Annotated in this window: 36 protein-coding genes and 1 tRNA gene (1 of these 37 running past the window's edge); 21 read left to right on the plus strand and 16 right to left on the minus strand. The window is 45.0% G+C overall.

The features are described 5' to 3' along the window. On the minus strand, positions 1 to 156 hold the start of the coding sequence (locus tag SFV55_RS27980) for an NAD-dependent deacylase (RefSeq protein WP_320032896.1). 534 nt of this gene lie to the left of the window's left edge; 156 of the gene's 690 nt are visible here — the first part of the coding sequence; its start codon is at positions 154 to 156; the stop codon falls past the left edge of the window. 79 nt (positions 157 to 235) lie between these two features. Here SFV55_RS27980 and SFV55_RS27985 point away from each other — a divergent pair, with 79 nt between their 5' ends. Beyond that, positions 236 to 1,018: a patatin-like phospholipase family protein gene (locus SFV55_RS27985; protein WP_320032897.1), complete on the plus strand. Its 783-nt coding sequence runs from the start codon at positions 236 to 238 to the stop codon at positions 1,016 to 1,018. On the opposite strand, the gene SFV55_RS27990 is transcribed toward SFV55_RS27985, so the two are convergent. Next, positions 1,015 to 2,427, minus strand: a complete 1,413-nt coding sequence (locus tag SFV55_RS27990; protein WP_320032898.1) for an APC family permease — start codon at positions 2,425 to 2,427, stop codon at positions 1,015 to 1,017. The genes SFV55_RS27985 and SFV55_RS27990 overlap by 4 nt on opposite strands. A 136-nt stretch (positions 2,428 to 2,563) precedes the next feature. On the opposite strand from SFV55_RS27990, the gene SFV55_RS27995 reads away from it, so the two are divergent. From SFV55_RS27995 to SFV55_RS28005, 3 genes are all read left to right on the plus strand, one after another. Then, positions 2,564 to 3,199 (plus strand): hypothetical protein, encoded by a 636-nt coding sequence (locus tag SFV55_RS27995; RefSeq protein WP_320032899.1) that lies wholly within the window; start codon positions 2,564 to 2,566, stop codon positions 3,197 to 3,199. 162 nt (positions 3,200 to 3,361) lie between these two features. Beyond that, positions 3,362 to 6,400 (plus strand): ATP-binding protein, encoded by a 3,039-nt coding sequence (locus SFV55_RS28000; protein ID WP_320032900.1) that lies wholly within the window; start codon positions 3,362 to 3,364, stop codon positions 6,398 to 6,400. Positions 6,401 to 6,427: 27 nt separating this feature from the next. Further along, positions 6,428 to 7,114 carry a response regulator gene (locus SFV55_RS28005; RefSeq protein WP_320032901.1) on the plus strand — a complete coding sequence of 229 codons (687 nt, stop codon included), beginning with the start codon at positions 6,428 to 6,430 and terminating at the stop codon, positions 7,112 to 7,114. Here SFV55_RS28005 and SFV55_RS28010 read toward each other — a convergent pair. Together SFV55_RS28010 and SFV55_RS28015 are read right to left on the minus strand one after the other, a co-directional pair. Beyond that, complete coding sequence (locus tag SFV55_RS28010; protein WP_320032902.1) at positions 7,107 to 7,703, minus strand: hypothetical protein; 597 nt, start codon at positions 7,701 to 7,703, stop codon at positions 7,107 to 7,109. The genes SFV55_RS28005 and SFV55_RS28010 overlap by 8 nt on opposite strands. A gap of 933 nt (positions 7,704 to 8,636) precedes the next feature. Beyond that, on the minus strand, positions 8,637 to 8,852 hold the full coding sequence (locus SFV55_RS28015) for a hypothetical protein (protein ID WP_320032903.1): 216 nt from the start codon (positions 8,850 to 8,852) through the stop codon (positions 8,637 to 8,639). A gap of 143 nt (positions 8,853 to 8,995) precedes the next feature. Between SFV55_RS28015 and SFV55_RS28020 the strand changes: the two genes are divergently transcribed. From SFV55_RS28020 to ilvN, 10 genes are all read left to right on the plus strand, one after another. Continuing rightward, on the plus strand, positions 8,996 to 9,868 hold the full coding sequence (locus tag SFV55_RS28020) for a hydroxymethylglutaryl-CoA lyase (RefSeq protein WP_320032904.1): 873 nt from the start codon (positions 8,996 to 8,998) through the stop codon (positions 9,866 to 9,868). 83 nt (positions 9,869 to 9,951) lie between these two features. Further along, a complete protein-coding gene (locus SFV55_RS28025) occupies positions 9,952 to 13,536 on the plus strand; it encodes an OmpA family protein (protein WP_320032905.1) in 3,585 nt (1,194 codons plus the stop codon). 387 nt (positions 13,537 to 13,923) lie between these two features. Next, positions 13,924 to 15,564 (plus strand): sodium/sugar symporter, encoded by a 1,641-nt coding sequence (locus SFV55_RS28030; RefSeq protein WP_320032906.1) that lies wholly within the window; start codon positions 13,924 to 13,926, stop codon positions 15,562 to 15,564. A 239-nt stretch (positions 15,565 to 15,803) separates the two neighbouring features. Then, complete coding sequence (locus SFV55_RS28035; protein WP_320032907.1) at positions 15,804 to 21,278, plus strand: proprotein convertase P-domain-containing protein; 5,475 nt, start codon at positions 15,804 to 15,806, stop codon at positions 21,276 to 21,278. A 2-nt stretch (positions 21,279 to 21,280) separates the two neighbouring features. Next, positions 21,281 to 21,940 carry a WbqC family protein gene (locus SFV55_RS28040; protein WP_320032908.1) on the plus strand — a complete coding sequence of 220 codons (660 nt, stop codon included), beginning with the start codon at positions 21,281 to 21,283 and terminating at the stop codon, positions 21,938 to 21,940. Between the two features lie 586 nt (positions 21,941 to 22,526). After that, on the plus strand, positions 22,527 to 22,802 hold the full coding sequence (locus SFV55_RS28045) for a hypothetical protein (protein ID WP_320032909.1): 276 nt from the start codon (positions 22,527 to 22,529) through the stop codon (positions 22,800 to 22,802). A 271-nt stretch (positions 22,803 to 23,073) separates the two neighbouring features. Next, positions 23,074 to 24,894: a translational GTPase TypA gene (gene typA, locus SFV55_RS28050; protein WP_320032910.1), complete on the plus strand. Its 1,821-nt coding sequence runs from the start codon at positions 23,074 to 23,076 to the stop codon at positions 24,892 to 24,894. A gap of 406 nt (positions 24,895 to 25,300) precedes the next feature. Continuing rightward, complete coding sequence (gene ilvD / locus SFV55_RS28055; protein WP_320032911.1) at positions 25,301 to 26,977, plus strand: dihydroxy-acid dehydratase; 1,677 nt, start codon at positions 25,301 to 25,303, stop codon at positions 26,975 to 26,977. A gap of 137 nt (positions 26,978 to 27,114) precedes the next feature. Next, on the plus strand, positions 27,115 to 28,857 hold the full coding sequence (ilvB, locus tag SFV55_RS28060) for a biosynthetic-type acetolactate synthase large subunit (protein ID WP_320032912.1): 1,743 nt from the start codon (positions 27,115 to 27,117) through the stop codon (positions 28,855 to 28,857). A 102-nt stretch (positions 28,858 to 28,959) separates the two neighbouring features. Continuing rightward, positions 28,960 to 29,499 (plus strand): acetolactate synthase small subunit, encoded by a 540-nt coding sequence (ilvN, locus tag SFV55_RS28065; protein ID WP_320032913.1) that lies wholly within the window; start codon positions 28,960 to 28,962, stop codon positions 29,497 to 29,499. A 90-nt stretch (positions 29,500 to 29,589) separates the two neighbouring features. Here the strand turns inward: ilvN and SFV55_RS28070 are convergent, their stop codons facing one another. Continuing rightward, on the minus strand, positions 29,590 to 30,672 hold the full coding sequence (locus tag SFV55_RS28070; protein ID WP_320032914.1) for a branched-chain amino acid aminotransferase: 1,083 nt from the start codon (positions 30,670 to 30,672) through the stop codon (positions 29,590 to 29,592). Between the two features lie 120 nt (positions 30,673 to 30,792). On the opposite strand from SFV55_RS28070, the gene SFV55_RS28075 reads away from it, so the two are divergent. After that, on the plus strand, positions 30,793 to 31,245 hold the full coding sequence (locus SFV55_RS28075; RefSeq protein WP_320032915.1) for a hypothetical protein: 453 nt from the start codon (positions 30,793 to 30,795) through the stop codon (positions 31,243 to 31,245). Positions 31,246 to 31,251: 6 nt separating this feature from the next. Continuing rightward, positions 31,252 to 32,949 carry a GMC family oxidoreductase gene (locus tag SFV55_RS28080; RefSeq protein WP_320032916.1) on the plus strand — a complete coding sequence of 566 codons (1,698 nt, stop codon included), beginning with the start codon at positions 31,252 to 31,254 and terminating at the stop codon, positions 32,947 to 32,949. A 76-nt stretch (positions 32,950 to 33,025) separates the two neighbouring features. Here SFV55_RS28080 and SFV55_RS28085 read toward each other — a convergent pair whose 3' ends face one another. Both SFV55_RS28085 and sucC read right to left on the minus strand, forming a co-directional pair. Further along, positions 33,026 to 33,574: a gluconate 2-dehydrogenase subunit 3 family protein gene (locus tag SFV55_RS28085; RefSeq protein WP_320032917.1), complete on the minus strand. Its 549-nt coding sequence runs from the start codon at positions 33,572 to 33,574 to the stop codon at positions 33,026 to 33,028. Between the two features lie 94 nt (positions 33,575 to 33,668). Next, entirely contained in the window at positions 33,669 to 34,862 is a 1,194-nt protein-coding gene (gene sucC, locus SFV55_RS28090; protein ID WP_320032918.1) for an ADP-forming succinate--CoA ligase subunit beta, read from the minus strand. Between the two features lie 216 nt (positions 34,863 to 35,078). Between sucC and SFV55_RS28095 the strand changes: the two genes are divergently transcribed. The 3 genes from SFV55_RS28095 to SFV55_RS28105 all read left to right on the plus strand — a co-directional run bounded on the left by SFV55_RS28095 (position 35,079) and on the right by SFV55_RS28105 (position 38,258). Then, positions 35,079 to 36,227, plus strand: a complete 1,149-nt coding sequence (locus tag SFV55_RS28095) for a Gfo/Idh/MocA family oxidoreductase (protein ID WP_320032919.1) — start codon at positions 35,079 to 35,081, stop codon at positions 36,225 to 36,227. 97 nt (positions 36,228 to 36,324) lie between these two features. Next, complete coding sequence (locus tag SFV55_RS28100) at positions 36,325 to 37,245, plus strand: sugar phosphate isomerase/epimerase (protein ID WP_320032920.1); 921 nt, start codon at positions 36,325 to 36,327, stop codon at positions 37,243 to 37,245. Positions 37,246 to 37,325: 80 nt separating this feature from the next. Beyond that, positions 37,326 to 38,258 (plus strand): hypothetical protein, encoded by a 933-nt coding sequence (locus SFV55_RS28105; RefSeq protein WP_320032921.1) that lies wholly within the window; start codon positions 37,326 to 37,328, stop codon positions 38,256 to 38,258. A 52-nt stretch (positions 38,259 to 38,310) separates the two neighbouring features. On the opposite strand, the gene SFV55_RS28110 is transcribed toward SFV55_RS28105, so the two are convergent. From SFV55_RS28110 to SFV55_RS28140, 7 genes are all read right to left on the minus strand, one after another. Further along, a tRNA-Ser gene (locus SFV55_RS28110) sits at positions 38,311 to 38,395 on the minus strand. Between the two features lie 111 nt (positions 38,396 to 38,506). After that, complete coding sequence (locus SFV55_RS28115) at positions 38,507 to 39,313, minus strand: TraB/GumN family protein (RefSeq protein ID WP_320032922.1); 807 nt, start codon at positions 39,311 to 39,313, stop codon at positions 38,507 to 38,509. A 120-nt stretch (positions 39,314 to 39,433) separates the two neighbouring features. Then, positions 39,434 to 39,907: an Lrp/AsnC family transcriptional regulator gene (locus SFV55_RS28120; RefSeq protein WP_148270552.1), complete on the minus strand. Its 474-nt coding sequence runs from the start codon at positions 39,905 to 39,907 to the stop codon at positions 39,434 to 39,436. A 352-nt stretch (positions 39,908 to 40,259) separates the two neighbouring features. After that, entirely contained in the window at positions 40,260 to 41,681 is a 1,422-nt protein-coding gene (locus tag SFV55_RS28125; RefSeq protein ID WP_320032923.1) for a Glu/Leu/Phe/Val dehydrogenase, read from the minus strand. Continuing rightward, the gene (locus tag SFV55_RS28130; protein ID WP_320032924.1) at positions 41,674 to 41,892 is read right to left on the minus strand and encodes a CcmD family protein; all 219 of its coding nucleotides are present in this window, start codon (positions 41,890 to 41,892) and stop codon (positions 41,674 to 41,676) included. Before SFV55_RS28130 ends, SFV55_RS28125 begins: the two co-directional genes overlap by 8 nt. A 53-nt stretch (positions 41,893 to 41,945) precedes the next feature. Beyond that, a complete protein-coding gene (locus SFV55_RS28135) occupies positions 41,946 to 43,001 on the minus strand; it encodes a cytochrome c biogenesis protein (protein WP_320032925.1) in 1,056 nt (351 codons plus the stop codon). A 10-nt stretch (positions 43,002 to 43,011) separates the two neighbouring features. After that, on the minus strand, positions 43,012 to 43,677 hold the full coding sequence (locus tag SFV55_RS28140) for a heme exporter protein CcmB (RefSeq protein ID WP_320032926.1): 666 nt from the start codon (positions 43,675 to 43,677) through the stop codon (positions 43,012 to 43,014). Positions 43,678 to 43,752: 75 nt separating this feature from the next. Here SFV55_RS28140 and SFV55_RS28145 point away from each other — a divergent pair, with 75 nt between their 5' ends. Beyond that, positions 43,753 to 44,991, plus strand: a complete 1,239-nt coding sequence (locus tag SFV55_RS28145) for an N-acetylmuramoyl-L-alanine amidase (RefSeq protein WP_320032927.1) — start codon at positions 43,753 to 43,755, stop codon at positions 44,989 to 44,991. Positions 44,992 to 45,038: 47 nt separating this feature from the next. Here the strand turns inward: SFV55_RS28145 and SFV55_RS28150 are convergent, their stop codons facing one another. Beyond that, positions 45,039 to 47,300 (minus strand): hypothetical protein, encoded by a 2,262-nt coding sequence (locus SFV55_RS28150; RefSeq protein ID WP_320032928.1) that lies wholly within the window; start codon positions 47,298 to 47,300, stop codon positions 45,039 to 45,041. Positions 47,301 to 47,383: 83 nt separating this feature from the next. Here SFV55_RS28150 and SFV55_RS28155 point away from each other — a divergent pair, with 83 nt between their 5' ends. Further along, positions 47,384 to 48,121 (plus strand): helix-turn-helix domain-containing protein, encoded by a 738-nt coding sequence (locus SFV55_RS28155; protein ID WP_320032929.1) that lies wholly within the window; start codon positions 47,384 to 47,386, stop codon positions 48,119 to 48,121. Positions 48,122 to 48,149: 28 nt separating this feature from the next. On the opposite strand, the gene SFV55_RS28160 is transcribed toward SFV55_RS28155, so the two are convergent. Further along, positions 48,150 to 48,761, minus strand: a complete 612-nt coding sequence (locus tag SFV55_RS28160; RefSeq protein WP_320032930.1) for a hypothetical protein — start codon at positions 48,759 to 48,761, stop codon at positions 48,150 to 48,152. Positions 48,762 to 49,314: the final 553 nt, after the last annotated feature.

Genomic DNA, 49,314 nt, shown 5'->3' on the forward strand with positions numbered 1-49,314 from the left:
AAGCACCAGGCTGGGATTTTTCCGCCAACCTTCAATGGAAGCCACTTCCATGATGTCGTGCTGCTCCCAAAGTCCGTTGGCGTCGCGAAAAGTACTGATGCCACTTTCGGCACTCATTCCTGCGCCAGAGAGTACCACAATTTTTTCCTTTCTCATGGATAGTTCAGTGAAATTTATGCCAAAATAAGAAAACATTTTCATCTCTTCCTTCCTTATAGTGGTAAATGAAACGCCCATGAAGACCAATTTAAACCTAGCCCTTTCCCTATCTGGCGGTGCGGCAAGAGGTGCTTATCAAATCGGAGTTTGGCAAGCCTTGTACGAAAATGGTTTTCAAAACAATATTAAGGTGGCTACTGGTTCCTCGGTAGGTGCCATCAACGCTGCACTGATCGCTCAGGGCGATTTAACAAAAGCCCTGGATCTTTGGACCAATAGCCAGCCAGAAGAGGCCTTTGATCAATTGCGCGAAAAACCAGAAGAAGGCTACTTTGGTTTGCTTAAAGATGGCTTCCTCAATCGGGGGATTCGCATCAATGGCCTTAAAAAAATACTTCGGGAATCACTCAATGAACAGGCGATCCGGAACTCCAACATTGATTTTGGTTTGGTGGTGTACAACCTGACCCAACGCAGAGGTGAATCCTTTTTCCAGGAAGATATTCCCAAAGAATTGCTGGTAGAATACATCATCGGCAGTGCCAGTTTCCCGGCTTTTCAATCCCATCAAATAGGTAAAAACAAGTACATCGACGGTGGGCTTTACAAAATCATGCCGGTAGACCTGACTTTTCAGAAGCCCAATATTGACCTCTTAATTGGCATTGATGTGGCAGAAGCTTCCAAGTTTTTGCCTTTGCTGTGGGGAATGAAACGCAAATACGGGGAGAGACTCCTGTATTTGCGTCCATCCCAAACCTTGCCCAATCCGGTCAATTTTTCCGCAAAGGCGAGGTCAGTGCAATTGGAAATTGGGTATCAGGACGGGCTAAATTTACTAAAAAAGTTACCTGTTTAAGCCTGGAGTTTTTTATTCCAAAAATAATAAAATGGCAAACCGGTGGCAATCAAAGCCAATCCCAATAATGCTTCACGAGGCTGGTTGATCAAGGTGTTGCCAATTAAAACCACACAGAAAAAGATGAAGATTATCGGAACAAATGGATATCCCCATACCCGATAAGGCCGATGAGCATCAGGCATTTTACGGCGCAAAATAAATACACCCATTGTCGTTGCCCCATAAAATAGGAAGGAAGCAAAAATGAGCATGTCTGTCAACTGATCAAAACTACCGGAAAACACCAACCCACAAGTCCAGATACACTGATAAACCAGGGCTTTGCTGGGCGTTTGATACGTTGGATGGATTTCATCGGCACCTTTAAAAAAGACACCCTCTCCGGCCATGGCAAAATAAGTGCGGGCGGCCAATAAAATAGTGGTATGTGTAGAGGCCAGAGTGGTCACCAAAATCAAAATTGAAATAAAGTACCCTCCACCTGCGCCCCAAAAGATTTTGATGGCCTCAACTGCTGCTATGCTATTGGTTGATTTTTTTATTTCAATGAGTTGGTCAACGGGAAGCAATACCAAATAGGTAATATTGGCCAATAAATACACCGAAATTACCGTCATAACCCCCCAAAACAAAATAATGGGTAAATTGCGGTTGGGGTTTTGAATTTCTCCACCAATGTACCCAATCGTATTCCAGCCTTCGTAGGCCCAAAATGCAGCCAGCATAGCCGTAAACATGGCTGAAACCAAGCCTCCCCAACCGGGGCTAACATACCCTGTCGCATTTTGCCCCAAACGGCTCCAGTCTGCCTGACCACTGCTCAAACCAAATACAACAATGGTCATGATGCCTAATAGCACCAATATTATCAACCATTTGCTAATTTGCCCGCCAAGTTTTACGCCTCTAATGTTAACGAATGTAAGCAGAACGATTACAACAACCGTGAAGAGTTTTACACTTAGATTGTCAAAAGGATAAAACCAACCTCCGATATTGATGTCCGCCCATTGTGGCAATAACTCAGGAATGGGAAAAAGTGAATTGAAGGATTGGGTGAAAACATAAGCAATCGAAGCAATGGCGGCAGTTTTAATTACAGCAAAATTCGCCCAACCGAATAAAAATGCAAAAAACTTGCCGTATATTGTGCGATAATAGCGGTATTCGCCGCCTGTTCCAGCCAACAGACTTGCTACTTCTGCGTTGCTAATCGCTCCAGCAAGACTGATCAAACCACCAAGCAACCAACAAATCATAACCAACCAAGGCGACTGAAGCGTTTCGGACATTGGGGCTACTTTTTTGTACACCCCCGAGCCGATCATCGAACTTATGATCAAGGCTATTGCTGTTGGCAAGGTAATGGCTGCGGCCAGTTGTTTGTTGTTCTTAGTGTTTGACATACTCGTTACTTGTGAAATATCCTTTACAATTTGTACCAAAAATACTATCCCCAGGCAAAGACGCAAGTTTTATTTTTCCCCGTATCTTAAAACAATAGACATGTTAAAAAATGTGAACCAAATCAAAAGGAGTGCAATGTTCCTCCTGAGTTTCTGTACCTGCATAGTCTTTAGCCATGCAAGTCCTGTGAATTTCACAAATACTGTACTTTCGAGAACCACAACTACCGATCCTGCACACTACGATTTCACGTATGACGATGTTGATTTTATGTTACAACTGATTGAAAAACACCGCAATCTTAAAGTTTCCAATGCTTCTTTGGACTATGGTGTGATGTTTTTTCCCGAAACCGATCCAAACACCAAGCAATTGCGTTTGGTGGCCAAAGCCTGTGTGATTTTCCCATATGAGGCTGTGCCGCTGAATATGCCAGGAAATTATTTTCCGGGAAAGTTAGGTGGCGAGACATTCTTCGATGATGATTTTTTAAAAACATTCAAAAAAGACCCTGCATTGGCAAATGGGACCCCTCAGGCTTATACATTTACCGTTTTGTATGAAAACCAGGTACAAGTATTACTTTCAAAAAGTGGGACTATCGGCATTAAAGCTTACCAAGTGAAAGTGGATTATGGCGTTCAAGTGGCCAAGTCTACTACTTCAGTTTTCTACAACCTAAATATCATTAACGATGTTCCTGGAATAGGTTTTGGAATAGGAGCAACCTTTATGCTCTCGTTGCCCTGCCCACCATTTTGGCGCATCTAAACAGGCATTTCATCGAAAACATCCTTTAGATAGGCGAAAATCAAGGCATTTTTTGCCTGGTTTTCGCCTTCTTTGTTACCTTGCCCTTAGATTAGAAATACCTATAGGATACTCGTGATTAAGACGCCAATTTTTTCTTCCTTTTATTGGTTGTGCTCAATTTTGTTACTGGGCATCAGCAGCTCTGTATTTTCTCAAAATGATCTCATTTTTAATGAATTAAACTCAAAAAACGGGCTTGAGGATGCTAAAATAGCTTTCGTTTATAAAGACTCCAGAGGGTTTAGCTGGATTGGAGCACTAGGCAGTCTATACCGTTTTGATGGATCAGAAGTGTTGCCATATGGCCAGGCCAAAGGAGTCGACGAACCCTATCTCCAAAGTTCAATGTTTGAGGATAAACGTGGAAACCTTTGGTTTTGTGCATACAACAAACTTTTCTGTTACGAGCGATTGCGGGATACTTGCCTATCTTTTGGAGGTTTTTTCGAAAAAAATGGTGTCGAAACTTTAGTTGACTATGGATTAATCCACCTAGATCAACGTGATCAACTTTGGGTAACTGCAGGTGGCGGTATTTTCTGTCTAAAAATTGGCCAAACTTTAGCCCAACAAAGACTCTCATTCCAATCCTATTCCATTGGCAAAGAAAAAATTCAAGGCAAAAGCTTTTATCCACTGCTTGACCAAAACGGGGAATTAATTGGCTTCTTTGAATATCTTTTCTTTGGCCCAGGGATGAAAGTATGGACAAAGCAGGCAAAGCATAGTTTTTCAAGCAAGGCTTTTTTCTCCAATGAAGAGGCCTATTCACCTCCACTTGAAATCAACGAAATATTGCCTGTATTTGAAAAAAAAGGTCAATACATTCTAACTTCGGAAAAAGTTATCGGCGTTTTTAATAGCTCAAACGGGGAATTCACCCCCCTCCTTACACCTCCCATGGGGCTTAGTTTTTTCTTTACAGTTTACACACAGCCACATATTTTGTTACTGAGTACCAACGAAGGGTTACATTATTTTAACATCCAAACGAAACACTTGTCGAAAGTCAAAGATTGGCCTACCAACCAGATTACAAATGACATTTCCAGAAATAATTTCAAGAGGATTTATCTGGACCGGGATAATATCCTTTGGGCTAGTGCCTTTGACGAACGATTGTGCTTTACCGACCCCAATTTATTTAAAACTAGCTTTACTAAATTTGATTTTAATGCTGATTGTTGGTTGGAGGTAGCTCCGGATGTATGGTTATTTGGTACTTCCAAGGGTCTTCAATTGGTAAAAAAAGGTAAAGCGATAAAGTCTTTTTTAAATCTTCAAATCACTAGATTGTATAAAGATTTGGAAAAAAGAATCTGGGTTCTAACCGAAAAAGGGTTTTATATTTTTGATCCGAAAAATGAAACAATAAGCCGATTTGGAAATGATCAAGGTTATGTGTTTAGTTTTTTCCAAAGCACAGATAGCACCTTTTGGGTTGGAAACAATACAGCTACAAAAAAAATGGATTATGCAAATAAAAAAATAATTGATGTTAATGTTTATACGGGTCAACTTTTAGGAAGCACCAGTATTTGGGAAGACACTCAGTATCGTCGAATTTATCTTCATGAAAATGTCAACAATCTCCACATTTTGCAATACCGGGAGGGAGATTGGAAAAAAGATACGGTTTTTGTCATTAAAGGTTATTTAGGGGGGCATCTAATTCCAAAAGGTACTGACAAAATTTGGGTTGCCACGATGAATGGAATAAAATTGATTCATCGCACAAAAGCAACCATCGAAGACCTGCCTCTTCCGTCGACATGGCCCAATACCAATTTTAAGGGTATGGTTCAAGACCAACAGGGCACGATATGGGTAAGCACAAATACCCATATCTTGTGTTTTGACGCTGATGGCCGTCCTGTAAGGATATATACACCAAAGGAAGGTTTCCTGGCCGGTCCATTTTCAAATGAAGGCATCCAGATTTTGGCGGATCAAAGCATTGGCATTATTGGCCAAAATGGACTCAACCGCTTCTTCCCAACTAAGAGGAAAACAAAAAAACAACTCCCCAAAATCCAGTTAACCAAATTAACAATTCAAGGTACCCTTTACCAAAAATTATTTCCTCATGACACTAGTATTTCTGAGAAAAGGCAAATCCGGTTGAAATACCGGCAAAACTCTATAACATTGCGCTTAGTAGGCATTGAATTGGGACAACCGGATCAGGTTAAGCTTCAATATTATTTAAAGGGCTGGGAGAAAAAAACGGAGGCCAGCAACCGCAATCAGTTTGCAGAGCCTCGTTACAACAAGCTTGCCCCTGGCACCTACACACTGATGGTTCGTGCAGCCAATGCCAATGGCGAATGGACCTCCTGGAAGCAGAAATTGCGCATTGAGATTGTGCCACCGATTAGGATGCGTTGGTGGTTTATTTTACTTGAAATTATTGCCGGAATCGCACTAGTTGCTGGAATTGCCCAGTTATACTACCGCGCCCAACTCCGTGAGGCCCGCATTCGCAATGAAGAACAAGAACGAATCCTTCGCGATATCCACGACCTTACCAGTGGAAAAGTTGTATTCTTCCAGGATTTTCAATCTTTTGCCGAGCAGGAAATCCAAGGGACCGAAGCCAAAGCCAAAGCCCTGGGCATAGCCCAACAGGCCCTTCAATTGTTCAAACGAATTTCGGCAGCGGTTCGCAACAATACCGAATCGGATAGTACCCTGCTGGAATTTTTGCAGCAACTCATTGCTGAAAGCAAAAAGAATGCTGGAGAGGCACTCCATTTTTCCGCCAAAATCGATACCAGTATACCTTACGCGTGGGTGGCCGGTGAGTACAAAAAACAATTGCGCCTGGTCGTTCAGGAAGCGATTGGGAATACGCTGAAACACGCGCAAGCAACTAGTCTGTTATTGAACATAAAAGTAAAAGAAGGAAAATTAAAAATAGTCTTGCAGGATAACGGTATAGGTATCCCTGAGCCCTTGATTGCTCAGATAAAACCTACGGAAAAAGTTCAGGATTCCGGCAATGGGTTAGGAAATATGCTGGCCAGAGTACAGCAGATTGGAGGTGAAATAAAATGGATCAATCATCAAGGCACGATGGTTTTGATTTCAATTTTCCTAAATAAAATTCGTCCAAGGCGTAAAATATTTCTCAACTTTATGCGATTTTTGCTATTTTAAAGTTTGGGAACTCGGAAAGTTGAATTCATGGAAAAAATACACGTTGCCATCGTCGAAGATCTTGATGATTTTCGAGTGAGATACAGTCGTTTGATCAATACTACCCAATCTTTTGTTTGTTTGCCTGAACATCAATTCTCCAATTGTGAAGATTCCACCTTCACGCTGTTAAATGACCAAAGCATTAAAGTGGTCATTCAGGACATCGGTATGCCGAAAGGCCACATCAATGGCATTGCCAGCATGCAGCAAATCAAACACAAACGGCCAGAACTGCTTTTTATGATTGCAACTGTTTATATCGATGACCTCTATTTGTTTGAAGCATTGTGCGCTGGTGCAGATAGTTACCTGCTGAAAACGGATCCTGATGCTGTCTTTATGCAACATTTAAACAATTTAGCCCTGGAAAATGGGAGACCTTTTAGTGGTGCACTGATGCGGCGCATACTAGACGTTTTTCGCAGCCAGGAGTCCGATTCTGGTAAAGTCAAACTAAGTCCATTCCAATCCAAAATCCTGGAAACCATGCTGGAAGGAGAAGTTAACGACACTCCTTATTCTTACGATGAACTTGCAGAAATCATGAGGCGGGATGTCAAAGACATCACCCGGGAAATCCGGACAATTTACAAAACCTTACATGTCAACAACCGAAAAGAAATGATCCGGAAATATCAAACCTTGAAAGTTCGTTTTTTTGGTTTCAATTAATTTGGATTTTCAGGCGCTGAATCGGGTTTTCTTGATTAAAGGGGTAAGCATCAAAATAAATTCTGGATTCTGGACTTCCTCCATGATTGTATTGAGCGATCAACTGTTGCAAATCCTGGTTCAACATTTCTAAATCAATATAATCGGCTTTTTTTCTTTTTAGTGCTGGAATAATAAATTCTTTCAGGTACTGATGCCATTTTTGGCTAAAACCATTGGTTTTTACTCCTCCCACCGTGGTACGCTGATAAACAACTCCATTAAGGTTGCGCAGAAATGAACTAAAAGGGTGAACTCCAAAGCTAAAAAACTCGGGATCATCACTTGTTTCTACTTGTCTGATGCTGATTCCCCCTTGTTCATAAAAGGGGAAAATATCTTTCTTCAAAAACTCGGCGCAAAGGTATTTATCTGGTGAGTAAGCCACCATAGCCTGAATGTACCCCGAAAATGCATCAAGTCCAAAATATAGATAAACCTTACCTAACCAGGGTAGTTGGCCTAAAAAACAAGAGAATATTGTAATTAAATCACCGGGTGCCTGGATTTTTCTATGCATTTCCAGCAAGACGGGATTGTATTTCTCCAAAAATTCATTTTGCTCTGCATTGAGGATGTATTTTTTGTTTTGGAGGATTATTTTCTCCAAAGCCTTATAACGCTCAGAGGCAGATCCCAAGTTATGGGCATTCAGAATTTTTTGGACGCTTACTGATGATACCCGGATTCCTTCCTCCAACAGTTTAAAGCTGACTCCACGGCAACCAAATGGAAAAACCAATGCCAGTTCTAATATTCGCTCAACTGCTTTCTCGCCCATTTTTAAGGGCTTATATGGTTTGGGTTTGGCTGGTTCAGGGTCTTTGAGTAGTTTGTAGTATTGACTCCTGCTTATGCCCAAGGCCTTACATGCTTCTCGTACATTTTCGCTCGCTTGGATGAGGTCCAGAAATTCCCTGCCTTTCTTAAACTTGGTCATAAAAAATTAGTGTCTACAAATTTAGTTAATTCTATTTACAATTTCAAAAAGCGCCAATTAAAAAAAAGCCTTCATATTTGCATCATGGATTCGTGACGGGCATATTTTCCTTTAGCTTTCCTACAAACGCCTATTCCCAAAACCAACGCTTATCTACATGAATCACTATCACGGAAAAGCAATTGAACACTGTAGTGCTACTCGCACTTTTTTTCGTGAAGTTCCCTCTTTTTTTTTTTAAACTCCTCCTCCCTCATCTTTTAGCACGCTAATTATAAGTTTTGAGGGAGGGGTTTTTTTATTATTTGTTTATTTTATTACAAAAATCCATATAATCCCTTGGAATTCAATTTATAGAACACTGAAATACTTGAGGCCCTGAGTGAACTATTCTTTTTTCCAGATTAACTTTTTACACTAAGCACTTTTTCCTAAACCACTCAGGAAATGTTGAAAGTCCCCCTCAAATTGGGTATAATTGGCGTCAGATCTGCATCGTTTTGATCTGACGCCTAAATGCTCTCTCTTGGTGAAGTCCAATTTTTATTCTCCTCTAAAATCACTCTTGGCGATATAAACCAGCAAAAAGCCAATCACCACCATTGACAAGCGCGCAATAAAACCAAAAAAGTGCCCTGGTGCGTCTAACCAGGTCAAAAAGGAAAAACGTAGGCCAACAAAACTAAGCGCCAGGGCGCCTATGCCTAAAGTTACGAGTATAAAGCCAACCAAGCTGAGCCATTCGGCGTTCTTTTTCATAATGCAAAGTATTTTCTTCCGTTATACCACCCTAACACTTCTGTTGGATTGTGGTTGCGCAAAATTAAGGGCTTTGCTGGTATTTCACAGAAATCACTACTTTTACACAATACAGGTGGTGAATTTAGGTCTAACATTGTTCCATGAGTCATTCAAACCAGTCTATAAAAATTATTGAATGCCCCCGCGATGCGATGCAGGGTTTAAAAGATTTTATCCCAACAGAGCAGAAGGTTAATTACATCAATCTCCTGCTAAAAGCTGGGTTTGACACCCTGGATTTTGGAAGTTTTGTCTCACCAAAGGCAATTCCCCAAATGCGGGACACTGCCGAAGTACTCAGCAAATTGGAGCTAAGTGGCAACCCAACCAAACTGCTTGCCATTGTTGCCAATAGCCGGGGAGCAGAAGACGCGGCCGCCTTTGAAGAAATTGATTATTTAGGTTACCCCTTCTCCATTTCTGAGACCTTTCAGTTGCGCAATACCAACGCCACCATCCAAGAATCGCTGGAGCGGGTAAAACAAATTCAGGAAATTTGTACCAGTACGGGTAAAGAATTGGTGCTCTATGTCTCAATGGGCTTTGGGAATCCGTATGGAGATCCCTGGAATGCGGAAATTGTCAAAACATGGGTGGATCAGTTACAAACGCTTGACATCAGAATCTTCCAACTTTCTGATACCATTGGGGTAGCTACACCACAAAGTATTCATTACATTTTTTCAGCCCTGATTTCATCTTACCCGAATCTGGAGTTTGGTGCTCATTTTCATACGGTTCCACAACTTTGGCACGAAAAAATTGAAGCAGCTTATCAAAGTGGTTGCCGCCGCTTTGACGGAGCCATCAAAGGTTACGGGGGGTGCCCTATGGCCAAAGACGATCTCACTGGAAACATGCCAACTGAAAACATGATCGCCTATTTTCACGAAGTGAATGAACCTACTGGCATCAATTTGGAAATTTTGTTGCGTGCACTGGCCAAGGCCCAGGAAGTTTTTCCAGCGCATTAGTACCCGTTTATAAACACTTTTTTATGCGTTTTTTACGTTATTGCCGCAAATTTTTTCTTCAACCAGTTCCACGAAGCATGCTGATGAGACCTACTTTAGTCCGTTTATCCTTTTTGTTGTTTGGTTTTTCCGGCCTTTTTGCCCAAAACGAACCCATGCAAGTAATCCGTTGCCTGGCTATAGAACCCGATCAAAGTATTCGAAACATCTACGTTGATGAATCCAACCAAAAATGGGTCGGCAACGGAAGTGAGGTTTACCAGGTAAAAGCCCTTGATTTGGCTGATAAATTAAATATAAAACCCGGAGAGCAATCTCTGCTCGCCGTAGCTGGCGGAAATGCTGATGTTCGGTGGAATATTGATCAATTGCAAAGTTTACTCAAAATCAAACTTAACTCTGACAATTATATTAGTACTGGCTTCTACGATGCTCAAAAAGACTTACTGCTTTTGGGAACAAGTGGAAGTGGTTTTTTTGAGCTTAAAACCAAGCCTGGCCTGCAACTGGTCAATTCCTTCACTACCGCCAATTCAAAATTGCGTTCCAATCGCATCAACATTATTTATGCAGATAGTTACAACAAAATCTGGATTGGAACGGATCAAGGTCTGCTCCAGGGTAGCCCCGGAAAATGGGAAATGGTAAATAAATATTTTAATGTCAGCGGCCTCCAAACTTATCTACCTTTCACCTATGTACTTTCTGATGGCCAACTTTGGCGCTGGGATGGCAAAGGAGAATGGGAAGATTATGGATTTGACGAACGGATGATTGAAGGCAACATTGAAGCTTTTGCGCTAGATGTACAAGGTCGTTTTTGGGTCGCCTCCGAAATCCTGGCCCGTTACGACCCCGAAAGTGATAAATTCCAAACTTATGGTCCGGCTGATTATTATACCAGTCAGTTTCCTTCGGTCATTACCCTCGATAAAGAAGGTGCCATCTGGGTAGGTACCGATGACAAAGGTGTTTATTTGGTGGAAAAAGCCAGTGCCATGACCCTGAACCTGATTACTGGCATCGTTGCAGGATGTGACCCAAAAGGCATGACTATCAAAGCCAAAATTACTGGCGGTAAGGCACCCTTTACCTACCAATGGAGCAATGGCCAAAATGCTGAAACAGCCAAAGATCTGGGTCCTGGAGAATATGCCGTGACCGTTACTGACGCAACTGGTATTCGTAAAAATAGCCGGGCAGTATTGCCTGATCCACGAATTACCTTGAAAGTGAGTCAACAAAGTGAAGAATCCGGCGCCAATGCCAAGGATGGAGTGGCCGCGGCTATTGCTACAGGGGGAAGCCCTTCATACACCTACTTATGGGACAATGGTGAAACCAGTAATATTGCTAAAAAACTGACCGAAGGTGAACACACTGTGATCGTTAAGGATAAATTAGGCTGCTCCGCGGAAGGAAAGATAAATATTACTCAAAAAACGGCCGCTTTAAGGATAACAATGGCCGAAAAGCAAAAACTCAATTGCAATGGGGATAAAAACTCGGCCATTGGGCTCACTGTTTCGGGAGGCAAAGCCCCATTTCAATACATCTGGAACAACCCAGCCATAAATGGCGAGGCACCTGTCGGACTTGGGGCAGGAGAATACCAGGTAACTGTAACGGACGCAAGCGGGCAAAAGGCCAGCAGTACCCTTAAAATAGATCAGCCCGCTGCTTTGAGCCTCAATTTACGTGTCCAAACTCCGGTTAGCACCAACAATGCTGATGGCAAGGCGCAAGCTCTAGTAAGTGGTGGTACTGCGCCCTATTCTTACTCCTGGGACAATGGTGAAAATACCACCCTGGCCAGCAAATTAGCACCTGGCTTACACAACGTGACCATCACCGATAGCAAAGGTTGCCGCACTCAGGGCAGTATTGAAGTTTCTGAAAACGTGTTAGCGCTCAATGCGAATTTGCGGGAAACCAAAAAACTGGATTGTGCCGGTGCCAAAGACGCAGCTTTACAGGTAGAGGTGAATGGTGGTAAAGCACCTTACACCTACGCCTGGAGCATTGCAGGTAATAGCGGCACTCAAGTCAGTGGCCTGGCTGCCGGCGATTACAGCGTGACCATTAGTGATGCCAGCGGAAAAAATGTGACCGCCACTGCAAAGGTTGAACAACCCGCCCCTTTACAGGTTCAAGTCAACGTAAGTGCCCCAGCCAGCACGAACAATGCGGATGGTAAAGCTACCGCACAGGTTAGTGGCGGCACCTCCAGTTACAGTTACCTTTGGGACAATGGCGAAACCCTGCCTAGTGCCACCAGATTGGCTCCAGGTAAACATTCCGTGACCATCACGGACGCCAAAGGTTGTAAAGCTGAAGGCAGTACCGAAATTGCTGAAAACATCCTTGCCCTGGAAGTAAAGCTGGTTGTACAAACCGCCATCAATTGTAATGGGGCCAAAGAGGGTGCGCTCCAGGCGAATGTCAACGGAGGAAAAGGCCCTTATACCTACACCTGGAATAGCAAAGGTTTGATTGGTAACCAGGTCAAAGGATTGGTTGCTGGTGATTATTCCGTAAGCGTGAGCGATGCCAGTGGCAAAACAGCCAATGCTTCTTTCAAATTAGAACAACCCAATCCGATTCAGGTAAAAATAAATGTGCTATCTCCTGCCAGTACCAACAATGCTGACGGCAAAGCTACAGCACAAGCCAGTGGTGGTTCGGGAACATTTAGCTTTCAATGGGACAATGGTGAAACCTTACCCAGTGCCACTAAATTATCTCCCGGTGCCCATACCCTTAGTGTTACTGATGCCAAAGGTTGCACCTCAACTGCAATTGTTGACATAACGGAAAACATTTTGCCCCTGGTCATCGAACTTGAAGAGAAGTCCTCTATTTCTTGTTTTGGTGCCAAATCAGGTGCAATTCTCGCGAAGGTCCAAGGGGGTAAAGCACCTTATCGTTTTCAGTGGAGTGACCCCAAAACCAAGGATGAAGCAGCAATTGGTCTGCCTGCTGGAAATTACAGCCTAACCGTAACCGATGCCACTGGCGCTCAAAAAACAGCCCAGTTGAGCCTCAACCAGCCCGAAGCCATGAGCCTTACCTTGAGTAAAAAATATGGTGTCACCGCTGAAACCGCTAAAGATGGTTTGGCAACTGTGCAGGTAAAAGGTGGTACCGGCCCACTCAAATATGCCTGGAGCACAGGAGAAACCTTGCCTACCGCCCAGCAGCTTGGTTTGGGAAAAAATACGGTTACTGTAACCGACGCCAAAGGTTGTATTGCTACACTTGGGGTAGACATCAATAAAAAGAACATTCCAGAACTGACCGCTGGCCGTATCCGCAATGGCCAGGCCATTCGGGTTGAACAACTCCAGTTTGACATTGACAGCATCAACATCAAAGCATCCTTTATTCCAATCTTGGATGAAGTGTTTGAGTTCTTAACAGACAACCCAGGTATTACCGTGGAGGTTGGTGGCCATACCAATGGTTTGTGCCAGGATGAGTTCTGTGTCCGTTTGTCAACTGCTCGTGCCAAATCGGTTGCCGAATACTTAATCAACAAAGGCATAGAGGCCAAACGTGTCCTTTTTAAAGGTTATGGCCGTACCATGCCCATTGCCACCAACTCAACTCCCGAAGGCCGACAAAAAAACCAGCGGGTTGAAATCAAAATTGTCCGCATGAATGGATAAAATAGGGTGTGGGTGTGAAAGTGTGGGTGTGAAAGTGTGGGTGTGGGTGTGTTGGGGTAGTCCTGGGTGGTTGGGTCGAGCTGCTACCCAATATCTAAAAAAATCGGCGGCCCCATATCAAAAAAATCGATAGCACCAAAGTTACCCAGCCAACCCACGGATTCATCCGTGGGAGGCCACCTCACCACCCCAACCCACGAATTTATTCCTGGGAAAAAGGCTGGTGGGAGACCCCCCTGGACTGAACCTCCTTCCCTTCTCACCCAACTTTTTCCCTACATCCTTTGTCCGTGTGAAATTTTTCCCTATGTTCAGCCCGAGAAACCAAATAATAATTTAGAGGTGCGGCTTTGGCACTTTTAATAAACCTTCAACTCAAGCTGGCTTATGAGCGGACAATTGGACACCAAAGACATCATCGTCTTTCTCATTTATTTTGTCGTGGTAGCAGGTTATGGCTATTGGATTTACCAACGTAAAAAAAGTGCCACTGCCGATACCAAAGACTTTTTCCTTGCCGAAGGCACCCTCACCTGGTGGGCGATTGGAGCTTCCCTGATTGCTTCCAATATCTCTGCTGAGCAATTCATCGGGATGTCGGGCTCAGGTTTTGCCATGGGTTTGGCGATTGCTTCCTATGAATGGATGGCTGCAGCGACCTTGATCGTCGTGGCTGTATTTTTATTGCCCATTTACCTGCGCAATAAAATTTACACCATGCCTCAATTTTTGGCCCAGCGTTACAGCCCTTTGGTGGCTACTGTGATGGCCGTGTTTTGGCTGGTGGTGTATGTTTTTGTCAACCTTACATCCATATTGCACTTGGGTGCTTTGGCTGTGAGCACCATTTCGGGGATTAGTTATGAGGCCTGTATCTTTGGACTGACGATTTTTGCAGTATTCATCACCCTGGGAGGAATGAAAGTCATTGGGTACACCGATGTGATCCAGGTGTTGGTTTTGATTTTAGGCGGTTTGGCTACCACTTACCTAGCTCTCGATTTGGTAGCTCAACATTATGGTTCGAGTGGCGCCTTGAAAGGCTTGGGCTTGTTGGGGGAAAATGCCAGCAGTCATTTCCATATGATTTTGAACCCTGGCCAAATGATGATGCCTGATGGTGAAGGGGGGCAAAAAGATGCATACCAGGATTTGCCTGGCGTCGCAGTCTTGTTTGGTGCGATGTGGATCGCAAACCTGAGCTATTGGGGTATGAACCAATACATTACCCAACGCGCACTGGGTGCTGATTTAAAAACTGCCCGGGCAGGGCTCTTGTTTGCTGCTTTTCTCAAATTACTCATGCCAATTATTGTCGTACTGCCGGGGATTGCTGCTTTTCTGTTGTTTCAACAAGGAGAATTCCAAACCGAAATCACTGAAAATGGGTTTGTCAAACCGGATAAAGCTTATCCTGTTTTGATCAACTTATTGCCAACTGGTCTGAAAGGGCTTTCCTTTGCTGCGCTTACGGCTGCAATTGTTGCTTCTTTAGCTGGAAAAGCCAATAGTATTTCGACCATTTTCACCCTGGATTTGTACAAAAAGTATTTCAACCGCGACGCCAGCGAAGCCAACCAGGTCCGCGTAGGACGCATTGCCATCGTGGTTGCCTTAATTATTGGGGCCTTTGTAGCACCTGTATTGCGCAACTTTGGGCAGGCTTTCCAGTTCATCCAAAACTTCACTGGTTTGATTTCCCCAGGGATTACCGCAATCTTCCTATTGGGCTTTTTCTGGAAAAAAACCACCGCCAATGCTGCACTTTTGGGTGCCGTAGTGACCATACCTGCAGGTATCGCCCTGGAGCAATTGATGTCCAATCTGCCATTCATGCACCGCATGGGCTGGGTATTTTTGATCGTGGCAGGTTTGATGGTTTTGACCAGTTTGCTGGACAAAAAAGGTCGCGACAACGTTCGGGCAATTGAAGTAAATCCATCCGATTTTAAAACCGCACCAGGTTTTACCATCGGTATGGTTGTGGTCATGATTATCCTTGCGGTATTGTACTCCGTATTCTGGTAAAAAGTTGAAAAGGTTGAGGCTACCTTCACACCCACACATCACACTCACACCCATTCTTGCGTTAACCTCAACCTTTTCAATTTTCCTCAACTTCTCAACTTAGCCAATAAACTTTTTCCTCATTTCATCCTTTTATTTACATTTGTGCACCCGGTATTTGCGTTATCATGATTTAGGTTTTTGCTTCAACGCTATTATGGGGCAAAAAAACTCAAGTAATTCCGAAAACCAATACACCCATGGTGAGAACGATACGCATCCTGGTGTTTGTGCCGATGTTGTGCTTTTCAACAACTATTTTTGCCCAATTCATCCCTTTGGCCGATACCACCATCCGCGCTTGTGGCGGCTTTCTGACCGATTCTGGTGAGCGCAATTTCAATTACCACGCCAATGAGAATTTGGTAATGACCATTTACCCCGACCCAACTCAAGGTGCACGGGTACGTCTCAATTTTCCAGCCATCAATTTAGGTAGAGGAGATCGCCTTTGTTTTTATGATGGCAAGGACACCTTGGCCCCTTTGTTGCAGTGCATGGACTTTTCAAGAGGGAATCTGCCTTTTTTCGTCCAATCCTCTGCAGCGAATCTCGATTCCTGTATTACCATTGCTTTCCGTTCGGATGCCCAACTCGAAGCAGCTGGTTGGGTTGCTTCCATTGAGTGTATTAAGGTTTGTCAAAATTTTGAAGGCGCGGTATTGTTCTCAGACCCTGCCCCAATCCCCCAGGACACCAATAGCATCAACCTTTGTCCTGGTGACGACTTGTTTTTACGGGGTCGTGGATTTTACCCCCAAAACAATACCCTTTATGAGCAAAATGACAGTAGTTCGGTTTTCACCTGGGATTTTGGCAATGGAGATGTTAGGATTGGCAAAAACGTTGATTATACCTATCAGGAACCAGGTGGCTATAGCGTTCGTTTAAGGGTGACCGACATACGCGGCTGCCTAAGCACCAATTTGGTGGAGAAAAAAATTCGGGTAGCAGCCCGGCCACATTTTAGTGCCGATACCAGTTTACTACCGGAAATTTGCGCAGGTGACACCTTGCGGATACTGGCCGCAGGGTCGAACACCCCAGGGGCAGCAGTTAAAGTGACCTCACAAACTACCAGTTTTCAAACTAAACTGGTTAAAGGAGACAACCAGTTTATCCCGGATAATGATGGCCGAAAACTGGTGTCAACCTTGGTGGTTGATGGCTTTTTTGTAGGTCAAAACATCACTGAAGTGGACAATCTGGAGGGCATCTGTATCAATATTGAACACTCCCAACTGCGAGACTTGAATATCGTATTACGTTGCCCCAATGGCCAAGCTGTAACCTTGCAAAATTTCAATGGCCCGGGAGGTAAAGCAGTTGAACTGGGGCAGTCCAATCCCAATGATGATGCATCACCCCGCCAAGGGCGAGGTTATGAATATTGCTGGAAGACCCCGGTGTCCAACAACAATTGGAGCGACTTTGCCGATTCCTTTAACCTGGACACATTACCTATTGGCGATTACCGTCCGTTCCAATCTTTGAACCAATTGTTGGGTTGTCCGCTCAATGGGGATTGGACCCTCGAAATAGAAGACCTCAACACAGGTGAAAATGGTTACATATTTGCCTGGAGTCTGGATTTTCAACCCTCAATTTTCCCCAAAATTGAAACATTCAGGCCGGGCATTGCCGATTTAACCTGGCGTTTTCACCCCACAATTTTGTTCCAGGATGACAACAGCGCTTCGGTTTCGCCCTCTGACGGTGGCCTTGCCTCTTATCGTTTGATCGCCCAGGATTCATTTCTTTGTACTTTTGATACAACGATCACCTTGAAGGTAAAACCCAAAAATGATCCTTCCTGCGGAACTTGCTTATTAAGCTTCCCTGCCCTTTCGGATACAACAATTTGTCAAGGGGATAGCCTGGCAATGTCTTTTGTGCCTCAGGAGCGTTTAAATCAAGTACTGGTGTACACATCCTTTCCACAATACAGTTTTAATTTTGTGCAACATCCTCCTGGTTCGCCCTATGAATCCATCATTCCTGTGAGCAGGGTTGCGCAAAGTACCCTGACTGACCCCCGCAATCAAATCGAGTCCGTTTGTATTGACCTGAATTCCGACTGGGATTCTGACCTCAACATTTTTTTACGCGCTCCCAGTGGCGAATTGTTGGAATTGAGTACAGGCAATGGTGGTTCGGACGACAATTACGTGTCCACCTGCTTTACACCCCGAGCCAGCGACCCCATCAATTCGGGTTCTGCTCCTTTTACGGGAGACTGGCTGCCTGAAGGAAGTTGGAACGACCTACGTGGTGCCCGGATTGAAGGAGATTGGACTTTGTTGATTACAGATGCATTTGGAACCCAGCCACAAGAAATCAATGAACTCCTAAGTTGGTCGATTCGATTTCGTTCTGTGGATTCTTTAACCTATTTATGGTCTCCGGCAAATGTCCTGTCATGTAGCAATTGTGCCACCCCAAAGGCATTGATTCCCAACAATACACGCATTCGGGTTCAGGCCCAAAGCCGCTATGGTTGTACTTTTGAAGATGAATTTTCAGTCATTGTCCGCGATACTTTCCCAGCACCACAAGTTAGTTGTACTCAGGTAGGACCACGCAGCATCCGCTTTTCCTGGCTGCCAACTCCTGCTGCTCAGTACAACATCCGCTTTTCGATCAATGGTAGAGATTCTATTGTGCCAATTGCCATTAGCGATACTTTTTTCAGGGTTAGGAATCTGATGCCCAATGACGAAGTGCGAATTGCCGTACAGGGTTTCAGTGCTGATTCCAGCAATGTCTGTAGATCCGGAATTGGTGTTGCTGTATGCAGCATTCAACCTTGCGCTATCAGCGGGACGATAACCAGTATCAAAAATATTTCCTGTGTAACGGCAAGTGACGGTGCTTTTCAACTTCAACTGAATGGTGCAGTTGGAACCGTGCAAAGCGACTTGAGCGGGCCTAATGGTTTGATCCAACCCTATCGCAGTGATCGGCTTGATTTTGGTGATTATCAGCTCATCTTGGTTGACGAAGCCCTTTGTAGTGATACGCTGGATTTTAGGATTGGTCAAAACGATTCTCTCAACCTTATCCTTACTCCTGATCGCAGCATCAGTTGTGCCAAAGATCAGAATGTCACCATTACCTCTAGCATTACGGGAGGTACTGCTCCTTTTCGATATACCTGGAACAATGGTAGCCTCAGTTCTATTTTGAGTAATGTTGGAACAGGCCGTTATTCCCTCAGCGTTTCCGATGCCAACGGCTGTAGAGGAACCCGTGTAATCGTAATCGATGAGCCTCCAGCACTAATGCTTGCGATGATTCCTGAAAATGTATCCTGCTTTGGTGCAAATGATGGAAGCATCATCGCAACAGGGATGGGTGGCACCGGAACTTTGAGTTATCTGTGGAGTGACGGCAACCTTCAGAATAACCGCAATAATCTCCGTGCGGGCAACTATTGTGTCACCGTTACGGATGCAAATGGTTGTCGAATGAGTGATTGCCGCAACATCATTGCCCCAAGCGAGCTCAAAATCGATTCCATCCGTTTGCGCCAACCCACTTGTTCCGATCGCAGGGATGGACAAGCTACTGTTTTGGCCTCTGGTGGTACCGGAGCTTTGGATTATCAATGGAATGATCCACAAGGTCAAATCAATCAGACCGCTAATTCTTTGGCTCCCGGCCAATATCAAGTAGTGGTCTCCGATTCCAACAATTGTATGGTGAACCAAACCATAAACATTGTTGCCCCCACGGCACTCGCCCTTCAAATTAATGCACAATCAGTAAAATGCAAAGGTGGCAACGATGGTCAGGCCAGCATCCGGGTCAATGGTGGCATAAAACCCTATCGTTACACCTGGGAAACGGCCAATCAAAACGATACAACAGCCAGCATGCTGAGTGCAGGTTCTTACGGCATCACCATCACTGATGCGAACAATTGTACTACCGAAGGCCGGGCAATCATCAACGAACCTGCCAATGGTCTTTCCTTGAGTTTGGAACAAGTTCAACAAGGATGTTTCGGAGCCAAACAAAACAGCGCCCGTGCCTTACCGACAGGTGGATCGGGAGCTCCCTATACTTTTTTATGGAGCAACGGCAGTACCGCTCAAAACCCAATTGCGCTGGATTCGATTTCCTATACCTTGACCGTAACTGATGCTACGGGTTGTACTCAAAGCAGTTCTATCAAAATTAAGGATCTTCCCGCCATGGAGCCCAATACCATTATCTCCCAGCCCTCTTGCTTTGGGGGATCAAATGGCGCTATTGGTATCAATTTAATCATTGGTCGCCCCAACGCCGACCTCAATCAGTACCGTTTCCGTTGGAGCAATGGTGAAACGACTACCATCATCCGGGGCTTAAGGGGTGATGAAACCTATTCTGTCACCATCACCGACCCACAAGGTTGTACGGCTTCTACAACCCGCACTGTTCGGCAGCCCAAAGCCATCACTTTTGAGGTTGCTTCAGATACATTGGCTTGTAATGGGGCTGCTACGGCTACTGCTACCATCCGGAATATCGTAGCCGATACCCGCAACTTCACCTTTAAATGGGATACAAAAGCAGGTAATCAAACGACCCAACAAGCTAGTAACCTGCGCGCTGGTATTTATTCTGTCACCGTTACCGATGAATTTGGTTGTTTTGGCATCGGTACTGTGCAGATCCAGGAACCTACCTCGGTGCAAGTTTTGGTGCAGGCATCCGGACCTCTGTGTAATGGCGATAGTACGGGGCGGGCAGCAATCAGTGCTTCGGGTGGAAACCCAGGGTATACTTATCGCTGGAGCAATGGAGCCAACACCGCCTTCATCAGCAATGTAGCGAGTGGTTTATATCGGATCACCGTAACCGACCGCAAGGGCTGCACCAGCATCAACAATGTGAATATCCCCAGCCCCAATCCGATCAATCTCAACCTCAAGACCCAGAATCCAACCTGTAACGGTGACCTGGATGGTTCCATCGTCACCAATCCAAGTGGAGGAAAAGCCCCTTATTTGTTGAGCATCAACCAGGGGCCTTACCGCCCAACCTTAAGCGCAATTGGGTTGAAGGCTGGAAATTACGATGTCTTCATTAAGGACGCCAATGGTTGTATCACAGTGGAATCAGCAAAAATTGTAGATCGCCCAGCTTTTGCTCTTGATTTGGCTCAAACCAGTTTCACTATTCAACTTGGTGACACCTTAAAGCTGAAGGGAGAAGCGATCAACAACCAGGGGAATGTTTCCTACACCTGGATTGAACCCTACTCGGGTACACTCAGTTGTACAAACTGCGCCTCTCCTACCGTTCGGACCCAAAATGGCATTGAGTACAAATTGACCGCCAAGGACGAAAAGGGTTGCACTGATGATGTCATTGTCAAAATTTTTGTCCGCAAACAGCGGATTGTTCTTGTCCCTACCGGTTTTACTCCCAATGGAGACAACAATAATGATCTTTTGTTGGTGCATGGCCAAAATGGCGTCAAAATCAAAACTTTCCAAGTTTACGATCGCTGGGGAGAAGCAGTGTATGTTCGGGAAAACTTTGACATCAACGACACCAGTGCGGGCTGGGATGGAAAATACCGCGACCAGGCTCTGAACCCAGGGATTTACCTGTGGTTCCTGGAAGCAGTTTATCCTGACGGGTTTACAGAAATCCGCCGGGGGCAAACAACTTTATTGCGCTGATAATGAATACTTCGAATACCGTACTATTGAGTACTATGTTTTGTCCTCCGGTGCAGTACTTTTCTAAAATTTTACACTTTGACCACATTTGGGTGGAGCACCGGGAAAATTATCAAAAAGGAAGCTACCGCAATCGTTGTCACATTGCTTCTGCCAATGGTTTGTTACGGCTGTCCGTCCCTTTGGTGAAAGGCAAAAACCATCAAACCCCAATTTGGGAGGTTAGAATTGATTACAAAACCAATTGGCCAGCCAAACAGTGGGAAGCCATTACTTATGCCTATGGCAGTGCGCCCTATTTTGAAGAATACGCTGCATTTTTGGCCCCATTGCTAAATGGTACCAAACAGTTTGAATACTTGACTGAATACAATTCAGCTTTGTTGAAGGTGTTTCTGAAATTACTTAATCTCAAAAAAAGCATTTTTTATACCGAAGATTATCATTTTACACCACCTGCAGGGGTTCAGGATTTGCGTCAAATCATTTCGCCAAAAATCGAATTGTCCAATGATCCAGGTTTTTATCCAGATCCCTATCCTCAAGTATTCAATTATAAATATCCCTTCATGGAAAATTTAAGTGTAATGGATCTACTTTTTTGTACTGGGCCTCAAGCTTTGTTGGTTTTGCAAAAAAGCATCCGCAGAATATCCGAATAAATACCAACTTTACAATTTTATGAAAAATATTCATCCCGCAACGGGTTGTCAAGGTATTTTAACTCCACAACAACTACTCTTTGACTAATTAATCATTGCGCTTCAGCCCACTTTTTCCACCCTTCAACCCAAATTTCCTACATTTCAGTGAGTACAATAGGGGTAGATACATCCTTATGCATCTATACCATGTCTTTGATGGCAAATTAGCATGTGAAAGAACATGGCAGAATTTTACCAACGTACCAGTGCAAAAAGGAGTCTTTATTGACAAAAATGGTCATCCATTGGAACTTTCTTGTCGGTAAACACACTAAAAGAAAGAAAAAGTGGAAAATAAAAATCCAAAAGAGGATTTGCTCCGTAATTATTTTCAACAATCGATCTTGTTTAACGTTTAGAAGAAAATGCTTAAACAAAAATCGAAATACTGTGGAAGCTTGTCTCAATGAAGTGTTAAGGTTTTTAAAAAACATTAACAGTACTTTAAAACTTCATTAAGCAACATCCGCCCAATAAAATCGGTTTTATTGGAAAGCTTTTGAGCAGAAATTTTGTCCAAAACCCATTTACATATCCTAACATCATGAACATCCGAAAAATCAAATTGGCCCTTACGGTAGGGCTCTTAAACCAAGAGGCAGGAAATGTCGTTCACGACATTCAGGCGATGATGAGCGACTTCCGCGAGGAAGTAGGTGCTTATGTTGGTGCAAAAGTGGTTAAAATGGCCAAGCTGAACCCTACCCACGTTCAACAAACGTATGCCCTGCAATACGAGCGCTGTACCTTGAAAGTAGACCTGATCTCGAATCCTGCTACCAATTTGCAGGTTGTCCGGAATTTCTCCCTTGCATCTTAATCCCTTAGTTTTTATTTTTCTTGTTTGTTTCATTCAAGCTAGCAAAATGAACATTTCAAAAAACTAAGCGGAATCGCGCGTAATGCACGGTTCCGCAATTTTTTTTGGGGCATTTCTCTGCCCGATTTCCGTTCTCCAAACATTTCTTTTCAAATAATTAACATCTTTTTCGTGCACGGTCTTGGAATTATAACTAATTTTGCGCCTTGTTTGAGTAAAGGGGGGTGACGCAATCGCATTTTTGCCGTCAAATCCCGACGAAAAAATTCCTATGGAACTGCGCAACATTGCTATTATCGCCCACGTAGACCACGGCAAAACTACCCTGGTTGACAAGATGATTGCCCTAGGCAAATTGTTCAAAGATCACGAACGGCCTGGTGAGTTGATCATGGACAGCAACGATTTAGAGCGGGAACGTGGCATCACGATCCTGGCCAAAAACGTGTCTATCCGGTACAAAAACTACAAAATTAACATCATTGACACCCCTGGTCACTCCGATTTTGGCGGAGAGGTGGAGCGGGTACTCAATATGGCCGATGGCGTACTACTTTTAGTGGATGCTTTTGAAGGTCCGATGCCACAAACCCGTTTTGTGTTGCAAAAAGCCCTGGAGATGGGCAAAAAACCAATTGTAGTAGTCAATAAGGTAGACAAAGAAAACTGTAAGCCAGACGACGTGCATGAAGCCGTTTTCGACCTGATGGTGAACCTGGATGCCACCGAAGAACAATTGGACTTCCCTACGCTCTTTGGTTCGGGTAAAGGTGGTTGGTTCAGCCTCGATTGGAAACAAAAGACCGACAGCATCGTGCCTTTGCTCGATGCCATCGTCGAACACATTCCTGCCCCAAAGGTAAGTGAAGGCAACACCCAGTTGTTGATCACTTCCCTTGATTATTCCAGCTTCATTGGTCGTATCGCAATCGGACGCCTTAACAGAGGCACCCTCAAGGATGGCCAGTTCGTGAATTTGTGTAAAAAGGACGGCAGTATGGTGAAAAGCCGGATCCGTGGCCTATATGTTTTTGAAGGTTTTGAAAAAATGAAGGCTGAGGAGGTGCATGCTGGTGAAATCTGTGCCTTGGTCGGGATCGAAGGATTCGAAATTGGGGATACCATCGCCGATATCGATAATCCCGAGGCATTGCCACCCATCACCATCGATGAGCCAACCATGAGTATGCTCTTCACCATCAACGATTCACCATTCTTTGGTCAGGAAGGGAAGTTTGTCACTTCTCGTCACATCAAAGAGCGTTTGGAAAAAGAGTTGGAGAAAAACCTCGCTTTGCGCCTGATGGACACCGATTCAGCGGATTCATGGCGGGTATTTGGCCGGGGTGTATTGCACCTCGCCGTACTCATCGAAACGATGCGCCGGGAAGGTTACGAATTGCAGATTGGCCAACCTCAGGTAATCATGAAACGCATCGACGGCCAACTTCACGAGCCTGTTGAAGAACTGACCATCGACCTACCAGAAGATGTATCCGGTAAAGCGATTGAAATGGTTACGCGCCGCAAAGGAATGATGACCTCCATGGAGCCAAAAGGAGATCGGATGATCTTGCGTTTTGAAATTCCATCTCGGGGCATCATCGGTTTGCGCAGCCAAATGTTGACTCAAACTGCTGGCGAAGCCGTAATGACCCACCGTTTCATTAGTTTCCAACCCCACCGTGGTGAGATCCCTGGACGTACCAACGGATCGCTGATCAGCAAAGACCCAGGTAAGTCTATCCCCTACTCTATCAACAACTTGCAAGAGCGTGGCACCTTCTTTATTGGCTCCAATGAAGACATCTACGAAGGTCAGGTTGTAGGGGAAAACAGCCGTCCTGGGGATATGATCATCAACCTGACCGTGACCAAAAAATTGACCAACGTTCGGGCTTCTGGCTCCGATGATAAAATCCGCCTGATTCCACCACGTCGCTTCACGCTTGAAGAAGCACTGGAATACATTCAGGAGGATGAATACGTAGAAGTTACGCCTGCAAACATCCGCCTGCGCAAAATCTACCTGAAAGAGCACGAGCGCAAACGCTTCTCCAATAAAGCAGTTGCCGAAGTAGTAGAAGAATAAATAGTACGCTTCGATAAAGCATAAAAGGGCTTTCAACAAGTTGTTGGAAGCCTTTTTGTTTTTTAAAACACTTTTCGTCTTTCATCTCAAATCCACTTCCTGAGGCTAGTTTATGACCATTTTTACCCAATGACACTTCGTAAGAAAACACCTTACAAATAAATGATTATCAATTTCTTACAATCAAAAACCTAAAATTACTGCTTCGTAACACTACCCAAATTTTAATTCGTTGGAAAACAAATCCACCCTTACCTTTGAATAATGCATGATTTATGCAGGAATCCACTTTTAAACTGCCACCACAGAGGCACTAAGACCATAAGCACAATCCTTTTCCTTTGCGTCTTAGTGCCTTTGCGGCCTCTGGAAAATAGCATTGCCAGATTTCAACGAAAATACGGACATGGAATTGAACAAGTACAGCAAGATCATCACGCAAGACCGCTCACTACCCGGTGCACAAGCCATGTTGTATGGCATTGGCCTGAGCGAAGAGGACTTGAAAAAGGCCCAGGTTGGCATCGTCAGTACGGGCTGGGAAGGCAATACCTGCAATATGCACCTGAATGGTTTGGCCGATTTGGTCAAACAAGGGGTACTGGAAAGTGACCTGGTGGGTTTGATTTTTCACACGATTGGCGTCAGCGACGGAATTTCAAACGGTACCTCTGGTATGCGTTATTCCTTACCTTCTCGGGACATCATTGCAGATTCGATAGAAACGGTAGCTGGTGCACAATTTTACGACGCCATAGTCCCCATTGTGGGTTGTGATAAAAACATGCCTGGTGCCATGATGGCCCTGGGTCGCCTGAATCGCCCCTCGATCCTGGTGTACGGTGGTACCATCAGTTCCGGCCACCACAACGGCCGCAAACTCGACATTATTTCGGCTTTTGAAGCTTACGGCCAGTCGGTGGCCGGAAAACTGGAAGACGCCGAGTACAAAAAAATCGTCCAAAATTCCTGCCCAGGCTCTGGTGCCTGTGGCGGTATGTATACAGCCAATACCATGTCCTCAGCCATTGAGGCACTAGGTATGTCCTTGCCCTTCAACTCTTCCATTCCGGCCAATCACCCTGAAAAATTGAATGATTGCCACCGGGTGGGCAAAGCCATTCTGAATGTATTGGCCAAAGACTTGAAGCCCCGCGACATCATGACCCGCGAGGCCTTTGAAAATGCCATCCGCGTCATCATTGTCCTCGGCGGCTCTACCAATGCAGTGCTTCACCTCATTGCCATGGCTAAATCAGTTGGGGTGCCGTTGAGCATCAACGACTTTCAGGCCATGAGTGACAAAACGCCACTGCTGGCCGACCTCAAACCTTCCGGCAAATACGCCATGGAAGATTTGTACGAAGTAGGTGGAGTACCCGGCGTGATGAAAATGATGTTGGCGGAAGGCCTGCTACACGGCGAATGTATGACTGTAACCGGCAAAACCGTAGCGGAAAACCTCTCTGAAATAACCGGACTTAGTCCCGAGCAGCCCATCATCAAGCCACTCAATGAGCCAATCAAGGAATCGGGGCATATCCAGATTTTGTACGGAAACCTCGCCACCGAAGGCGCTGTAGCCAAAATCACAGGTAAAGAAGGTGAGTATTTCCGTGGTCCAGCGCACGTTTTTGATTCAGAAGAAGCATTAAATTCAGCCATCGCCGCTAAACAATTGAAGGCTGGTGAGGTTATAGTCATCCGTTATTGTGGTCCGCGTGGAGCACCGGGGATGCCTGAAATGCTCAAACCAACTTCTGCCATCATGGGTGAAGGTCTGGGCGACAAGGTTGCACTGATCACCGACGGCCGCTTTTCGGGAGGTACCCACGGTTTTGTCGTTGGTCACATCACCCCTGAAGCAGAACGTGGTGGCAACATCGCGCTGGTTCGCAACGGCGACGAAATCAGCATTGACGCCCGGAACAATACACTCATTTTGCATGTTGATGACGACGAGTTGGTCATCCGCCGTGCCGAGTGGATTGCACCACAACCGAAAGCAACTTTTGGAATCCTAGCCAAATATCGACACATGGTCTCATCTGCCAGTGAGGGATGTGTTACAGATCAATTTTAAAACAGCTATCAGCGTTCAGCCATCAGCTATCAGCTATCAGCACTCAACAGTGGTACTTCGACTATCCCAAGTGACCACGACTGACTGCTGATAGCTGATAGCTGACTGCTGACCGCTGATAGCTAAACAGTCCAGATATGGAAAGTTCGCAGGCGACAGCCACTTTAGAGCCTGAGGCCGCACCAAGTGCCCCTAAAATTTCAGGAGCAGAAGCGGTACTCCGTTGCTTTTTAGAAGAAGGAGTAGATACTATTTTTGGTTACCCCGGCGGCGCGATTATGCCCATTTACGATGCCCTGTACGACTATCAAGATCGACTGCGGCACATCCTCCCCCGCCACGAGCAGGGAGCGGTGCATGCTGCTGAAGGTTATGCCCGCGCTACCCGCAAAATCGGGGTCGCCATGGCCACGTCTGGCCCAGGTGCCATGAACCTGGTCACGGGTCTTGCTGATGCTTTATTGGATTCTACCCCGATCGTCTGCGTCACCGGTCAAGTCTTTTTTCACCTGCTGGGAACCGATGCTTTCCAGGAAACCGATGTGATCAATACCACCATGCCGGTTACCAAATGGAACGTACAGGTCACCCGCGCCGACCAGATTCCGGCAGCGATGGCCAAGGCCTTCCATATTGCGAATACTGGTCGTCCGGGTCCTGTTTTGGTCGACATCACCAAAAATGCGCAAAACGAGCTCATGGAGTTCTCGTACCAGCGCAAACCGCTCATCCGCAGCTATCATCCTGCTTCCAAGCCAGATCCTGAAGCACTCCGGGATGCTGCCGAGTTGATCAACAACGCTCAGAAACCAATGATTCTGGCTGGGCATGGCATCCAGATTGCCCATGCTCAGGAAGAGTTCAAAGCCTTTGTAGAAAAAACGGGGATTCCACTGGCTTGCACCATCCATGGGTTGTCTAGTATTCCCAACGATCACCCACTTCACATGGGTATGTTGGGCATGCATGGCAACTACGGCCCCAACATCAAACAGAACGAATGTGATGTGCTCATTGCCATTGGCATGCGTTTTGACGACCGTGTAACGGGCCGCCTCGACAAATACGCCAAACAGGCCAAAGTCATCCACATTGAGATCGATCCTTCGGAAATCCATAAAAACGTCCACGCTCATGTGCCTATTTTGGCCGACGCCAAGCAGGCCTTGAAGGGTTTGTTACCACTGGTTGTGGAAAAATCTTACCCCGAATGGTTGGCTGAGTTCCATGCCTGCGACGACATCGAATACAGCAAGGTCATCCACCGCGACATGCAGCCTTCCCCCAAGGGCGAAATCCGCATGGGTATGGTGGTCAACGAAGTATCCGAGCAAACCAAGGGTATGGCTATCGTTGCTACCGACGTAGGCCAACACCAAATGGTAGCTGCCCGCTACTACAAGTTTAAGGGCACCAATCAGTGGGTGTCTTCGGGTGGTGCAGGTACCATGGGGTATGGTTTGCCTGCTGCGATGGGCGCCAAGATGGCTGAACCACACCGCGAAACGGTCGTTTTTATTGGCGATGGTGGTTTCCAAATGACACTACAAGAACTGGGTACTTGTGCCCAGTGGCACATTGGCGTCAAAATCGTGATCCTGGACAACAACTTCCTGGGAATGGTGCGGCAATGGCAGCAATTGTTTTTTGAACGTCGTTACTCTTCTGTGGAATTGGTCAATCCTAATTTTGTCAAAATCGCCGAAGGATTTGGCGTTGCTGGCAAACAGATCACCAAACCAGAGGAAGTAAAAGACGCCATTGCGGAAATGTTGGCCCACGATGGCCCCTACCTATTGCACATAAGTGTGGAAAAAGAGGAAAACATTTTCCCAATGGTACCAGCGGGATGTGCAGTGGATGAGATAGTGCTTGAATAAAGGTGCGAAGTGATGAATGATAAGTGATGAGTAATGAATTGTCTTTGCCTTCAATTTCATCCTGATTCATCACTCATCATTCATCACTAATAATTAAATAAAATGACCAAGGAATATACGCTCACCGTTTTTACGGAGCACCAAACCGGGATGTTGTCGCGGGTAGTATCCATTTTTACCCGGCGTTACATCAACATTGAAAGTTTAACCACCTCCAAGTCCTCGATGCCGGGCATTCACCGTTTTACGATTGTGGTGAATACGACCGAAGATATGGTGCGCAAATTGTGCGGCCAATTGGAAAAACAAGTGGATGTGCTCAAAGCCTTCTACGATGAAAATGCGGAAATCGTTTACCAGGAAATTGCACTGTACAAAATTCCTACGCAGAAATTCATGCAGGGCAATCGGCTGGAAAAATTGATCCGCCAACACAATGCCAAAGTGTTGGAAATCGAAGAGGAGTACATCATTGTGGAAAAAACCGGGCACGCCGATGAGACCGAGGCGCTGCTGGAAGCTTTGAAAGAAATTGGGATTTTTGAGTTTGTCCGCTCGGGCCGGGTGGCCATCCCTAGGCCAATGGAGCGCTTGAGCAAGTACTTGCAACAATTGGAACTGGAGGCGGAGGAAACTTTGTGACCAACTCGGGGCTTCCTAAAATATTGAGGGGCATTGTACACAAACTTCGTACGATGCCCCTCAGTATTTTAGCCTATGGTCAATTATTGATTATACCAACGCATCAATTTCCATCTCCACCGGAACCATCCAACCACGCGTATCGGCAATCCGGCCGGTGCGCAAGCCTTCAATTTCAGATTTCAACATGCTACCAATTTTACGCGACTCTATCGCGGGCAAAGTCATCAGGTGGCCATTGTAGCTGATTTCGGATACATGGGAAACAACCGCCGCAGTTCCAGCCCCAAAGCACTCCTGCAACTTGCCAGCTGCGTGTGCGGCAACCACCTCATCGATGGTGATGGTTCTTTCTTCGACAGGAATACCTTTGTCCCGCAAAATGTGCAGGAAGCTGTCCCTGGTGATCCCTTTCAGGATGGTGCCGTCTGTATATGGGGTAACCACAACATCGTCAATCACAAAAAAGATGTTCATTGTCCCTGACTCCTGAACATTTTTGAATTCAGGGCCTTCCAGCCACATCACTTGGTCAAAACCTTGCTTCAGGGCATTTTGGGCAGGCAACAAGGACGCTGCGTAATTCCCAGCTGACTTGGCCTCTCCTGTACCTCCTTTACCCGCCCGGATGTACTGCGTTTCCGCCAACAAACGAACTGGCTTGGAGTAGTATGGTCCAACTGGACAAGTAAAGATGATGAACTTGTAGGTATCTGATGGTCTAACACCGATGAATTCATCCGTAGAGAACATGAAGGGGCGCAGGTACAGCGCACTTTCTTCACCAGAGGGAATCCAGTCAGCTTCCAAACCGACCAAAGCGTGTAGCGCATCCATAAACAGGTCTTCTGGAAATGCGGGCATACACATGCGCTCAGCTGAAGCATTGATGCGGTGTAGGTGCATTTCAGGACGCAGCAGCATGGGATGACCTTCCTGGTTTTTGGTGGCTTTCATGCCTTCAAAAATAGATTGGCCATAATGCAGGACCATTGAAGCTGGGTGCATTTCAAATGGTGCAAATGGCTCGATGCGTGGGTTCACCCACTCTCCCCTTTCATAATCCGCCACAAACATGTGGTCGGTGAATACCCGACCGAATGGAAGGTTATTAAAGTCCAGCGTTGAGAGTCTGGAATTTTGGGTCCTCGTAATCTGGATTTTGTTTTTCATGGTGATCAACAAATTTTCAACGAAATTACATAAATTTATGCAAAGATTCTAGCTTTTACAGCAAATACCGATTTTTATTCGGCATTATTTGGATTCTTAACTAGATTAAAGAATTTAATTTTGAACACTTCGTTTTTAGACTACAAAGTATTTGTTCCTGGGGAAAGTGCGGAGCAGCAGCAAAAACTCAAAGGTAAACACGCTAAAGGGCTACTGTTGCTTTTTGTAAGTCGTGAGCAACAGAGCGAGCTTTTGGATTTTTTAAAAAAAATCCTCCTTGCCGTACAGTTTGACCTTGAGGAAGATACTGCCTATTTAGACATAAACGCAGGCGAAGCCGTAAACGTGGCCTCACTAGCTGCAATAAATGCATCCAAAACGGTAATTTGTTTTGGTTTCCCCTTGCCACAACTTGGATTTCACTTCGAAATCCCCAATTATTACCCTTTTAAACACCAGGGCACTACCTATTTGTTCGTAGACGACCTGTTGACCATTTACGAAGAACGTCAGGCAGGGGGTAAAAAGTTGTCGGGAGCCTTGTGGAAATGTTTGCAGGAAATGTTTAAATGAAAAGTTATGGAAATCGTCAATTCATCCAAGCGCAAATTTGATGCCATCGTTATTGGTTCCGGAATGTCGGGTGGAATCGCGGCCAAAGAATTGTGTGAAAAAGGGTTAAAAACCTTAGTCCTTGAACGTGGCCCCAAACTGGACCACATTGCCGATTACCATACCGCCAATACCCCATTGTGGGAATTGCCTCACCGCAATCGTCAAACTTGGGAAGATAAAAACAGCACCCACCCTATCCAGTCCAAGTGTTACGCCTTTAATGATGGCACCCGGCATTTGTTTGTCCGCGACGACGAAAATCCCTACCAACAAGTCAAACCTTTTTCTTGGATCCGTGGCTATCATGTGGGTGGTAAAAGTTTGATGTGGGCTCGTCAGAGCTACCGCATGGCACCCCTGGAATTTGAAGAAAACGCCATCGATGGCCATGGCAACGATTGGCCCATCCGCTACAATGACCTCGCCCCCTGGTATTCCTACATCGAACGTTTTGTGGGCATTAATGGCCTAAAAGAAGGCCGGGAGATGTTGCCCGATGGCGAGTTCCTGCCACCCATGGAGTTAACGCCCATCGAAAAAAACTTCAAGGCAGCGGTCGAGCAGAAATACACTGGCCGCTACGTTGTCACCGGGCGAAGTGCCAATGTAACGGTCAAACACAATGGCCGAGGCCCTTGTCAATACCGCAACCTGTGCCATCGGGGTTGCCCTTATTCCGCCTATTTCAGCAGTCAATCCGGCTCCTTGCCTGCGGCGGCAGCAACCGGAAAGATGACCCTACGCCCAGACAGCATCGTCCACAGCATCATTTACGATGAAAGTAAAGGGAAAGCCACCGGAGTACGGGTCATTGATGCCAATACCAAGGAGACGGTGGAATATTCTGCCAATATCATCTTTGTGAATGCGGCTACCCTCAATACAACCCTGATCCTGTTGAACTCAACCAGCAATCGTTTCCCCAATGGTTTAGGCAACGATTCAGGAGTATTGGGCCATTACCTGATGGACCACAACTACCGCACCGAAATTTCAGGCACCCATGAGGGTTTTTTGGACAAATATTACAAAGGGCGACGACCAAATGGGTTTTACGTTCCCCGCTTCCGCAATGTGGGCAGCGACAAACGAAAAGATTACCTGCGCGGTTTTGCCTTCGGAGGAAGTTGTGAGCGTTCAGGTTGGGAGCAAGGGCTCTGGCGGAAGGGTTTTGGAGCTGATTTTAAAAACTCCATTACCAAACCCGGCCCCTGGAGCATTTTTATGCAATCGCAAGCAGAAATGTTGCCCGAATTCAACAACCATGTCAAAATCAACCGCAAGATCACCGATCCCTGGGGGATGCCTACTCTGGACATAGATTGTGCCTACGGTCAAAATGAAGACTACATGGACAAGGACATTGCGGTTGTTGGCCGGGAGATGTTGGAAGCAGGTGGGTTCAAAAACATCAACATCAATTACAACAACGGAAAACCTGGGATTGGCATCCACGAGGTCGGCACAGCCCGCATGGGTAAAGACCCCAAAACCAGCATTTTGAATGGCTGGAATCAGGTCCATACTGTAAAAAATGTGTTTGTTACCGATGGCGCGAGTTTGCCTTCACAAGGTAGCCAAAATCCAAGCATCACCTTTATGGCCTTGACGGCCAGGGCCTGTGATTATGCGGTGAAGGAATTGAAGAAGAAGAATCTGTAAGGTAGGTCGAGAAGTTGAGGGGTTGAGAAGTCGCTGCGGTAGCCTCAACTTCTCAACCCTCAACTTCTCAACTTCTTCAAAACATGGAAGTCCAGGCCTTCGTATTTTCATCAATGGGCAAATCAGGAATCCAAACACCTGGAACTGGATCATAATTCAAGGCTTGGGTTGCACCAATCTGGGAGGTAAAATAACCATGCAGCGTTAATTCCTTAAGCAACTGAAAGAATTGGGGCTGGCCATTTTTGGCAGGTGCTGCCTCCAATTGGGTCATCATTTGAAAACGCTCATTGTCGTTGAACTGCAAGTAACTTTGGCTCATTTCCCGCTGGCATTTTTCTTCCACTGCGTTTAAATCAGCCCAAAATTGATCGCGTTGTTGGGGGGAAAAACAAGCCTCCACCGCCAGTGCAATAAAATCGTGCACTCCAGCAGCCTTCGCACCAGGGGTATCCGTAGTTGGAATGATGGTATCTGCTAATTCCGCCAGCAATTCCAATTGTGCAGTGGGAACAACAGCTAAAATCGGCTCCGGGTTGGCCAAAGCCTTGGCCAGCATTTCGGGCAAAATGGTGATGGTCCCAGCCAAAAGAATGGTTTTTTTCAGCGCATTCCTACGGTGCATACGAATTGATTTTGATCAAAAGCAATTTACAAAAAAATACCCCGAGCAAAAGACATTGCTCAGGGTATTTTTTTGATTTATTTCTATTCGATGATTAGTCGTTCAATACTTTTGTCACCAAAGCAGCAGCATCGGCCAATTGGATCGCAGAGTATACTTTTAAGCCTGACTCATCGATCATCTTTTTCGCCATATCCGCATTGGTGCCTTGTAAACGCACAATGATGGGAACCTCGATGTTGCCCATGTTCTTGTAGGCATCAATTACCCCTTGTGCCACGCGGTCGCAGCGTACAATTCCACCAAAAATGTTGATCAGGATCGCTTTTACCGCTGGGTCTTTCAAAATGATTTTGAAGGCATTTTCTACCCGGGCCGCATCTGCTGTACCACCTACGTCGAGGAAGTTGGCTGGTTCACCACCCGATAGTTTGATGATGTCCATGGTAGCCATGGCCAGGCCTGCTCCGTTCACCATACAACCTACGTTACCATCCAGTTTTACGTAGTTGAGTTCGAACTCTTGGGCTTCTACGTCAGTTGGGTCTTCTTCTGCGGTATCGCGCATTGCTTCAAGATCAGGATGGCGATACAGGGCGTTATCGTCGAGAGACACTTTAGCATCTACGGCAAGAATGCGCTCATCCCCTGTACGCAGACAAGGGTTGATTTCGAACAAAGAAGCGTCGGAAGCAACAAAAGCTGTGTACAACTTGGTGATAAAAGTGGTAAATTCTTTAAACGCTTTGCCACTCAAACCCAAATTGAAGGCAATTTTACGGGCCTGGAAACCTTGGAAGCCAACGAGTGGATCAACCCACTCTTTTTGTACTTTTTCAGGCGTATGCTCGGCAACTGCTTCGATGTCCATGCCACCTTCAGTGGAATAGATGATGACGTTGCACTTCTTCTCACGATCCATGAGGATGGATACGTAGTATTCTTTATTGGCACTAAAGTCTGGTGCGTAACAATCTTCAGCGATCAATACCTTGCTCACCAGTTTGCCAGGACCTTCCATCCCACCTGGAGTTTGGGGCGTTTTCAGCATCATGCCCAGGATGTTGCCCGCATGGGTTTTGAGGTCATCCAGGTTTTTAGCCAATTTTACACCTCCGCCTTTACCGCGTCCTCCTGCATGGATTTGGGCTTTCACTACCACTACACCGCCACCTAGCTGTTGCCAAGCTGCTTCAGCTTCTTCTACAGTGTTTGCAACAATGCCCTTTTGAACGGCTACTCCGTAGCGCGTGAGGATTTCTTTTCCTTGATATTCGTGAAGATTCATAACAAATCAGATATGTGTTTTTGGAGGATTTGGGTTATGCTTTTAAAAGCGGCTCAAAGCTACGCATCTAAAGTGGAATGCGGAAAAGGTAGAGAAAAAAAGTTTAGACAATTTACGATTGAGTCCTTTTCAAAAAAATCAGCATTTTTTTCCAAATTTTATTCAAAAACTTGGATTCTACCGTACTTTTAGCACCTGAATAAACATCAACAACTCATGCAAAAAATTAAAGCTGCGGTAGTAGGGCTCGGTTTCATTGGCCCAGCCCACGTAGAAGCGCTGCGGCGCGTACCCACGGTAGATGTCATTGGAGCCTTGCATTTTGATTTGGAAAGCAGCCGCCAAAAGACCCAGGAACTCGGTATTGCCAAAGCTTATGGATCATTTGAAGAAGTGATCGCCGATCCAGAAGTGCAAGTTGTACACATTTGCACCCCTAACGCCATGCATTACCATCAGGCCAAAGCGGCATTGCTGGCAGGCAAACACGTCGTATGTGAAAAACCATTGGCTACCACTATCGCTGAAGCCGAAGAGCTGGTGGAACTGGCAGCCAAAACCGGTTTGGTCAATGCAGTCCACTTCAACATCCGCTACTACCCCATCGTTCGTCAGATGAGGGTGATGCGCGAAAAAGGAGAATTGGGCGATATCTATTCCGTGATTGGGACTTACCTGCAAGACTGGTTGTTCAAAGATACCGATTACAACTGGCGCCTCGAACCCGAACAATCGGGCGAAAGCCGGGCCATTGCCGATATTGGCTCCCACATCATGGACTTGCTGGAGTACATCACCGGAGTGAAAATTGCAGCGGTTATGGCGGATTTCAATACGGTCCACAAATTTCGTAAAAAGCCATTGAAGCCCGTCGAAACTTATTCTGGTAAAATATTGACTGCCGAAGACTACAAAGATGTGCCCATTACCACCGAAGACCATGCCAACGTCCTGGTGCGCTTCGACAATGGCAACCGTGGCGTGATCACCGTAAGTCAGGTATCCGCTGGTCGCAAGAACCGGATTGACCTGGAAATTTCCGGCTCTGTTTCTACTTTCCACTGGTGCTCCGAATCGCCGAACAACCTCTGGATCGGGAACCGTGATGGCTTCAATGGCCAACTGATGCGCGACCCATCCTTGTTCCACGGCGAAGCCAGAAGTGTGGTTTCTTTCCCTGGCGGCCACAACGAGGGTTTCCCGGATACCTCCAAACAATTGTTCAAAGAAGTATACCAGGCCGTAGCTGAAGGCAAACAACCTGCCAATCCTACCTTCCCCACCTTTGCCGATGGTTTGCGCGAGCTACTGATCTGCGAAAGAATTGTGGAAAGCAATAAGAAGCAGGCTTGGGTAACTGTTTAAAAATTACGAATTTTTCGAATGACGAATGACGAATACCGGGAAACCCTGGTTTTATTCGTCATTCGTCATTCAATTATTCGTCATTCCAAATAAATTTATGTTAGATCTCGGTTTTGTCTCCGCCATTCTTGTCGATCACAGCTTTGAAGAAGTGATGGCTTATGCAGCAGCCAATGGTTTCCGCTGTGTCGAAATCATGTGCTGGCCCAAGGACAACAGTGATTCTCGTCGTTATGCAGGGGTAAGCCACATCGATGTGGATGCCTTGGATGCTACGGCCATCAAGCACATCAAAGCCATTCAACAAACAACGGGGGTATACATCTCCGGATTGGGCTACTATCCCAATCCACTGGATGCCAATGAAGAGCAAGGGGCTTATTTCAGAGCACACCTTCAAAAGGTAATCAAAGCTGCTGCTGCGCTGGATATACCCGTAGTCAACACCTTCATCGGCCGGGATCAATCGCGCAACATTGCAGACAACTTGAGCAAATACGCGGAAGTGTGGCCTGAGCTCATTCAAACCGCAGAAGCACACGGGGTGAAAATTGGCATTGAAAACTGCCCCATGTTTTTTACCAACGACGAATGGCCAGGCGGCAAAAACCTGGCGATCAGCCCTGCTGTGTGGGACAAAATGTTCGAAATCATTCCCAGTGCAGTCCTCGGGCTCAACTACGATCCTTCACACCTGGTTTGGCAAATGATGGACCCCATCCAGCCCATTTACGACTACAAGGATCGCCTGCACCACATCCACTTAAAGGACGCCAAAGTTTATCCACACAAGTTGAACCGGGTGGGCATTATGGCCAATCCGTTGGAGTACCATTCTCCAAAATTACCCGGATTAGGCGATGTCGACTGGCGCAAGTTTTTTGCGGCTTTGACGGATGTGCGTTATCGCGGGCCAGTGTGTATTGAGGTGGAAGACAAGGCGTACGAAGGTTCCGATGAGGATGTCAACAGCGCGATTTTGACGGCACGGAATTATTTGCGGCAGTTTTTGGCTTAAGCTAGTTGCTTGCAAATTTGGTTCTTTTGTAATAAATTAGGCTAGATCAAATTCTTCCCAAATGAGGAATTGAGCATACTATGTCCGAAATCAATCCCACTTTTTATCTTTCCAGAGTAGCCTTGGTAGTGCAACCCGGGCAAAATCAACTACGTGCTTTCAGTGCCGAAAAAGGAGCCTGGGTCAGCCAGGAAGTGGTCATCAACATTGATGAAGACGACCGCTATCTAGTGGATACCAACGTAGCCCTGGTCGTACAACCTGGCCAAAACTTCCTACGCGCCTTCAGTGGTATTCTGGCTACCTGGGCCAATCTGGAAGTGCCCGTCAACAACCGCGAGGGGGACCACTACGCCGTTCGTGGCAACGTCGCCCTTGCCGTCCAGCCCAGTCGCAACCGCATCCACGCTTACAGCTCTTTTTCGGGAGTCTGGTCCACCATCAACATAGAGGTGAACAACAATGAGGGCGACGTAGAATTGATTGAACAAAACCTGGCCTTGGTGATTCAACCGATGCGGGACCGACTCTGTGCATATAGTGCGTTTACGGGTACCTGGGAGGTCGTCAATGCAGCTATTGACTCCAATCGGGGCGAGACCTATTTGATTGATACCAATATTGCGCTGGTGGTACAACCTGGCCAAAATCATATCCGGGCGTACAGTGCGGCAACTGGCACTTGGGCCCACCTCAATGTGAGTGTAGATCCCCGCCACGGCGATGCTTACCGAATTGGTGCCAATGTTGCCTTGATTATGCAGCCTTTTCAGAATAAAATTCGTGCGTTTAGCGCGATTACGGGCTCCTGGAGCACACTTGATGTTGCGGTGAATCCGAGCGAAGGCGATCAGTTTTTTGTGTCCGGCAATGTAGCCATGGTGATCCAACCTGGGCAGGACAAAATTCACGCTTTTAGTGCGATGAATGGCCAGTGGGCCAGTTTAGCTGTATCGGTGGATGCAAGGGATAAGGATGTATATTTGATGGGGAAGGATGCGGTATTGGGTTAAAAGGAAAATAAAAAAGGCAAGAAACTGATTACCAGTAACTTGCCTGATTTTGCGGAGGAGGAGGGATTCGAACCCCCGGTACCTCTCAGTACGGCAGTTTTCAAGACTGCTGCAATCAACCGCTCTGCCACTCCTCCGTTGGGCAGATTTGCTACACCTTTTTGGCGAAGCGAGTGCAAAGATAAATGCCTTTGTGAAAAAAGGAAATCTTCGCCTAAAAATAATTTCTTTTACCCCCTTTCTTTTGATTATGATTCCTTCCACTCAAGGGGTTGGGGCTTAATTCCAGCTTTTTTTAGTAAGCGAAGCATTCCATTTTGCCCCCCTAAATGTGCTGCTCCAACTGCACAAAACACTGAATTGTTCTCAATAAGTTCCAACAAACGGGCCACCATAAAGATGTTGCGGTCATAAAGCAAAATTTTCCGGGCACCGCCCACATGTTTTTTGGCTGCTTTAAACAGGGCCTGATAATCTCCACTGGCGTATATTTCTACCATCTTGAACAACTCGCGGCGTTCCTTGCCTATGTGTTTCCCCAAATACAACAAATCTTTGATCTGGTCCTCCAATGGAATTTTTTGCAGTACGAGTGCTTGTTGTTCTACCGTTTCCAGACCAGTAGTTATTTTGTTCATTCTGATGGCGTAATCCCAAAGGTAGCGATCAAGAGAATAAGGTTGATCAGCAGGTAAAAGGTTGTCGTGTACAAGATTCACCAAAAGAATCGGTAAAAAACGATCATATAGACCAATGTCCTGGCCACAGGCCTTACGAATGATATTGCGCAGTTTCGTGTATTTCTTCGGAGGTAAAATGCTGGAAAGTGTGCGATAATCTGACAGAAGGGCGTGTTGTACAAACTCTGAAGAACCCATTTCATCCAAATTGATTTCAGCAGCGAAGACCCGGACCTTTTCAATAAGGGCACAGTAGTCGCTAATTTGAAAAAAAGCTTCGTCACATTTGGCATGAATTGTGCCTAACAAATAAGAAGTCTGTCCACCATCTTCCTTTTCCAATTGCCACAATAAAGTCCGCTTTTTTTTCTTCATAACCTAGTGTGATCTCCTGCCACTTGGGTTAGGCAAAAGATAAGTTCCTCCTAATATGTAAAGCCGCTGAACAAACAAAACTATTTGTTCAGCGGCTAAGATACAAAAGTGAACAGGCTTTTAGTCGTATTTGTAAGGTAAAACCTTTGAATCTTTTACAGTAGACAGAGTCATTAACGTTTTTAAACGCTCGATCTCTTCGATTTGGGAAAGTGTTTTGAACAACAATTGTTCATAAGTGGGAATATCCCGACAGACGATTTTGATCAGGAAATCAGCTTCACCTGTAATGATGTAGCATTCTACAATTTCCTCGATCTGTTTGATTTTATCCAAAAAGTTGTTGAGGGCGTTTTCTTTCTGCCAGGCCAGGGAAACCAAAACGAAAGTTTTTACATTCAGGCCAATGGTTTGCGGGTTTACTTTGGCGTGGTAGCTTTCAATGATTTCACTAGATTCTAGTTTCTTGACTCGTTCGAGTGTGGGAGCAGGTGAAAGGCCAATTTTTTTGGAAAGATCAAGGTTTGTGATCTTTGAATTATCCTGAAGTATTCTCAGAATTTTCAGGTCAATTTTATCCAATTTTTCCGACATGGGTACGGTAAGTTAACTGAACGATATGAATTAGCTTGCAAGATAGGGACATAAACATAATTTTACAACTGTGCAACCAAATAATACCTAATTTTATTTTAAATAATTTCCATTTTCTACAACCTAGCACTACAAAATTCCGAATGAGATAATACAACATCACTATATGAAGCTATATCTCAAAAACTAAGCGTTTTCCTAAAAATATTATTTTGGTTTTTTAAGCCCAAACCACACAATCCTAGTTGAGAAGGTTGAGGGGAGTTGACAAGGTTTAGGCTGCCGCAGTAACTTGGACAAGGACATTGCCAAAATCACTGCGACAGCCTAAATTTTCTCAACTTTTCAAACCTTATGGCCAAATGCCTAAGGACATGTAGTCGTTGCTGATTTTATTGATGGCGTTCACCATCGCTGCAGTCCGCAAATCGCTAATTTTTGGGTGCGTAACCATCACTTCCCGAATTTGGTGATAGGCCGTAATCATGGTTTCTTCCAAACCGGAGCGCACCAAATCGATTTCGTCAGCCCCCCGAGCGATTACTTTCATTTCTTCGGTTGTCACATCACGGCCTGTCATCCGTTCAACCAGGTTGACCATATCCATCATCCTGCCCTGATTGAAGCGTTTGTCCATGCGTCCAAAACGCATGTGCGACAGGTTCTTCAACCACTCAAAATAGGAAACGGTGACCCCACCCGCATTAAGGTAAAAGTCGGGAATGATTAGTTTTTTTGCAGCCAGGAGCACTTCCTCAGCATCGGCTGCAACGGGGCCATTGGCTGCTTCTGCAATGATCTTTGCCTTGATCTTGCTGGCATTTCCACTGGTGATTACACTTTCTAATGCCGCAGGAATCAACACGTCGCACTCAAACTCGAGGGCCAATTCACGTTGGGCTTTGTCGAAACTTTGGGCTCCGGGGTAGTTCAGGATAGACCCATTGTACTTGCGGTATTTGAGCAATTCGTGGATGTCGATACCATCTGGATTATAAATGGCACCTTCCACTTCTCCTACCCCAACCAAAATCATTCCACCTTCATCCTGGCAAATGGTTCCGGTAAAAGTACCTACATTCCCCAGCCCTTGTAGTACGAAGGTTTTGTCTTTGGTGCCTGAACTAAGGCCGACTTTTTTCATGTCTTCGGCCACACTGCAAGCTTCCCGAATACCATAAAAAACGCCACGCCCCGTTGCTTCCTCGCGGCCGCGCACCCCATTTTGGGTGACTGGTTTTCCGGTTACGCAACCCGCAGCATCGATTTCTTCACCTTTGAATGCACGATAAGTGTCGTAAATCCAGGCCATTTCACGAGAGCCGGTCCCGTAATCTGGCGCAGGTACGTCAACGGATGGTCCAATCATGTTGCGTTTGATCAGCTCAGCGGTGTAACGGCGGGTGATTTTTTCCAATTCCTCAGGAGTATATTCCCAGGGGTTGATTTTTACCCCACCTTTGGCACCGCCAAATGGTACGTCAACGATGGCACATTTGTAAGACATCAAAGAAGCAAGAGCCATGACTTCCTCCTGGTTGACGTGGTTGCTGAAACGAATGCCACCTTTGGTCGGGGTACGGTGGTGACTGTGTTGCACCCGATAGGCCTCGATCACTTTTACTTCGTCGCGCAGTTTTACCGGAAAGTTCATCCGATAAACCGAGTTACAAACTTTGATCTGGTCCAGCAGCCCCTGTGGTAGTCCGGTGTGTGGTGCCGCCCGGTCGAAGTAGTATTCTACACTTTCGTAGAATCCGCCTTTTTTACTCATTGTCTTTAATTTGGTTTTCCAATTTGGTTAGCTTACGGTCCAAGTATATTAAAAAAAGGACAATACCGAAGAAGATGATCAGGATGACGGCTACAACCACATATATATGGCCTATGCTACGCAAAAAATCGCCACTCGCTTGTTGAGCAAAGGCCATTTGCTGAAAAAGTAGCGTCATTACACAAACAAGTGAAAGGCGATTCCAGATCATGATGCATTAGATTTATTTTGAAGAAAAGAAAAATTTATGGATTTGGAAGCGTGTTATGCATCCAGTAGTTTCTGTTGTAGTTTTTCGACGCGGTAGGCGACCGAAGCGACCCAGAAACCCAGCAAAGTCCAGCCGATGCCTGCCGGATAAAAGACCATTCGCATGGTGTTGTCCAGGTCTTCTCCACCAAAAGCGGGGTTGCCTCCATTGCCGGGGTGCAAACTGTCGGTCATCCGGGGAATGACAAAGAGGAGCGGGATGAGTGCAGCGAAAGCAAAAATGTTGTACACTGCCGATAAGCGGGCTTTCTTCTCTTCGTCCTGAAAGGCGCCCCGCAAAATAAAGTAGGCAGAATAAATCAGTAAGGCAACCGCTGTCATGTTTTGTTTGACGTCCCAGCTCCAGAAAGCGCCCCAGGTGTATTTGGCCCAGATAGCTCCGGTTACCGTACCTAAAAGGCCAAACACGAATCCGGCCCGGTTCAATGCTAAAGTCCGTTGATCTGCATCTGGGTCGTATTTGCGCAAATAACGAAAGCTAAAATTGACCGAGAACATAAACAAAAAAATCATGGCGAACCAAAGCGGGACGTGAAAGTATTGGTTGCGGATGGTTTCGTACAAAACTGAACGGTAGGGAAAGGTAAGTTTTGGTCCAGCGTTGAGTTGATCCATTTTATCCACTGACCAAAGTTTTTTTCCTTCCAAAAGATTCACCGAATCTTGGGTAAGGGCGATTCCTTCGGGGAGGACGATGGCACCATCAATGGGGCTATCCAAAATCAGACTGCAGGCATCGTCTTTGGATTCCGAAGGCAGGTACTGCGGCAGGTTGAAATGGAGCTTCATCGTGCGATCATTCACGACTTCAATCCGTGCTGCTTTCAGGACTACATCCCCCTCCAGCTTCAACCAGGCCCGCAGTTCATTTTTGGCCTTGGAATAGTAGGAGTTGTAACCAGTTACTGTCAATTCAACTTCTTTACCTGCCTGTAATGCTCTTGGTGTGACCTCAGCAATACCTGGTTTGAGTGGGATTAACAGGCCCGCCAAAAAGGTATACACGAGGATGACCACTGCCAATATTTTCCACCAGCTCTGACGTATCATAGTTGTTTTTTTAGTCTCTCCACAAAAAAGGGTATAAAACCAGGGTTAAGCCTGCCAATACCAAGTCGATTGCCACCAAAATACCAATGTCCTTTATGGCCCCGGTGTCTTCCAACATCCCGGTTGCACCCACTGAAAGTTTAATTAAGGTCATCAAAATTGGGATGACCAAAGGGAAGCTTAAAATGGCCAGGAGGGTTGAATTATTGTCGGCTTTAGAAGAAATGGCTGCCACGAAGGTAAACAATATCGAAAAACCTGTGCTACCTAAAAAGAGGGCCAGCAGGAATGCAGAAAATTCTTCCACTTTGTTGCCAACTATAAAAGCGAGGGCGGCCCAGGTCAGCAGACTCAGAAACAGCAGCAAAGAAATGTTGTAAATCATCTTGGAGACGATTACAGCAAGAGGATCCAATAACCCGTAATAATACAACTGCCGTGCGCCGTTTTCTTGCACAAAACTTTTGACAATGGCGTTGACCGAAGCAAACAGCATAATGATCCAAAATAAGGTGACCCAAAGCATTGGACTATTCACTCCCTGAAAAAATGCAGCATACACAATGAATACCGTAGACACTACATACAATAGGATGCCACTGATGGCATAACCCATCCTTAGTTCCAAGACAAGTTCCTTGCGGAGTAGGATGCTGATTTGCTTAAAAAAGTTCATGGCAGCAAATTTAGGAACGTGTGGGAAATAAGTTATACATTTGTAAGCTTCTTTTCATCACGAAAAATCGAAAGGATGCCTTTTTTTTTGTTTGTCCTGCTTTCCAGCTTACTGACGCCTGCGGCTAAACCATTCGTTGCACCAGATTACCTTACTGTTGTTCCTCAAGCTGGTGATGGCATACTTTCAATCCTGCGTAGGTATGATTTGGACAAATACCGCTGTAACCTCGATAAATTTTGTGAGCTGAACAAGGTTACGCTAAAAAATAGCTTGATCAAGGGAAAAAAATACTTCTTACCCATTCAAATCAGGGCTTTTGATGGCAAATCCATTCGCAGTTCTCTGGGGATCAGCAATTTCGATGTAGCCAAGGGAATTGAAATCTACAATACCTTAATGGCAAGCAAAGGGCTTAAAGCAAAAGCATTCAGAGAAGATAGGTTACTCTGGGTGCCCCATCATGCTTTAAATAATTGTACAGCAACAGAGTCCAAAACAACGGTATCTACCAATCAAACGGGCAAAACTCCATTGCCAGAAAATGAGCGGGTTGATCCGGGTTTTCAAAAATTGAGTAACCCAGGCAAACGCAAATTTCCCATTTTTGGAGAAACATACGCTTATACGCCTCAGTTGAGCAGTCGATTGCAAGGTAGGATTTATTACATCGATGCCGGACATGGAGGTATTGATCCCGGGGCAATTGGCCGTTATGGCGGCTACGACTTGTGCGAAGATGAATATGCCTACGATGTTTCTTTACGCCTTTGCCGCAAGCTCATTGAGCACGGAGCTACCACTTACATGATCACTCGCGACCCAAACGATGGCATTCGAGGTGGGACTGTGCTCAAATGTGACAAAGATGAAGAAGTATGGGGAGGACAGCGGATAAAAACAGGGCACGCCGATCGATTGCACCAACGCTCCAACATCATCAATCAATTGTATGAGCAAAATCGGAAGGCTGGTATTACCCAACAATTTACCATCAGTATCCATGTTGATTCCAGAGGAAAGAAACAAGTTGACTTGTTTTTGTACTATCAATCTACCAGCGAAACCAGCAAAAAACTAGCCCTGAATTTGCATCAATCCATTAAAAACAAATACCAGATTTATCGCAAAAATGGTCGCTATCAAGGCTCGGTTAGTACTCGCAACCTGCACATGCTGCGCGAATGCAAACCAGTTGGTATTTACCTGGAATTGGGTAATATTCAAAATGCGCTGGATCAGCAACGGATTGTGCTGGAAAGCAATCGTGAAGCCCTGGCCAAATGGTTATTTGAAGGGCTAGCCGGGCAATAAGGGGCGATAAAAAATACATGTTCATTTTGCCCCACTACTAAGGTACTTTACTTGCTTTTTTGTTTTTCCAAACTTATGATTTGTGCAGCAATTTTTCGGCATTCTGCAGGCAAATTCTGCCAACATGCTGCTGACCAAACCGGGATTAATTCCCAAGCTTCCTGCTTAAGTTGTTCCTGTTGTTGCCACTCCCATGCATAATCCGTAGCTTCCATTTGGCTCAAAAAACCATCGCCTAGAAAAGCGATTTCTCGCTCTTCTTGTTGGTCTTTTTCGAAAGCAAGGGGTAGAATTAGCCCATTGTCAAGCCTGAGCGTTTGTTTTAACCTATCCGTTCCAAAGTAGGGGTGAATTCCAGCCCGAAAATTCGACCAGAAAAAATTTATGCCATTTTCTAGTTCAATATTGGGGTCCTCTTCAGTTTTTCTTGCTCCTATCTCTTGATCTGAACTGAAGACGATCAGCTTTTTTCCCAAATTTGAGTAGCTACTGAGTTGATTGGAGGTATGGCTGGTAGTTGTCCAAACAACCACCCAGTCAAAAATAGTAGAACTCAGCTGAGGCATTATTTCAGTGTCAAATTCGGCCCCAAAGCAAAGTATTGGAAATAAATCTGTGTATGTTTCAAGCTCAGCTTGGGTCAAAAGTTCAGTCTCGTTTTTGGAGGAAATTTTGATCCCTCTACTATTTTTTTGCAGGATTGTCTTTTTTTGTTGCCAAACGCGATTTATCTGCTCAGGCATGGATGCTTTACATTCCAGCCAGGATTGGTAGTATTCTTTTAAAGGCGGAGCACCTAAAGGCACATCAATACTTTTTGTTCGGAGGAGCACTTGATAAATGTACCAGTTTTGGAAAGCGCCGAGCCATGTATCCAGGCTGTTTTCTGCAAGGGCTTTTAGTAGGTTTTGTTCCAATGCTGTGCGTTGCAACCAAAAACGTTGCCAGTTATAAAAGGCCACAAAATCAGACATGTTTTGCTGTAAATTGGCCAGTTGTTGCTGCACCTGCCCCAAATATTGCTTTCGTTTGTGGAGGGTTAGCATTTTGTTATCCAACCTGTGGTCTAACACTTCTGTTGTGTTGAATTCAGCCAACAACTCATCCATTTCCTCTTCAAGCTCGGCAATTTGAACTTTTGACACCAAACCTGGCAATACGGACTTTGCGTTCAGGCGCAATTGTTCTTCCTGAATAAATTGCCCCAGTCCATGATGCCCACTTTTTAAAGTGTTCCCAAAAGATTCCAAGGCTTGTTTAAGAGGAGCAATCGATCGCGTTTCGTTTGGAGTAGGCCAGGCAAAAGTAAACCAAGCTAAGCGCTCAAACTTCTGTTTAAGTGCTTCGTAAGCCTGAATCAGTTTCTTGTATGCTCCAATTGCAGATTTTCCTTGAGCAGAAAGAGGCCTATACCATTTGATTTTACCCAGTTTTGCATTCAAAAAAGGCTCCCCATATTTGCTTGTGTTGTCTTTGATTTGATCTAGCAATTGATCTGTCTCGTGTAAAAATTCCTGGGTATATTGCTCAAAATATTGACGTAATAAGCGTCCATAGTCATCAATGTGCTGATTGTATTTCTGCGCCAAAGTACCAAACCTTGCCTGGTAGGCCCCCAACTTTTCCTGACTAAAACGTTCCGCAGTTTTTTCATCTTTTTTCAGGAAAATTTGAGCATTCAACTGTTGTAAAGGATGGTCTAATCTTTGAACCAAATGATACAAAGATTGAGCTTCCTGAATCATAGACAAAAGCTTTTGGTATTCCTCAAAATTAAAATCATAAGTATCCTGAAGCAAAGAAATATTCAAGGCGCCACTATTCATCTGAGTCTGATTGCTCCAATATAAGCCTAGCAGAGCAGGCCAGTTCAGATTTCCGAAAACTGGTTTGCGCACTGCCTGGTACGTTTTGTTTAGGCGTAGTTGGAGCCGCTCCAATTTGTCTAGCGCGAGATCAAAGCCGATTGTTTTATTGGGGGAGGAAATTTTCCTCTTTGGTCCCATTTGGGCATGGATATCGCGTAATAAATGTTTATTTAATGCTGCTGAAGCTACATTCCAGATACAATAATCTGCCAATTGATCTTTTTCAAGCTTGGTTTTGATTAATTTTACGTGTTCAGTGTCAATGTTCAGTATTAGGCATTTTTCACCGTAGACCAGTGCATTAAGGGCAAGTTGCTCCACAAAATGTAACTGTTCTAGAATAGTCCACCCTTTAATTTCAATCTGGGGTTGACTGAGTATCACTTGCCAGGCTTGGGCCTGTTTGGGATTTAGTTCAATTGCGCTTGGTCTTAGCATCATTTTGCAATAGATTTTACAACTTGCAGCAACATTGTTTTACTTTTGAGCCAAATATAGTACTAAACCAAGATTGAATAAAAAAAATGATACCTAACATCGCGGTGGTATTGACGGATCCTCAACAACGGATCATTTGGGTTAATGATGATTTTACAGCTATTACGGGATATAGCCTAGGTGAAGCTATTGGGCGCAATCCGGGTAAAATGCTCCAGGGCCCTAATACCGAAGCGGAAGTTATTGAACGGATTCGGAAATCCATTCAACAAAGAGTTCCATTTCGGGATCAATTGACCAACTATCGAAAAAATGGAGAACCTTATTTGTGCAAACTGGTTATCCATCCCGTATTTGATCGCAATCAGGAGCTTATCCATTTTATAGCATTTGAAGTTGATGGCAACGTTGTTGCCGATGAATTCAACATTCCTTTGATGAATTTGAGTGAAAAATACCGGTCGAGTAGCCTACGTAGCATTGATGAAATAAAGCTATATGATCAACTCAAACAAATATTGGAAACTGAAAGGTTGTATCTAGATCCGCAACTTTGTCTAAAGACAGTAGCCGACCGATTGAATACAAACACCAAATATTTGTCCCAGGTTGTCAACCATCAAGCTGGCATGAATTTTCAGCAATTTATCAATTTGTACCGGGTTAAAGAAGCAAAGCACAAGATTGTTAAAGACTCCTTTAGCAACCTTACTTTATATGGCATCGCCCTACAATGTGGTTTTAAAAATAAATCGACTTTTTACAAAGTTTTTAAAGAAGTAACTGGTTTTACGCCGAAAGACTTTGTACTGTTCAATAGATAATTCGTTTTGAGCTGTTTTCTGCCAAAATTTATTGCTGCTTGCCATTCTTATAATTGTATTCCAGGTTTATTTTTCCATTTTCATCATAATACCGAAATGGGCCATCCAATTTGCCACCTTCATAGCTAATTTCTTTCTGGATTCCCCCGCTTCTGTTGTATTCCCTGTAAATTCCGTCCAATACACCATCTTTATAAGTGGACTCTTGGGTTAAATTCCCATTCGTAAATTTTGCTACCTTACCGTGCAACTGATTATTCTTATAGCTTGCACTAAGTGAAATTTGTCCAAATCCATCAAATTCAAGATAAGGGCCATTGTATTTACCATTTACGTAACTTGCAATTTTAGCCGGATACCCCCCTTCTCCCTGAAAAATAACCCAGGTTCCGATTTTGAGACCTTTAGCGTCTGTAATGCCTTCTTCCAATACCTTACCACTTGCATCCTTTTTTATGGCGATATGGTTATTTGTTCCAGGGACCTTTTCCATGTCAAATAAGGCGTCCATTTCAACGGCATCTCCATTCGTTGATTCTATATTCTGCTTTTCATTTCCTCTTGAATTACAGGCTGTCAACAAAATCACTAAGCAAAAGAAGGCGGTATAGGTTCTCATTATCTCAATTTCTTCGCGCAAAGAAATCTATTTTAGGTGAAATTTGGAACAATCGGTTCAAGTATCTGCTTGCAAATTTCTTCATTCAAATCAAACACCATATATTAAAGGGTTAAAAATGAGATTTTTGCAAAAACAAAAAACAGCAAAGTAAAAAAGTAAAAAATTTTTCAGCTCCAGATTAGTCTAGTTCCAGTATGTTCAATATTTTTGCGGAACATTGCTAGGATTCCATTTTTTTTTGCTCATGTCAAATCGAAACCTCGCCTCCCTACCATTCGGGATACATAGGTTTCAGCGTTCTACCCCCACAATCTAGGAGTGCCTTTTTCACTCCTGATGGTTCTTTTATTGCAAAACAGATATTGCGACAGTATGTGCTAATTGCTGAACGTTGACCTTTTGTATTAAGCTTATATAACCAAATTTTTTTAATCATTTTCTTATGAAACAAACGACCTTTACTAGCTGGATGACCAAAACAGCAAGCGCGTGCTTGGTGGTTTTGGCTAGCTTGGTTTTCGGTACCAATTTAACTGCTCAAAATTGTGGTTGCTACAATGTGACAGTTACT

Origin of the sequence: Haliscomenobacter sp. (assembly GCF_033763495.1) — a bacterium.
GTDB lineage: Bacteria > Bacteroidota > Bacteroidia > Chitinophagales > Saprospiraceae > Haliscomenobacter.

Bases quoted from the DNA above. Each gene is read 5' to 3' on its own strand.
- SFV55_RS28030 (WP_320032906.1), top strand. From the start codon at position 13,924: ATGAGCGGACAATTGGACACCAAAGACATCATCGTCTTTCTCATTTAT.
- ilvD (WP_320032911.1), top strand. From the start codon at position 25,301: ATGGAATTGAACAAGTACAGCAAGATCATCACGCAAGACCGCTCACTA.
- SFV55_RS28070 (WP_320032914.1), bottom strand. From the start codon at position 30,672: ATGAAAAACAAAATCCAGATTACGAGGACCCAAAATTCCAGACTCTCA.
- ilvN (WP_320032913.1), top strand. From the start codon at position 28,960: ATGACCAAGGAATATACGCTCACCGTTTTTACGGAGCACCAAACCGGG.
- SFV55_RS28115 (WP_320032922.1), bottom strand. From the start codon at position 39,313: ATGAAGAAAAAAAAGCGGACTTTATTGTGGCAATTGGAAAAGGAAGAT.
- SFV55_RS28095 (WP_320032919.1), top strand. From the start codon at position 35,079: ATGCAAAAAATTAAAGCTGCGGTAGTAGGGCTCGGTTTCATTGGCCCA.
- sucC (WP_320032918.1), bottom strand. From the start codon at position 34,862: ATGAATCTTCACGAATATCAAGGAAAAGAAATCCTCACGCGCTACGGA.
- SFV55_RS27985 (WP_320032897.1), top strand. From the start codon at position 236: ATGAAGACCAATTTAAACCTAGCCCTTTCCCTATCTGGCGGTGCGGCA.
- SFV55_RS28025 (WP_320032905.1), top strand. From the start codon at position 9,952: ATGAGACCTACTTTAGTCCGTTTATCCTTTTTGTTGTTTGGTTTTTCC.
- SFV55_RS28135 (WP_320032925.1), bottom strand. From the start codon at position 43,001: ATGATACGTCAGAGCTGGTGGAAAATATTGGCAGTGGTCATCCTCGTG.
- SFV55_RS28080 (WP_320032916.1), top strand. From the start codon at position 31,252: ATGGAAATCGTCAATTCATCCAAGCGCAAATTTGATGCCATCGTTATT.
- SFV55_RS28105 (WP_320032921.1), top strand. From the start codon at position 37,326: ATGTCCGAAATCAATCCCACTTTTTATCTTTCCAGAGTAGCCTTGGTA.
- ilvB (WP_320032912.1), top strand. From the start codon at position 27,115: ATGGAAAGTTCGCAGGCGACAGCCACTTTAGAGCCTGAGGCCGCACCA.
- SFV55_RS28035 (WP_320032907.1), top strand. From the start codon at position 15,804: ATGGTGAGAACGATACGCATCCTGGTGTTTGTGCCGATGTTGTGCTTT.
- SFV55_RS28020 (WP_320032904.1), top strand. From the start codon at position 8,996: ATGAGTCATTCAAACCAGTCTATAAAAATTATTGAATGCCCCCGCGAT.
- SFV55_RS28130 (WP_320032924.1), bottom strand. From the start codon at position 41,892: ATGATCTGGAATCGCCTTTCACTTGTTTGTGTAATGACGCTACTTTTT.
- SFV55_RS28155 (WP_320032929.1), top strand. From the start codon at position 47,384: ATGATACCTAACATCGCGGTGGTATTGACGGATCCTCAACAACGGATC.
- SFV55_RS28015 (WP_320032903.1), bottom strand. From the start codon at position 8,852: ATGAAAAAGAACGCCGAATGGCTCAGCTTGGTTGGCTTTATACTCGTA.
- SFV55_RS28150 (WP_320032928.1), bottom strand. From the start codon at position 47,300: ATGATGCTAAGACCAAGCGCAATTGAACTAAATCCCAAACAGGCCCAA.
- SFV55_RS28100 (WP_320032920.1), top strand. From the start codon at position 36,325: ATGTTAGATCTCGGTTTTGTCTCCGCCATTCTTGTCGATCACAGCTTT.
- SFV55_RS28140 (WP_320032926.1), bottom strand. From the start codon at position 43,677: ATGAACTTTTTTAAGCAAATCAGCATCCTACTCCGCAAGGAACTTGTC.
- SFV55_RS28085 (WP_320032917.1), bottom strand. From the start codon at position 33,574: ATGCACCGTAGGAATGCGCTGAAAAAAACCATTCTTTTGGCTGGGACC.
- SFV55_RS28125 (WP_320032923.1), bottom strand. From the start codon at position 41,681: ATGAGTAAAAAAGGCGGATTCTACGAAAGTGTAGAATACTACTTCGAC.
- typA (WP_320032910.1), top strand. From the start codon at position 23,074: ATGGAACTGCGCAACATTGCTATTATCGCCCACGTAGACCACGGCAAA.
- SFV55_RS28040 (WP_320032908.1), top strand. From the start codon at position 21,281: ATGAATACTTCGAATACCGTACTATTGAGTACTATGTTTTGTCCTCCG.
- SFV55_RS28005 (WP_320032901.1), top strand. From the start codon at position 6,428: ATGGAAAAAATACACGTTGCCATCGTCGAAGATCTTGATGATTTTCGA.
- SFV55_RS27990 (WP_320032898.1), bottom strand. From the start codon at position 2,427: ATGTCAAACACTAAGAACAACAAACAACTGGCCGCAGCCATTACCTTG.
- SFV55_RS27995 (WP_320032899.1), top strand. From the start codon at position 2,564: ATGTTCCTCCTGAGTTTCTGTACCTGCATAGTCTTTAGCCATGCAAGT.
- SFV55_RS28145 (WP_320032927.1), top strand. From the start codon at position 43,753: ATGCCTTTTTTTTTGTTTGTCCTGCTTTCCAGCTTACTGACGCCTGCG.
- SFV55_RS28120 (WP_148270552.1), bottom strand. From the start codon at position 39,907: ATGTCGGAAAAATTGGATAAAATTGACCTGAAAATTCTGAGAATACTT.
- SFV55_RS28045 (WP_320032909.1), top strand. From the start codon at position 22,527: ATGAACATCCGAAAAATCAAATTGGCCCTTACGGTAGGGCTCTTAAAC.